The 54,181-nt window shown below is 42.2% G+C and carries 47 protein-coding genes and 1 tRNA gene; 26 read left to right on the plus strand and 22 right to left on the minus strand.

The window, feature by feature from the left end; all coding sequences use genetic code 11:
• Positions 1 to 130: 130 nt before the first annotated feature.
• The 5 genes from NT175_00765 to NT175_00785 all read right to left on the minus strand — a co-directional run bounded on the left by NT175_00765 (position 131) and on the right by NT175_00785 (position 6,094).
• The gene (locus NT175_00765; GenBank protein MCX6233244.1) at positions 131 to 700 is read right to left on the minus strand and encodes a hypothetical protein; all 570 of its coding nucleotides are present in this window, start codon (positions 698 to 700) and stop codon (positions 131 to 133) included.
• Positions 701 to 903: 203 nt separating this feature from the next.
• Positions 904 to 1,782: a hypothetical protein gene (locus tag NT175_00770; GenBank protein MCX6233245.1), complete on the minus strand. Its 879-nt coding sequence runs from the start codon at positions 1,780 to 1,782 to the stop codon at positions 904 to 906.
• A gap of 177 nt (positions 1,783 to 1,959) precedes the next feature.
• Positions 1,960 to 4,155, minus strand: a complete 2,196-nt coding sequence (locus NT175_00775) for a T9SS type A sorting domain-containing protein (GenBank protein MCX6233246.1) — start codon at positions 4,153 to 4,155, stop codon at positions 1,960 to 1,962.
• A 207-nt stretch (positions 4,156 to 4,362) separates the two neighbouring features.
• On the minus strand, positions 4,363 to 4,743 hold the full coding sequence (locus NT175_00780; protein ID MCX6233247.1) for a hypothetical protein: 381 nt from the start codon (positions 4,741 to 4,743) through the stop codon (positions 4,363 to 4,365).
• A 226-nt stretch (positions 4,744 to 4,969) separates the two neighbouring features.
• On the minus strand, positions 4,970 to 6,094 hold the full coding sequence (locus tag NT175_00785) for a tyrosine-type recombinase/integrase (protein ID MCX6233248.1): 1,125 nt from the start codon (positions 6,092 to 6,094) through the stop codon (positions 4,970 to 4,972).
• Positions 6,095 to 6,372: 278 nt separating this feature from the next.
• Between NT175_00785 and NT175_00790 the strand changes: the two genes are divergently transcribed.
• From NT175_00790 to NT175_00805, 4 genes are all read left to right on the plus strand, one after another.
• Complete coding sequence (locus NT175_00790; GenBank protein ID MCX6233249.1) at positions 6,373 to 8,412, plus strand: BatA domain-containing protein; 2,040 nt, start codon at positions 6,373 to 6,375, stop codon at positions 8,410 to 8,412.
• A 159-nt stretch (positions 8,413 to 8,571) separates the two neighbouring features.
• Positions 8,572 to 11,385 carry a DNA gyrase/topoisomerase IV subunit A gene (locus tag NT175_00795; GenBank protein ID MCX6233250.1) on the plus strand — a complete coding sequence of 938 codons (2,814 nt, stop codon included), beginning with the start codon at positions 8,572 to 8,574 and terminating at the stop codon, positions 11,383 to 11,385.
• A 30-nt stretch (positions 11,386 to 11,415) separates the two neighbouring features.
• On the plus strand, positions 11,416 to 12,165 hold the full coding sequence (gene pepE, locus NT175_00800) for a dipeptidase PepE (protein MCX6233251.1): 750 nt from the start codon (positions 11,416 to 11,418) through the stop codon (positions 12,163 to 12,165).
• A 47-nt stretch (positions 12,166 to 12,212) separates the two neighbouring features.
• Positions 12,213 to 13,085, plus strand: a complete 873-nt coding sequence (locus tag NT175_00805; protein MCX6233252.1) for an SPFH/Band 7/PHB domain protein — start codon at positions 12,213 to 12,215, stop codon at positions 13,083 to 13,085.
• Between the two features lie 10 nt (positions 13,086 to 13,095).
• Here NT175_00805 and NT175_00810 read toward each other — a convergent pair whose 3' ends face one another.
• Positions 13,096 to 13,332 (minus strand): hypothetical protein, encoded by a 237-nt coding sequence (locus NT175_00810; protein MCX6233253.1) that lies wholly within the window; start codon positions 13,330 to 13,332, stop codon positions 13,096 to 13,098.
• A gap of 8 nt (positions 13,333 to 13,340) precedes the next feature.
• Positions 13,341 to 13,487: a T9SS type A sorting domain-containing protein gene (locus NT175_00815; protein ID MCX6233254.1), complete on the minus strand. Its 147-nt coding sequence runs from the start codon at positions 13,485 to 13,487 to the stop codon at positions 13,341 to 13,343.
• A gap of 172 nt (positions 13,488 to 13,659) precedes the next feature.
• Here NT175_00815 and NT175_00820 point away from each other — a divergent pair, with 172 nt between their 5' ends.
• The 7 genes from NT175_00820 to NT175_00850 all read left to right on the plus strand — a co-directional run bounded on the left by NT175_00820 (position 13,660) and on the right by NT175_00850 (position 21,197).
• Entirely contained in the window at positions 13,660 to 14,274 is a 615-nt protein-coding gene (locus NT175_00820; GenBank protein MCX6233255.1) for a V-type ATP synthase subunit E, read from the plus strand.
• Complete coding sequence (locus NT175_00825; GenBank protein MCX6233256.1) at positions 14,261 to 15,109, plus strand: DUF2764 family protein; 849 nt, start codon at positions 14,261 to 14,263, stop codon at positions 15,107 to 15,109. Before NT175_00820 ends, NT175_00825 begins: the two co-directional genes overlap by 14 nt.
• Entirely contained in the window at positions 15,096 to 16,865 is a 1,770-nt protein-coding gene (locus tag NT175_00830) for a V-type ATP synthase subunit A (protein ID MCX6233257.1), read from the plus strand. The genes NT175_00825 and NT175_00830 overlap by 14 nt, the downstream gene beginning before the upstream one ends.
• Positions 16,865 to 18,184, plus strand: coding sequence for a V-type ATP synthase subunit B (locus NT175_00835; protein ID MCX6233258.1), 1,320 nt, complete (start codon positions 16,865 to 16,867; stop codon positions 18,182 to 18,184). The genes NT175_00830 and NT175_00835 overlap by 1 nt, the downstream gene beginning before the upstream one ends.
• Before the next feature lie 162 nt (positions 18,185 to 18,346).
• Positions 18,347 to 18,937, plus strand: coding sequence for a V-type ATP synthase subunit D (locus NT175_00840; protein MCX6233259.1), 591 nt, complete (start codon positions 18,347 to 18,349; stop codon positions 18,935 to 18,937).
• A gap of 8 nt (positions 18,938 to 18,945) precedes the next feature.
• Positions 18,946 to 20,718 carry a V-type ATP synthase subunit I gene (locus tag NT175_00845; GenBank protein MCX6233260.1) on the plus strand — a complete coding sequence of 591 codons (1,773 nt, stop codon included), beginning with the start codon at positions 18,946 to 18,948 and terminating at the stop codon, positions 20,716 to 20,718.
• Between the two features lie 20 nt (positions 20,719 to 20,738).
• Positions 20,739 to 21,197, plus strand: coding sequence for a V-type ATP synthase subunit K (locus NT175_00850; GenBank protein ID MCX6233261.1), 459 nt, complete (start codon positions 20,739 to 20,741; stop codon positions 21,195 to 21,197).
• A gap of 142 nt (positions 21,198 to 21,339) precedes the next feature.
• Here the strand turns inward: NT175_00850 and NT175_00855 are convergent, their stop codons facing one another.
• From NT175_00855 to NT175_00865, 3 genes are all read right to left on the minus strand, one after another.
• On the minus strand, positions 21,340 to 22,095 hold the full coding sequence (locus tag NT175_00855) for a shikimate dehydrogenase (GenBank protein ID MCX6233262.1): 756 nt from the start codon (positions 22,093 to 22,095) through the stop codon (positions 21,340 to 21,342).
• A gap of 64 nt (positions 22,096 to 22,159) precedes the next feature.
• The gene (locus NT175_00860; protein ID MCX6233263.1) at positions 22,160 to 22,678 is read right to left on the minus strand and encodes a flavodoxin domain-containing protein; all 519 of its coding nucleotides are present in this window, start codon (positions 22,676 to 22,678) and stop codon (positions 22,160 to 22,162) included.
• A gap of 3 nt (positions 22,679 to 22,681) precedes the next feature.
• Positions 22,682 to 23,950 (minus strand): tetratricopeptide repeat protein, encoded by a 1,269-nt coding sequence (locus NT175_00865; GenBank protein ID MCX6233264.1) that lies wholly within the window; start codon positions 23,948 to 23,950, stop codon positions 22,682 to 22,684.
• 263 nt (positions 23,951 to 24,213) lie between these two features.
• Here NT175_00865 and glmM point away from each other — a divergent pair, with 263 nt between their 5' ends.
• The 7 genes from glmM to NT175_00900 all read left to right on the plus strand — a co-directional run bounded on the left by glmM (position 24,214) and on the right by NT175_00900 (position 32,796).
• Positions 24,214 to 25,635 (plus strand): phosphoglucosamine mutase, encoded by a 1,422-nt coding sequence (gene glmM, locus NT175_00870; protein MCX6233265.1) that lies wholly within the window; start codon positions 24,214 to 24,216, stop codon positions 25,633 to 25,635.
• On the plus strand, positions 25,613 to 28,024 hold the full coding sequence (locus tag NT175_00875; protein MCX6233266.1) for a hypothetical protein: 2,412 nt from the start codon (positions 25,613 to 25,615) through the stop codon (positions 28,022 to 28,024). Before glmM ends, NT175_00875 begins: the two co-directional genes overlap by 23 nt.
• 94 nt (positions 28,025 to 28,118) lie before the next feature.
• Entirely contained in the window at positions 28,119 to 29,111 is a 993-nt protein-coding gene (locus NT175_00880; protein ID MCX6233267.1) for a dihydroorotate dehydrogenase-like protein, read from the plus strand.
• On the plus strand, positions 29,066 to 30,364 hold the full coding sequence (locus NT175_00885; GenBank protein MCX6233268.1) for a hypothetical protein: 1,299 nt from the start codon (positions 29,066 to 29,068) through the stop codon (positions 30,362 to 30,364). Before NT175_00880 ends, NT175_00885 begins: the two co-directional genes overlap by 46 nt.
• A 97-nt stretch (positions 30,365 to 30,461) precedes the next feature.
• A complete protein-coding gene (gene miaA / locus NT175_00890; GenBank protein ID MCX6233269.1) occupies positions 30,462 to 31,364 on the plus strand; it encodes a tRNA (adenosine(37)-N6)-dimethylallyltransferase MiaA in 903 nt (300 codons plus the stop codon).
• 11 nt (positions 31,365 to 31,375) lie between these two features.
• On the plus strand, positions 31,376 to 32,026 hold the full coding sequence (locus tag NT175_00895) for a carbonic anhydrase (protein MCX6233270.1): 651 nt from the start codon (positions 31,376 to 31,378) through the stop codon (positions 32,024 to 32,026).
• A gap of 131 nt (positions 32,027 to 32,157) precedes the next feature.
• Positions 32,158 to 32,796 (plus strand): ATP-binding protein, encoded by a 639-nt coding sequence (locus tag NT175_00900; protein MCX6233271.1) that lies wholly within the window; start codon positions 32,158 to 32,160, stop codon positions 32,794 to 32,796.
• A gap of 29 nt (positions 32,797 to 32,825) precedes the next feature.
• On the opposite strand, the gene NT175_00905 is transcribed toward NT175_00900, so the two are convergent.
• Together NT175_00905 and pnuC are read right to left on the minus strand one after the other, a co-directional pair.
• Complete coding sequence (locus NT175_00905) at positions 32,826 to 33,425, minus strand: ATP-binding protein (GenBank protein ID MCX6233272.1); 600 nt, start codon at positions 33,423 to 33,425, stop codon at positions 32,826 to 32,828.
• 75 nt (positions 33,426 to 33,500) lie between these two features.
• On the minus strand, positions 33,501 to 34,115 hold the full coding sequence (gene pnuC / locus NT175_00910) for a nicotinamide riboside transporter PnuC (protein ID MCX6233273.1): 615 nt from the start codon (positions 34,113 to 34,115) through the stop codon (positions 33,501 to 33,503).
• A gap of 59 nt (positions 34,116 to 34,174) precedes the next feature.
• Between pnuC and NT175_00915 the strand changes: the two genes are divergently transcribed.
• Positions 34,175 to 34,732, plus strand: coding sequence for a hypothetical protein (locus tag NT175_00915; protein MCX6233274.1), 558 nt, complete (start codon positions 34,175 to 34,177; stop codon positions 34,730 to 34,732).
• 2 nt (positions 34,733 to 34,734) lie between these two features.
• Here NT175_00915 and NT175_00920 read toward each other — a convergent pair whose 3' ends face one another.
• The 4 genes from NT175_00920 to NT175_00935 all read right to left on the minus strand — a co-directional run bounded on the left by NT175_00920 (position 34,735) and on the right by NT175_00935 (position 37,906).
• Positions 34,735 to 35,217, minus strand: a complete 483-nt coding sequence (locus NT175_00920) for a hypothetical protein (GenBank protein ID MCX6233275.1) — start codon at positions 35,215 to 35,217, stop codon at positions 34,735 to 34,737.
• A 44-nt stretch (positions 35,218 to 35,261) separates the two neighbouring features.
• On the minus strand, positions 35,262 to 35,765 hold the full coding sequence (locus NT175_00925) for a hypothetical protein (protein MCX6233276.1): 504 nt from the start codon (positions 35,763 to 35,765) through the stop codon (positions 35,262 to 35,264).
• Positions 35,766 to 35,796: 31 nt separating this feature from the next.
• The gene (locus NT175_00930; GenBank protein ID MCX6233277.1) at positions 35,797 to 36,336 is read right to left on the minus strand and encodes a sigma-70 family RNA polymerase sigma factor; all 540 of its coding nucleotides are present in this window, start codon (positions 36,334 to 36,336) and stop codon (positions 35,797 to 35,799) included.
• Between the two features lie 184 nt (positions 36,337 to 36,520).
• The gene (locus NT175_00935; protein MCX6233278.1) at positions 36,521 to 37,906 is read right to left on the minus strand and encodes a VWA domain-containing protein; all 1,386 of its coding nucleotides are present in this window, start codon (positions 37,904 to 37,906) and stop codon (positions 36,521 to 36,523) included.
• 168 nt (positions 37,907 to 38,074) lie between these two features.
• On the opposite strand from NT175_00935, the gene NT175_00940 reads away from it, so the two are divergent.
• Complete coding sequence (locus NT175_00940; GenBank protein MCX6233279.1) at positions 38,075 to 41,032, plus strand: serine hydrolase; 2,958 nt, start codon at positions 38,075 to 38,077, stop codon at positions 41,030 to 41,032.
• Between the two features lie 9 nt (positions 41,033 to 41,041).
• On the opposite strand, the gene NT175_00945 is transcribed toward NT175_00940, so the two are convergent.
• Complete coding sequence (locus NT175_00945; protein MCX6233280.1) at positions 41,042 to 41,725, minus strand: protein-L-isoaspartate(D-aspartate) O-methyltransferase; 684 nt, start codon at positions 41,723 to 41,725, stop codon at positions 41,042 to 41,044.
• A gap of 63 nt (positions 41,726 to 41,788) precedes the next feature.
• Here NT175_00945 and NT175_00950 point away from each other — a divergent pair, with 63 nt between their 5' ends.
• The 3 genes from NT175_00950 to NT175_00960 all read left to right on the plus strand — a co-directional run bounded on the left by NT175_00950 (position 41,789) and on the right by NT175_00960 (position 45,190).
• Complete coding sequence (locus NT175_00950) at positions 41,789 to 42,775, plus strand: Gfo/Idh/MocA family oxidoreductase (GenBank protein ID MCX6233281.1); 987 nt, start codon at positions 41,789 to 41,791, stop codon at positions 42,773 to 42,775.
• A gap of 83 nt (positions 42,776 to 42,858) precedes the next feature.
• Positions 42,859 to 43,764 (plus strand): hypothetical protein, encoded by a 906-nt coding sequence (locus NT175_00955; protein ID MCX6233282.1) that lies wholly within the window; start codon positions 42,859 to 42,861, stop codon positions 43,762 to 43,764.
• Positions 43,765 to 43,774: 10 nt separating this feature from the next.
• Positions 43,775 to 45,190 (plus strand): sugar transferase, encoded by a 1,416-nt coding sequence (locus NT175_00960; protein MCX6233283.1) that lies wholly within the window; start codon positions 43,775 to 43,777, stop codon positions 45,188 to 45,190.
• 75 nt (positions 45,191 to 45,265) lie between these two features.
• On the opposite strand, the gene NT175_00965 is transcribed toward NT175_00960, so the two are convergent.
• The 5 genes from NT175_00965 to NT175_00985 form a co-directional block, all read right to left on the minus strand.
• On the minus strand, positions 45,266 to 45,847 hold the full coding sequence (locus tag NT175_00965) for a DUF4294 domain-containing protein (protein MCX6233284.1): 582 nt from the start codon (positions 45,845 to 45,847) through the stop codon (positions 45,266 to 45,268).
• Between the two features lie 57 nt (positions 45,848 to 45,904).
• The gene (gene clpX / locus NT175_00970; GenBank protein MCX6233285.1) at positions 45,905 to 47,137 is read right to left on the minus strand and encodes an ATP-dependent Clp protease ATP-binding subunit ClpX; all 1,233 of its coding nucleotides are present in this window, start codon (positions 47,135 to 47,137) and stop codon (positions 45,905 to 45,907) included.
• Positions 47,138 to 47,190: 53 nt separating this feature from the next.
• Positions 47,191 to 47,865 carry an ATP-dependent Clp endopeptidase proteolytic subunit ClpP gene (gene clpP, locus NT175_00975; GenBank protein ID MCX6233286.1) on the minus strand — a complete coding sequence of 225 codons (675 nt, stop codon included), beginning with the start codon at positions 47,863 to 47,865 and terminating at the stop codon, positions 47,191 to 47,193.
• A gap of 12 nt (positions 47,866 to 47,877) precedes the next feature.
• Positions 47,878 to 49,251 (minus strand): trigger factor, encoded by a 1,374-nt coding sequence (gene tig, locus NT175_00980; GenBank protein MCX6233287.1) that lies wholly within the window; start codon positions 49,249 to 49,251, stop codon positions 47,878 to 47,880.
• Positions 49,252 to 49,293: 42 nt separating this feature from the next.
• Positions 49,294 to 49,375: transfer RNA gene (locus NT175_00985), tRNA-Leu, on the minus strand.
• A 483-nt stretch (positions 49,376 to 49,858) separates the two neighbouring features.
• On the opposite strand from NT175_00985, the gene NT175_00990 reads away from it, so the two are divergent.
• Genes NT175_00990 through NT175_01000 form a run of 3 tightly spaced genes read left to right on the plus strand, consistent with a single transcriptional unit; the run spans position 49,859 to position 53,476 of the window.
• Positions 49,859 to 50,881, plus strand: coding sequence for a pyridoxal-phosphate dependent enzyme (locus tag NT175_00990; GenBank protein ID MCX6233288.1), 1,023 nt, complete (start codon positions 49,859 to 49,861; stop codon positions 50,879 to 50,881).
• Between the two features lie 7 nt (positions 50,882 to 50,888).
• On the plus strand, positions 50,889 to 51,956 hold the full coding sequence (locus NT175_00995) for a DUF1611 domain-containing protein (protein ID MCX6233289.1): 1,068 nt from the start codon (positions 50,889 to 50,891) through the stop codon (positions 51,954 to 51,956).
• Positions 51,957 to 51,958: 2 nt separating this feature from the next.
• Positions 51,959 to 53,476 (plus strand): hypothetical protein, encoded by a 1,518-nt coding sequence (locus tag NT175_01000; GenBank protein MCX6233290.1) that lies wholly within the window; start codon positions 51,959 to 51,961, stop codon positions 53,474 to 53,476.
• Positions 53,477 to 54,181: the final 705 nt, after the last annotated feature.

Raw genomic sequence — 54,181 nt, forward strand, 5'->3', positions numbered from 1 at the left:
ATCAGAAACAAGATGGGTATTTGGGCTTTTTGTATCTTTACTCATGGAAAAGTTTGTTTAAAAGTTTATACACCTCAAAGATAATGATTATCAATGAGATAACAAACTTTTCCATTTTTTTATGAATAATTCAGGTTAGAACTAATCCGGGAATATACATTGATTTACCTGGTTTAGTATGTTCGCGATATACTAATACATCATTTGCCATGAACAGATTTTTATATGGATCTTTAGCGAAAGATGGACCAAATGAAACTCCGATCCAATCTTGAGCTTGTTCAACTTTCACTGCTTCAACATAAGCTTTACCCAAATATTTTCCTTTTATTTTATCCATATATGCATCTCCAACGGCAATTCCTCCCCTTAACGGGAAACCTTCCTCAATGACTTCACAGAAGAAAGTAAGGCACATATCACAGAAAGGAGGAAAACAGAAAGAATTGTAACTACACCAGAGAATAATGGTATCGCTGAAATAAACATGTTCAATATCGAATACCCCAAATCCTGCCGCAAAAGAACCATTTCCAATTGGAATACCACAATTTAACATTGTACAGTTTTTATATTTTTCTGCAAGACTTATGAGTTTATCATATGCCTGAGATAAAGATTCTGCTTTTTCATTTATTGTTCTGTCACTAAATCCAAGAACATCAAATTCAGCAACAACGATTGGTTTTTCCTCTTTCATATATTGTCTTTATATTGGAAAACGAAACATATGGCACAATTACAGCTAACGGTGCGGGTTTGCACAGTGGCGGAGTTTGAAACCACCTACCATTCTTTCCCTACCGAAGTTTATTTATTCTCAAACAGCCTCAAACTCACGGTTGACCGCCATTGTGTAAACCCGAAGTTATAGGCAGGCACTTGGTCGATTCGATAGTCATATTATTTCTTAAATGGGATAATCAACTCCTTAGAAACTCTATAAGTTGTAAACCCCATAGTTCTCTCTGCACCGTTTCCTTTAATATATTCTCCATTTCTTCCTAATATTTCAAGTGTTTCTTTTGATTGATCTCTCCTAGGGGAAAATAGTACACCTATTTCAATTTTATCAGAAATTTTTGATATTGGTGGAAAGTCATCAGGAAGAGCTTTACTAATTTCTTGACATTCATTGTACCATTTCGTGTCATTGATGTAAACTATTGTTTCAATTTCTCCATTTTTTACCATTAAATCTTTACTAAAAATTTCTCCTGAATAAGCTTCATTTTTCCCTTTCAAATAATGTGTTCGGCTAACATCTATCAATAGATTTGTTCCATCTGGAAAGTCTGTTTTAATATTTATTTTCACTTTTCTCTCTCCTTCATTAATCGCAGAAAGTTCAATTGTATATTCTTTTAATTCTGAAACTGGAATTTCCTTTACTGCTTCTTTCATTTCTTTAATTTCCCATTTAGTTCCGAATAAAGCATTTTCATTTTTTACAAATTTTATTAATCTATCTTCGTTAAATTCTCCTACACCATATGCGGTCAATCCTGTATTCATCTCAGGTAGATAAAGAAAGGCAGTAAATTCTTTCCAGTTTTTATTTCCATTCTCCCAGATATAAATTGCTGTATTTCTCATTTCTTTGTCAGTAGGTAATGAATCAACATCAAGAATAATTCTATATACCATTCTTTGATTGTTTAAATAACTAATGTCTTGTTTCTCAGTTATTCTATATTTTAAAATTTCTGATTTTTTTTCTGAATTTGATTGGCAACTAATAAGTAACAAACTGATTAAAATTGCATTAAGTAGATTTTTCATAATATTTTATTTTATAGTTTCTGTTTCCTGTGCTTGCCTATAACGCCCTGCCGGCAGCCGCAGTGCGGGTTTTACTTGTTGTCTGTTTTCTTAATCTTTATCAATTGTAGGTTTGGTGAATGCTAACCTCCGAAACCCGCCCGCATTGTCGGCTGACGGCTCGTTGGCAACAGTAACTTATTTTATCATAATTATTTTCCCTTGACAGGTTGAATTACTTGTCATCGCTTTAATTATTAATACAGAACTTGTCAACTCACTCCAAATATTCGATAAAGATATTTTATTGATAGTATTTGACATAATTTGATTAAATAACCTTCTACCCTGTATGTCAAATATTTCAATAGTAAAGTTTTTTTCATTTGGAATGTTGTTTTCAACGATTAAATAGTCAGTTGCAGGATTAGGATAGAATTGAATCAAATCTTCTCTATTTGAATATGGCTGATTGATTCCTAATGAATTTCTGTTGTACACAGAACCTCCTGAATAAACATTGTGTGTCATCCAAATTCTATCATAATTGTCAATTGCAATTGAAGATACTTGATTTAGGGCTATTCCTGAATTCGACTGCTTAAAAACCTCCCATTTTGATGACTTATCATATCCAACCAATCCTCCAAATAATGTTCCGGCCCATATTTCACCAATGGTATCTTCATCAATTGTCAATACCTGATTGTCCGAAATGCCGGAGTTTTCTTTCATAAACGATTGCCAGGTTGTACCATCAAACCGGGTGAGGCCTCCACCATCCCAGACACCATCGTTTACGGTACCCAGCCAAACCACGTCATTTTTATCTACCTTGAGTGCTCTTATCGTGTTGTATGGTAAAGGTGAATTAAAAACATTGTATTCCTGCCAGCTTTTATTACCATCGAATTTCATCAAACCTCCTCCGATAAGATGCCCAAAATCATCCCACATTCCGTTAAGTCCGATCCAAATGTTACCCTTACTGTCAAAATCAATTCTATTAACCACATTTGAAGACAATGGAGAATTATTAATGTTATAATTTTCCCAATTGGTTCCATCCCATCTATAAATTCCTGCGGATGTTCCAAACCAGAAAATTCCCTTAGCATCAACCTTTAGTACCCGGTATATACCTGTTGAAAATGGAGTTTCGGTATCCGTAAATTGAATTCCATCGAACTTGGTCAGTTTGTAATATGTTTCGTATCCAGCTGGTGTATAAGTTGATTTATTAGTTAATAACCATAGGTTCCCCTGATTGTCAGGAGTTATATGTAATATTGTTTGGTATAAAAGATTTGAGTTTATAGTATCCCAATTTTTATACTGCTGATTATCATAACAATACAATCCATAATTATCAATACCAAACCATAGCTTGCCATATGCAAACGCAATAGTATTTATCACGTTTGAAGGAAATACGGAGGGTTGCGAAAATTTTACTTCCTTGAATATCCCATTTTCAAACAGCATCAGCCCGTTTTTGCGAGTTCCTATCCATAGATGGTCATTAGTATCAATGAAAAGCGTGAAAATTTTGAAGTCGTTTCCATTCTGAGAAGTACAAGAATAGGTACTCCAAATTCCTGTTGAAGAAAAACAAGTCAACTTATCATAAGAGCCAATCCATAAGTTACCCTGTGAGTCAAAGAAGATTTTTCCAACATTGTTTGATGGCAAACCCGAATTAACCATATTGTAACAAAACCACGAAACCCCACTGTAATAATACAAACCATAGTTATCAGTGCCAACCCATATATTGTTGTTTTTATCTAATGCAATGCTGTTTGCATGCCCAATTACTTCTCCAATTCTTTCACTTATATTCCCATCGTATTTGAACAAACCCTGATAGCTAGCAATCCAAACATTTTGAAAGTTATCAATTTTCATATCAGAAATACAATCAAACGAAACAAGTGGATCCATTTGCTTAATGATTTCGAATACTCCGTTTTTAAATTTTGAAACAAACCCGAGCGAGCCAATATAATTATTATCAGCCAGGTCAAATGCAAAGCTCGAATTATATTGGTCATGAGGGATGTTGGAGTTTTCGGAATTGTATGTAACGCATTCATTATTATCGTAAATTCCTATTCCGCTACGACGAGAGCCAACCCAAACCGAATCATCAGGTCTCACATTAAGTGTCAAAACACTGTTATCGGGAATTCTTTTGTTAGCCCTGTCAAAAATTATTGTTTCCCTAGTCTGCTTATTAAGTTTTACTATACCTCCGCTCGTTCCTATCCATAAAAACCCTTGATCTTCATCGATGGAGTAAACCCAGTCTTTATTTGCAAGATTTAACCATGTCTGAGAAAATAAAATGGTATTCAATAATAATACTAAAAGAATTATCGTAATTGATTTCATATTATTGGCCTTTCTGTTATTGTTGCCAACGTTCGGCCGGCAGCCGCAGTGCGGGTATTAGCAGGTTTTATTTTTGAGTTTCGTAATCATGTTTAGTAGCTCCAACCACTTTCGTTACCAACTTGCCCCGCATTGTTGGCTGCCGGCTCGTTATGTGCTGCCCAAAATTTATTTTATAGTATAATACTCCTTCCAATATGGACTTCTTTATACAGTTCTACCTTTCGGAAGGAGTAGATAACCAAAGCCAAGTGTGAAGAATAGATATACAGCAACAATGCCCCATCCGAGTACATTCAGACCACCTGAAAGCTGGATTATTAGTGTAGCAACAAGCGCAATGGCATCATAGATAAACAAATTCCAAATGATTGCACGTCGAGCAATAGAGTCTTCTGCATTCCGGGCGAGCCATGCGAGTAAGAGATTTCCAATGAGTGCCGCGCCATATTCTCTTGCTGTCAGATCAGCACCTGGGCCAAATGAGGTTCCCAGAGTATTAAGCAACCAACCAGGCACAAACAAGAGTAAAGGACCAAAGCCTAAACAGACAATGGCTTTAATAATCATTACGGTTTTGAATTTCATAACAATCCTCCTTTTTTAATGTTAAATAATTCACCTACTAAGTTAGAAAAAACAAAATAAATATTAAATATTTTTTAATTTCTTTGTCTAAAGATAGTTTGAATAAGTGTCAATGGGTTGTACATAACTATCTTATGGAGGCTACTCAGTTAGTCCTGTCTGCATACAATAGGTGTGCGGACAGGCGACACTGTGTGGCGCGTTAGTTATATTACTGTTTTTCTGATTAAAGATCATCAAACGGACTCCGGATACTCTGTATGCTCCGCGCACTGACATGGGTGTAAATCTCCGTTGTGCGGCTGCTGCGATGCCCCAGAAGCTCCTGGATATACCGAATGTCAACACCCGATTCGTGTAAATGCGTCGCATAACTGTGTCGTAACCAATGTAAAGTTACTGGTTTTTTTATTCCGGATAATAAAAGTGATTTTTTTAATACCTGCTGCAAACTCCGCTCGTCATACTGCTGCCCTCTTACTACACCTTCAAATAGCCATACCTTTGGCCTGTAATTCTTGTAATATTCCCTCAGCATACTTATCAGCTTCTCCGAAACAGGCACTATCCGGTCTTTCTTTCCTTTCGCTTGCCTGATAATTAGCAAGCCCCTGCGACTGTCAACATCGACTAGTTTCAGATTCAGTAATTCACTTCGACGCAATCCACACCCATATATCAAACTCAACATCGCATGATGCTTAATGTTTTTCATCGCTAGCAGCAACGCTTTCACTTCATCCCTGCTTAACACATTCGGTAGCCTGTATTCACGTCGTGGTCGCTCAACCTGTTCCACCTCAACTTCCTGACCAGTTACCTCCCTGCAAAATAGTTTCAAAGCATTGATGAACTGATTCTGATATGATTGGCTCAGCCTTTTCTTCAGAATATATTCATTCGTAAACTTAACAACAAGCTCATTCAGGGTACTATCTTTACCAGCTGTCAGAGTAAACCGTAAGAAAATGGATAAAATTTCACTATAAGTTCGTATGGTCGAAGAGCTGTACCTCCTGTGTTCCATCCAGCGAACAAGACTTTCAATCTGGTCTGCTTCCCTTACAGGTAAGGGTAGAAACAATTTTTCATCGTCTTTACGGATGAGTAGATCATTTGTCAATTGATGCTTTAATCCATCAAGATTGAGCAATGCATTATTGCTGAAAATGTTCAGAATCTTGTTCAAATTAGCCTGCGTAAAACCTATATGCCAGCATTTCATTGCCGGCTCCCAACGTGCTCCCGGTATAGTCCGAATTATCGCAATAGTCTCCTTGTCATAAGCGAAGTACAGCAGTAGCCGCCTGCGGCTGTTCACAATGCCTTCCTCTACTTGAATGGTCTTCATTGTGGTTTTTATTATTAATCGGAAAAGATGCGAAAATATACCCCTATCAGGAGGGAAATAATTAACCCGACATATGAAAGAAAGCATTATTGTGATTATTTGTCAAAAGACACCTCAACCCTCACTCCCCTCTCCTTCAGGAGAGGGGTTGGGGGTGAGGTCATGTAGATCAGGAGAGGGATTGAGGGTGAGGTCATCCCTTGTTGAATAATTGTAGCTTTATCGCCTTAAATGGTAAGTCAATAATGCATAAATTTGACGCCGGTAAAAGATTTTAAATGCAATTTATCAATCCATATTTTCTTTTCGGCCTGCTGGCCATCTCTATCCCCATCATCATCCACCTGTTTAACTTCCGCCGCTTTAAAAAGGTCTATTTCACCAATGTCAGATATATAAAGGATATAAAAAGCGAAACACAGAAGAAGTCGAGGCTCCGGCACCTGCTGGTGCTTCTGCTCAGGATCATGACTGTCATCTGTCTAATGATGGCCTTCGCACAGCCATTCATACCGGCATCGAAAGAGAATAAGGGAGTGGGCAAACGTAAGGCCATAAGTGTATATATCGATAATTCCTTCAGCATGGAAGCACAGTCCAATGGCATGTCACTGCTGGATGGTGCCAGGAAAAAAGCTGCAGAAATAGCCCAGTACTACTCCACCACCGACCTGTTCCAACTGCTTACCAATGACTTTGAAGGCCGCTACCAGCGGTTTGTAGCGCGTGATGAATTTATCAGCATGGTCGATGAAGTCGGCCTGTCGCCTGTCGCCAGAAACCTTTCAGAGATCTACCGCCGGCTAAGCGACATGCAGTCACAGGCCTCCAACGACTACCGGATCATCTACCTTTTATCGGATTTTCAAAAGACAACCGCTGATATCGGAAAAATCGTTCCCGATACTACCATCAGCATATATTTGGTTCCACTCACAGCCGAAAAGACAAACAACCTGTATATCGACAGTTGCTGGTTCGAGACACCCGTACATCTCATCAACCAGAAGATGACGCTCAAAGTGCGGATAAAAAACTCGGGTGAAACAGGGTACGAGAAGATGCCGCTGAAACTGATGGTCAACAATTCACAGAAAGGCCTGGCAAGCTTTGATATTTCGGGTGATGCCAGTGTGGATATCGGCATACCGTTTACGAACTACACTGCCGGCATCCAGTATGGCATGCTTGAAATAAACGATTACCCCGTTACTTATGACGACAGGCTCTATTTAAGCTATACCGTTTCATCTTCCATTCCCGTGCTGGCTATAAATGAAAATGACAAAAACCGGTACCTTGATGCGGTGTTGGGCAGAGATTCTGCCTTTATCTTTACCAATAGCCCGGTGAGAAGCCTTGATTTTTCAGCTTTTGGCAATTATAACCTTATCATCCTGAATGGATTGACGTCCATTTCAAGCGGACTGGAACAGGAGGTGAAGCGCTTTGTTGAGAATGGCGGCAGCGTTGCTGTTTTCCCTTCACTGGAAATGGATGTTCAAGGGTACAGGGAATCCCTCAGCAGGATAGGGTCCGGGTATTTTGGCCCCGGCGACACAACAGGCACCAGAGTTACCGACATCAACACCGACAACCAGGTATATCATGATGTATTCGAGAGCATACCTGAAAATATCGACCTGCCGGCAGTAAAGCATCATTTTCCTGTGGAGATGTTGCCACGGTCGGGTCAGGAACCGCTGCTGACCTTACAAAATGGCCATATCTTCCTGAGTGTACAGCCTGTCGGCAAAGGATTTATTTACCTGTGCGCAGTGCCTCTGGAACCTGCCTGCAGCAACTTCCCGCTTCATGCCATCTTTGTGCCGACAATGTACAAAATGGCCCTGCTGAGTGAGCCACCGTCCGGATTATTCTATACCATCGGAAGCGACGAGCCTGTTGAAATACGGAAAACAGAACTGGAGGGCGATATGACATTTAAAATTCGAAGTACAACGGGTGATTTCGAAGTCATCCCGGAACAGCGCATCATAGGCTCCAGGGCGTCACTCTACATGCATGGACAGGTCACTGAAGCCGGAAACTATACTCTTTTGACAGGAGACCAGGTTATCAGTGGTCTGTCGTTCATTTACGACAGGAAAGAGTCAAATTTAGACAGCTATACACCTGAAGAACTTAATAAATCATGGGATCCGGTGAAGTATAATTTTAAAGTCATTCAGGAAACCGGTAAGCCATTTGGCGAAGTGCTGGATGAGCTGAATATCGGAATAAAGTTGTGGAGGTGGTTTGTGGTGCTGGCGCTGTTGTGTCTGGCCGGAGAGGTGGTGGTGTTGAGGTTTTTTTAAGACAGCCTCACCCCCTGTCCCCCTCTCCTCCAGGAGAGGGGGTGAAGGGGGAGAGGTGGTTTGGGTTTGCGGGTCACAGGTCTTCAGGTAGCCGGTAGTAGGGGTGTTATGGATTAATTTAGGTTTGAAAAATCGATTATTTTTGGAGAAATTTTGAAAATGGAAGAATTGGAAGATATAGCAGGTCGGACTGAGGGTAGTGAAGTGCAGCCGGAGGGGGAAGATCTTCCGAAGACGGTACATCTTGGGGGCTTATATGAGAACTGGTTCCTCGACTATGCCTCTTATGTGATACTGGAGAGGGCTGTGCCCGATGTCTATGACGGATTGAAGCCGGTCCAGCGCCGGATTTTGCATGCCATGAAAGAGCTTGACGACGGCAGGTACAACAAGGTTGCCAACATCATAGGCCATACGATGAAATATCACCCGCATGGCGATGCTTCAATCAATGATGCTCTGGTGCAACTCGGGCAAAAGGAACTGCTCATCGACGCACAGGGCAACTGGGGTAACGTGCTCACCGGCGACAGCGCTGCAGCCGCACGTTATATCGAAGCACGTCTGTCGAAATTCGCCGGTGAGGTGCTCTTCAACCCGAAAACGACGGTGTGGAAGTCATCATACGATGGCCGCAATAATGAACCTGTCCACTTGCCTGCCAAATTCCCGTTATTGCTGGCGCAGGGCGTAGAAGGCATCGCCGTGGGGCTTTCCTCGCGCATACTGCCGCACAACTTCAACGAAATCGTCGACGCATCCATTCATATCCTGCAGCAGGAGGATTTTGAAATATTACCGGATTTCCCGACAGGTGGACTGGCCGACTTCTCAAAGTACAACAACGGCGCCAGAGGCGGCAGGGTCAGAATTAGAGCCAGAATAAGCCAGAAAGATAAAAAGACACTCGTGATCACCGAGATACCATTTGGCACCAACACAACGTCTCTCATCGAAAGCATTATCGACGCCAATGACAAAGGCAAGATCAGGATCAGGAAAATTGACGATAATACAGCCGAACAGGTGGAGATACTCGTTCACCTGGCCCCCAATGTCAGTCCTGACCAGACTATCGATGCCCTTTATGCATTCACCATGTGCGAAGTGTCGATATCACCCAATGCCTGCGTGATATGGGACGGCAAGCCCAGATTTCTCGATGTAAAAGAGATACTCCGGATATCCAATAAAAACACGGTGGAAATCCTCCGCAGGGAGCTGGAGATCAGAAAAGAGGAACTACTGGAGCAGCTTTTCTTCGCCGGCCTCGAGAAAATATTCATTGAAAAACGCATATACCGCGACATAGAGAACTGTACCACATGGGAAGCCGTGCTGGAAACCATCGATAAAAAACTGCAACTACACTTCAAAAAGTTTTACAGACCGGTCACCACTGACGACATTGTGAAACTGACCGAAATCAAAATCAAAAGGATATCGAAGTTCAATTCGTTTAAGGCCGATGAGGTTATGGATGCCCTGCAGGTGGAACTGGATGAGGTGAAGACACACCTGGAGAACCTGATTGATTATGCCATCAACTATTTCAGGCATATTAAAAAGAAATACGGAACTGGACGGGAGAGGAAGACCGAGATCAGGAACTTTGATGTCATTGAGGCAGCCAAGGTGGCTGCTGCCACCTCCAAGCTTTATGTGAACCGCGAAGAAGGCTTTGCAGGCACATCACTGAAAAAGGAAGAGTATGTGTGTGAGTGCTCTGATATTGATGACATTATTGTTTTCCGTGAAAACGGGACCTTCATTGTAACCAGGGTGGCCGATAAGCTGTTTGTCGGAGAGCATATCGTGCATATTGATGTATTTAAGAAAAACGATGAACGAACCATATACAATATTGCATACCAGGACGGCAAGAAAGGATTTGTATATGTCAAGCGTTTTTCGGTGAAGAACATCATGCGCGACAAAGATTATGATGCCACACAGGGCAAGCCGGGCTCGCGGATTATGTACCTCACAGCCAACCCGAACGGAGAGGCCGAAATGGTCAAGGTATTCCTCCGGCCGCGGCCAAAGCTCAAAAAGCTGTCATTTGAGTTCGATTTCAGCCAGCTGTCTATCAAAGGCCGCAGCTCCATCGGTAATATTCTCAGCAGGAAGCCTGTGCGGAGGATAGAGAAACGGGAAGAGGGCGTGTCGACACTGGGCGCACTCGATATCTGGTACGATGACACCGTGAGGCGGCTCAACAGAGACCAGCGTGGCTTATACCTCGGAGCATTCCTTGGTGATGACAGAATCGTGACCGTCATGCAGTCGGGGGAGTATAAATTCACCACCTATGATCTGTCAACCCATTTTGATGAGGATATGTTACTGATCAGAAAGTATGATCCGAATGACATCATAACGGCGGTTTACATCGAAGGGGAGAGCCAGCAGCCTTATATCAAGCGTTTCCAGGTGGAGCCATCGAATAAAAAAGTGAATTTCATAGGTGAAGATAGCCAGGCGAAGCTGATGAAGGTCACCTTCGACCCGGCACCTCAGCTCACGATTGTTTTTGAGGAAAATCCACGGCGAAAGGTTAACACGGAGGTCGTCAGCCTGGCTGAATTCATTACAGTGAAAGGTTACAAAGCCAAAGGGAAAAGGCTGACCGTATATCCATATAAAGAATTGAATTTACTCGAACCAGTGACGGAACAGCAAATAATTGTTGTTGAAGAAGTGGACATAAAAGATGAAGAGGCGGAAGAGATACCTGAAATCATGGAGGTCGCTGAAGCGGTGCTGGATGTGATAGAGGAGAATGATACTCACAAGAGCGAGATTGACGTAGGGCGGGAAATGAAGGATGAAGAATTAAAGATGAAAGATGAAGAAGTAGAAGTAGCAGAGGCGGATATGCCGGAGAGACAAATTGAGGCTGGTGATAAAGGAAGCAGGAAAAATGAGTCAAAGCGGGATGATGTTAACCTGCAAATGGAACTGGATTTTTAAGATTCTTAAGGCTGTATCAAAATGAAAAAAATGAAAAAACATCTTCTTCTTATCAGCAACTCCACCAATTTTGGTGAGGAGTATCTTGGCTGGCCAAGGCAATATATTAAGGATTTCCTTAAGGATACAGGCGTGAAGCGCATCCTGTTCATCCCCTATGCGGGTGTCAGCCTTTCGGTTGAGAGCCTGGATGCCTCCTTCGATGTTTATGAAAAGAGGGTACAGCAGGTATTCACAGAACTGGGCTATGAAATCTATTCCATCCACCATGAAAAGGATCCCGTGGCAGCGGTGAAACATGCCGAAGCCATTGCTGTGGGCGGCGGAAATACATTTCATCTGGTTTACATGATGCATACGAAGCATCTTATGGAGGTGATCAGGCAGCGGGTGCTTGAAGGCATGCATTACCTTGGCTGGAGTGCCGGCGCCAATGTAGCCTGCCCGGGCCTATACACCACCAATGACATGCCCATCGTTGAACCGGCAAGCTTCACATGCCTGAACCTGGTGCCGTTCCAGATCAACCCGCATTACCTGGATGCCAATCCCGAAGGACATGGCGGCGAAACAAGGGAACAGCGGATATTTGAATTCTGCACTGTCAACCTGAATATGAACGTTGTCGGGTTGCGTGAAGCTACATTATTGCAGGTTGAAGGGGAAAAGATCCGGCTTGCCGGAAAAAGATCGATGAGGGTGTTCAGGTTTCAAAAAGAACCGGCAGAATATAATCCCGGCGATAATATAGATTTTTTATTATCCGAATATTTTACTTAACTTTACGCATTAGCAAATTTCTTAAAATCATTAATAAGGAGGTTAAAATGAGCCCATTAATTGTAATTCTCATCATTATCGTAGTTTTCCTGTTTTTTTCGGGTGTCAGGATCGTAAGACCTACTCACAGGGGTTTAACAGAACGGCTGGGAAAATATAGCCGGTTTGCCAATCCGGGATTTCACTGGATAATACCCATCATCGAAAGGATGTTTCAGATCAACATAACAGAACAGATGGTCGACGCAGACCCACAGGAAATCATCACCAACGACAACCTGAATGCCCGGGTTGACGCTCAGGTTTATTTTAAGGTGAAGGAAGATGCTGACAGCGTGAAAAACTCCCAGTATAATGTCAACAGATACCAGTGGCAGATCGTTAACCTTGCCCGTACGACATTGAGGAATATCATCGGTACATTAACGCTAAAGTCAGCCAACAGTGAAAGAGGGAAAATAAATGCCGAATTGCACAAAACCCTCAGGGAAGAAACTCAAAGTTGGGGCATTGAAATTGTCCGCACAGAATTGAAGGAAATAGATCCGCCTAAAGATGTTCAGGAGACCATGAATAAGGTTGTAAAAGCTGAAAATGAAAAAATTGCCGCCATCGATTATGCCACGGCAAGGGAGACCGTTGCCGATGGGGAAAAACGTGCAAAGATTAAAGAGGCAGAAGGATATAAGCAGGCAAAAATATTGACTGCAGAAGGTGAAGCGGAAGCTATCAAGCTGGTCAATGAGGCAGCCGACAGATATTTTACCGGCAATGCACAGCTTCTGAGAAAGTTGGAGACACTTGAAACCTCATTGAAAACCAATGCCAAAATCGTTATCCCGACAGGATCGGAACTGATTAATATCATTGGCGATATGGCAGGTGTGGTGCCCTTGACACGGAAACAAAAGGACGAATAATTGTCGTGGTTTATTGCCGGAAGTGTTTGATAAGCGCCATTACAGAAACAAAGGACCACACGACTTCCAGAACAATGAACGGAGCAAATTTCAGCAGAATAGCAGCGACACAGGCAGATCCGGCACCGGTTAAGTTGAGTAAAATATATGGGAGACTATCCCGTGATATTTTGTCGGTGATGTTGAGAAAAAATGCAACAAGTAGAATGGTCACGCCCAAGGTGCCTGTCCAGTCGGTTAATGTCATATTTTAAACTATTTCAGTAAAACCATTTTCCAGGTTATTGACTGGTCACCAGCCTTTAACCTGTAATAATATATGCCATCCGGAAAGGTATCATTGATAAAATCCACCTCATAATCACCTGTCGTCGTTTTTAGGATAGAGCCTGTTTCACCCATAATCCAGCCGGTTTGAGCATAAGACCCTGACGTTAAAAAAAGTAAAAGCAAAATGCTGATGGTGTAACAGGTGTTTTTTATAGCTTTTTAATTAAGGATTGACTGAGTAAATGTAAAAATTTTTTCTCTAAATTTGACCCTTCATTTCAGTTGAATTCCAATTTATTTCACTATGGAAAATAAACTCCAGGAGCTTACTCAGAAGATCTATTCTGAAGGTATACAGAAAGCGGAGCAGGAAGCACAGGTTATCAGGGAAAAAGCCAGGACGGAAGCTGACGCCATCATAGAACAAGCCAGAAAAGAAGCCGCTGACATCATCAGGCAGGTTGAGAATCATGCAGGGGAAATCAGAAAGAACGTGAACGCTGAATTGAAATTGTCAGCCAGCCAGATCATCAGTGCCATTAAACAGAAGATAACCTCATTAATCACTCTCCGGATTATCGGTGAACCGGTAAAAGAGGTTTATAAAGATAAGGAATTCATCAGGAAAATCATCATCATGCTTATCCAGAACTGGTCCGCTTCATCAGGGAGTGAGGGTGTTCAAGTTCATATTCCTGCAAAAGATGATGCGGAACTTGGTCTTTTCCTCAGATCACAGCTGCAACAGTTACTTTCGGGTGGCATCGACATTTCTTTTGATGAAAATATGTCATCCGGCTTTAAAATCGGACCCAAAGACGGCAGTTACATAATCAGTTTTACAGATGAAGATTTTGCTGGTTTTCTGAAGACATACTTGCGTCCGCGAACCAACCAGCTTCTATATGGAGGGGATTAAAATGCTGCGGTATTACTATTGCCTTGTCGCAGGCCTGCCTGAAATCTTCACCGACCAGCAGAAGTTGCCTTTTACTTTATATGAATTTAAAAAGGAACTCAGCGAAGTGTTGCATCCTTCGGACTATAAGCTGGCACAACTCATCTTCCTGGCTTATGATAATGTTAACATGTTGAATATCCTCCTTAAAAAGGAAAAACCTTATCAGGATCTCGGTAATTACAGTTATGAGGAACTGGAAGAAGGAATAAGTGAGCCGGAACTCCTCCGTAGTTACCTTCAGGTGTTCATCGAAGAATTTAAAACAACAGGTAATACGGGTGATCACACCCTGGAAAACAGGCTGACATATCTCTATTTGGAAGAAGTAAGGAAGACAAAAAATATTTTCCTGAAGGACTGGTTCAATTTCACCGTCATGTTGAATAACATTCTTGCAGCTTACAATGCCCGGAAGCACCATTTTGACATCGATGAGCAGATTATCGGCGATGACGAAATCATTGAAACCATGAAAAGAAGCCAGGCCAGGGATTTTGGCATTATGGCCGACGTGCCATTCGTCGACAAGGTCATCGGTATCCTTGAGAACAAAAGTCTCATGGAACGCGAAAAAAACCTGGATATGATGAAGTGGAGTCTTCTTGATGAGCTCACTACATTCAACTACTTCACCATTGAGATTGTTCTGAATTATATCCTTAAACTAACCATTATTGAACGATGGATGAAACTTGATGCGGAAACCGGGAATGAGTTATTCCGGAAATTGAACGAAAAGCTCACAAAAGGTTATGAATTTCAAAAAGAATTTCAGATAAATGAAAGAAAGTAGAACACTGACTACCGGAAAAGTGGTGGGCATCATTGCCAATCTGGTTATTGTGGAAATAGCCGGTACTGTTCATCAGAACGAGATATGTCATATTTTTCTGGGTGATACGAAACTGGTTGCCGAAGTGATCAAAGTGATCGGCAATAAGGCCTATGTGCAGGTCTTCGAAAGTACCAGGGGACTTAAAACAGGGACACACGTTGAATTTTCAGGGCATATGCTGGAAGTCACGCTCGGGCCTGGTATCCTTTCAAAGAATTACGACGGCCTGCAGAATGACCTGGATAAAATGCAAACTATTTTCCTTGTCCGTGGTGAATATACATTCCCGCTGGATCATGACACTTTGTGGGGATTCAAGCCCATTGTGAAACCCGGTGATTTAGTGAGAGCTGCCGACTGGCTTGGTGAAGTGATGGAGAACTGGATGCACCATAAAATCATGGTGCCCTTCAGCCTGGAAGGTAAATACACTGTTAAAAGCATCGCAAAGGAAGGAGACTATAAGATCACAGATACCATTGCCGTGCTCACCGGCAGCAATAGCATTGATGTACCTGTGAACATGATGCAGAAATGGCCTGTGAAGATACCTATCAAAGCTTTCAGGGAGAAAATAAGACCCTACAGGCTGCTGGAAACCGGAGTGAGAGTGATCGACACCCTGGATCCGATAACTGAAGGAGGCACAGGGTTCATACCCGGTCCTTTTGGCTGTGGTAAGACGGTAATGCAGCATGCCATTTCCAAACAGGCTGAAGCTGATATGGTCATTGTGGCTGCTTGCGGCGAGAGGGCCAATGAGGTGGTTGAGATATTTAAGGAGTTCCCCGAGCTCATTGATGCACGGACAGGTCGCAGGCTGAAGGAACGTACCACCATTATCGCCAACACGTCGAATATGCCTGTGGCGGCGCGTGAAGCATCGGTATATACCGCCATGACCATTGCCGAATACTACCGTTGTATGGGACTTAAAATATTGTTGCTGGCCGACTCCACATCACGCTGGGCACAGGCCCTGCGTGAAATGTCGAATCGTATGGAGGAACTTCCCGGCCCTGATGCATACCCCATGGATCTGCCTGCCATCGTGTCTAATTTTTACTCACGTGCCGGTTTTGTCATCCTCAATAATGGTTCAACAGGCTCCATTACCTTTATCGGAACCGTTTCACCGGCAGGTGGAAATCTGAAAGAGCCGGTTACCGAGTCAACAAAGAAAGCCGCACGGTGCTTCTATGCACTGTCACAACAACGTTCCGACAGCAAGCGCTACCCGGCCATCGATCCCATTGAGAGCTATTCAAAATACCTTGAATATCCAGAGGTACAGGAGTATTTTAAAGACAAGATATCTGAAAACTGGTTCGACAACGTCATTCATGCCAAAGATATCCTTCTGAGAGGAAAAGAGGCGTATGAACAGATCAATATCCTTGGTGATGACGGAGTACCTGTCGATTATCACATCCGCTACTGGAAATCGGAGGTCATTGATTTCATCATCCTGCAGCAGGATGCTTACGATAAGGTGGATGCTTCCACGCCTATGGAGCGTCAGCAATTCATGCTTGAAAAAGTGCTGGGCATATGCAATGCCGATTTTAATTTTGATTCCTTCGAGGAAGTGAACCTGTATTTTAAGAGGATCATTAACCTCCTGAAACAAATGAATTATTCTGAATTCACTTCCGGTGAATTCAAAGATTTTGAAAAAGAATTAGATGCTGTAATCCTTGAAAGAACGATATAATGGATACAAGGGCTTTTCAGAAAATATATACGAAAATAAGCAAGGTGACCAAGGCTACATGCTCCTTGTATGCAACAGATGTGGGGAATGAGGAGATGGCAACCGTGGATGGCCGTTTAGCCCAGGTTGTTAAAATACTTGGTGACGAAGTCACATTGCAGATCTTTGCCGGCACTGAGGGCATACCGACCAATGCACAGGTGATTTTTTTTGGCAAACCACCCACATTAAAAGTCAGCGAGGAGCTGGCAGGCAGGTTCTTTAATGCCTATGGACAACCGATCGACGGCGGACCTGAGGTAGAAGGTGAGGAACGTGAAATCGGTGGACCGTCGGTCAACCCCGTTAAAAGAGAACAACCTTCGAAACTTATCGCCACCGGTATTGCTGGTATCGACCTTAACAACACCATTGTCACAGGCCAGAAGATACCTTTCTTTGCCGATCCTGACCAGCCTTTCAATCAGGTTATTGCCATGGTGGCATTGCGGGCCCAGGCTGATAAGATTATCCTCGGCGGCATGGGACTCACCAATGATGACTATCTGTTCTTCAAAAATGTCTTTGATAATGCCGGCGCCCTTGACAGGATCATCAGCTTTGTAAATACCACTGAGAACCCCCCAGTCGAAAGGCTTCTGGTTCCCGACATGGCCCTTACAGCAGCAGAATATTTTGCCGCTGATAAAAATGAAAAGGTGCTTGTCCTTCTTACCGATATGACACTATATGCTGACGCCCTCAGCATCGTATCGAACAGGATGGACCAGATACCGTCAAAAGACAGCATGCCAGGCTCCTTATACAGCGACCTGGCGAAAATCTATGAAAAAGCCGTGCAATTTCCTTCGGGTGGCTCTATTACCATCATTGCTGTTACTACTCTGTCAGGTGGTGATATCACCCATGCCATACCTGATAACACGGGTTATATCACAGAAGGTCAGTTATATCTGAGAAGGGATACCGACATCGGCAAGGTTATCATAGACCCGTTCAGAAGCCTGTCGAGGCTGAAACAGCTGGTCATCGGCAAACAGACAAGGAGCGATCACCCACAGGTGATGAATGCTGCAGTCAGGCTTTATGCCGATGCAGCCAATGCCAAAACAAAACTGGAGAATGGATTCGACATTACGGAGTATGACGGACGTACACTGAAATTCGCTAAGGCATACGCGGAAAAACTTCTTGCAATAGACGTCAATATAGATATTAACACTATGCTCGATACAGCATGGGCACTGTTTAAGATTCATTTCAAACCTGAGGAAGTAGGGATCAAGAAGGAGTTTGTGGATTTGTACTGGAAGAATTGAGGAAAAAGCTGCAAGTTGCAGGTTACAGGTTGCAAGTTGCAGGTCGCAAGTTACAGAAAATGAAATTATTAATTGTAAAATTGATAATAATTAAACCAAGCTTGAGGCTTATAGCTACAAGCTCTGGGCTCAAACCTATGATTTATAAATTGTAAACCGCCGATGGCCATTAAATTTCAATATAATAAGACCTCATTGCAGGAACTGAACAAGCAGTTGGTCATTCGTGAAAAGGCATTACCCACTATAAAGAACAAAGAGTCGGCTCTGAGGATAGAGGTTAAGAAAGCTAAATATGAAGCCATTGCTCTCGGGAAAAGATTGCGGCAGAATATCCGCCAGTATGAGTCGATGGTCAGTCTGTGGGGCGAGTTTGACGCCAGCCTAATTACGGTGGAGGATGTGAAACTGTCGGTAAAAAAAATTGCCGGCGTTAAAACCCCTGTACTTGACGGAATAGACTTTTCGACCAAAAAATTTAGCCTGTTTAATAGCCCCTCCTGGTTCCCTGACGGAATTGACATATTGAAGGAACTGGCAACCATCGGCATTGAAAGGGAGGTGTTCCTGCTTAAAATGGCTCTTCTTGACCGGGCCAGGAGAAAGACCACACAAAAGGTCAACCTGTATGAAAAGGTGCAAATCCCCGGATATCAGGAGGCTGTCATGAAGATCAAACGGTTCATGGAAGATGAGGAAAACCTGTCAAAATCGGCACAGAAAATTTTAAAAAGCCGTCTGGCAAATATTTAATATGCACTATGGTCATACCTATGCTTAAATATTCCATTCTGGTGTACCACCGCGATTATGAGCAGTTCCTTATCGACCTGCAGGGTCTGGGAGTTGTGGACATCATTGGGAGGGATGTTCAACCGGATGAGGAAACCGTTCAGAAGATGCATCTTATCAGGCAGATACGGCAAAGGATAACTTTTCTTAAAAGAAGAAAAGTTGAGCCTGTAGCTGCTGCAGGTGAAAATCCGGAGGCATTGGACATTCTGAATACGATCAATCAGCTTGAAAGCGAAAAAGATCAGGTTCAGACGCAGCTCAATTCCCTCCAGAAGGAAATTAACAACCTGTTGCCATGGGATGATTTTTCACCGGGATCTGTTGCCAGGTTGAAGGATGCCGGCATCACAGTGAGGCTTTATTCATGTTCGGTAAAGAAATTCCGGCCAGAATGGAGTGTGGCCTATACGGTAGAAGTCATCAACACCTTGCAGTCAACAATTTATTTTGTTGTTTTCCAGGAAAGTGATCAGGTCATTACTATTGATGCTGAAGAGATCAAAATGCCCAGCCGGTCGCTTTCGGAGATGAACGCACTCAAGGACAATCTTGTGGGACGGCTGCAGGACATTAATAGGATATTTGATGGATTTGCAGCGAAGCACATAGGTGTTTTAGAAGCTGCACTGGCATCATTGGAGAGTCAGACCGACTTCAGTCATGCTGTCCTCTCTGCCAGGAAAGAGGCTGATGATAAGCTGATGATCCTGCAGGGCTGGGTGCCGGTTACCCGAAAGAAAGACCTGCTGCAATTTCTTGATAGCACTTTCACTTTCTATTTGTCTTCCAAACCTGGACCGGAGGATAAAGTTCCTGTACTTCTGAGAAATAGTAGCTTCGCAAAGCTTTTTGAACCTATTGGCAAACTTTTTTCATTGCCTGCATACAATGAAATAGATCTCACGCCTTTCTTCGCGCCTTTTTTTATGATGTTTTTCGGTTTCTGTATGGCTGATGCAGGCTATGGCCTGGTGATTTTTCTCGGATCTACTGTCCTGAAACTTACACAAGACAGAAAAAACCATGCTTTATTTTCGATTGTCCAGCTCTTCGGTCTATCAACCATGTTTTTCGGACTGCTCTTTGGCACTTTTTTCGGAGTATCACTCCTGGAGATTGAAAGCTTAGGCGAAGTGAGAAAATATATTCTGAACAACAAGCAGATATTCACTCTATCCATTATGGTGGGTTTATTCCAAATTCTTTTCGGGACAGGCATAAGAGCCGTAAATATGATGAAGCAATCAGGTTTTGTTTATGGACTCACCTCAATTGGATGGATATTGCTCATTCTGGGTTTGATGGATCTTCTTTTCCTGAAGGCAGGTGGCATCATCAGCCAGATAGTGATTTACTCTGGAATATTCCTGATCGTGTTTTTCAGCAATCCGAAAGCAGGCATCTTTGGCCGCATCGGCAGGGGATTATGGGATTTATATGGCGTCACCGGAATTTTTGGTGATGCATTATCCTATGTACGGTTATTCGCCTTAGGCGCTTCATCGTCCATACTGGGTTTTGTAATTAATGATATCGCCTTTAAAATCAAGGATGTACATCCTGTTTTCGGATGGATAATCTGTATAATTTTTCTGGTTCTCGGTCATACTCTTAATATGGCTATATCCGCATTGGGCTCTTTCGTTCACCCGATGCGTCTGACTTTTGTTGAGTTCTACCGGAATGCCGGTTTTGCCGGCGGAGGAAAGAGTTATAAACCATTTTCGACTAAACATTAAAATATATAGGAGAAAAAATTATGTCTACGGCAATTATTCTGGCTTATATCGGTCTGGCGCTGATGGTTGGTCTGTCCGGCGTTGGCAGTGCTATCGGTGTGGTGATCGGAGGCAATGCAACGATCGGTGCCTTGAAGAAAAATGATTCCGCTTTCGGCAGTTACATGTTGTTGTCAGCTTTACCGGGCACACAGGGATTGTATGGCTTTGCAGGATTTTTTATCATCAATAACTCGGGTGTGCTGACCATGGAGATAACCATCCTTCAGGGTGTGGCCATTCTTGCTGCCGGATTCCTGCAGGGTTTGGTATGCCTGATATCGGCGATCACCCAGGGACAGGTCTGCGCCAATGGCATTGCAGGAATTGGCGCCGGTTATGATGTCTTTGGCAAGACGATGGTGCTGGCCGTGTACCCCGAGTTATATGCTATCGTGTCATTTGCCACCACATTTCTAATTAGCACGAGCATTCAATAAATATATAGCCCACGACTTAAGTCGTGGGCTATATAAAAAATCTAAACCCCTCGTATTTCACCCATGACTTAAGTCATGGGCTAGATAAAAATTCGAAATTCTTCTTATTTCACCCACGACTTAAGTCGTGGGCTAGGTAGACTTAAGTCGTGGGCCAGATAAAGATTCGAAATGCTTCATCAGCTTGAAGTCTCAGCATTTCTAACCCATTAACCGTAACCGCACCCTGAAGTGCTGCTTTTCTCAGGAAAACAGTCCTTTGAGGATTGTACACCAGATCAAGCACCAGGTGTTCACGTGTCAGGTATTCGTATGGCAGATCAGGAAAGGATTCTACATCGGGAAACATCCCCAGGGGAGTGGCATTGACAATAATCTGATGATTCCGGATTACAGATCCCTCTGCCTGTGAATACGATATCTGGTTTTTACTGACAGGATTTCGTGAGATGAAAAGAAGTTTGATATCCAGCTTGGTAAAAACATAGGCAGCAGCCTTTGCAGCTCCACCGGTTCCAAGTATTAATGCATTCTTGTGATGGGGTGACAGGAATTTACTGATGGTTTTCTGAAATCCAATATAATCGGTATTATAACCAATAAGTTTAACATTACGTTTATCACGAATGATCCTGATGGTGTTGATAGCGCCGATGTCCGATGCCACAGGGTCCAGTTCATCAAGATAAGGTATCACTGCCTCTTTATACGGAATAGTCACATTCAGCCCGTGTAATTCGGGAAATAATTTGATCAGCTCCGGCAGTTCCCTGATGTTTTTCAGAGGAAATAAACAATAGTGATGATCTTTAAGACCTTCCGTAGCGAATTTTTTGTTGAAGATTCTTTCCGATAGGGAGTGGGAGAGAGGATAGCCGATGAGGCCGAAAAGATACACGTGCTATAAATATTATTTTGATTGCGCAAATATATCCTGTGCGAATCTCGATAAAAACCAAATTTCAGAATGTCAACTCCTTAAGCCATTGGCTGATTCTGAGCTGGCTCATGTCGCCCTGATTCTGTTCATCGAGGGCAAGGCCGATGAAAAAATCTCCATCCTGTGATTTCGAATCCGAATGTTCATAGCCTTTTACGGGCCATTTGCCAATGACTCTGGCACCTCTGTATTCCAGCTCTTTTTTAATGGTGTTCATTTCATCGACGAAGTGGTCCGGATAGAGTATCTGGTCGCCTAATCCAAAGATGGCCGCATCCTTTCCATGCAGGCTTGTATTTTTATCTTTCATCCGTACGAAGAACTTGAACCACTGGTTGCCGGTCCAGGCATTCTGCCATGAATCAGCACCGACAGTAGAACAGCCAAAGATCAGGTTGTCATAATTCAGTATAATTTCAGGATCAAGATCTTTCAGCGGCATCATATCAATGTTGGTGTCACCTAATAATTCAACAATGCGTTTTGCATTCTTTTCGACGCTACCTTTTCTGGGCCAATAAACCAATGCAATCTTTTTCATGGCTTAGGAGTTATTAAGTTTATAGACAGTTAACCGGTTAAGCATATCCGGCTGGCCGGGCTGCAGTTCAATGCCCTCCTCGAGAACCCTGATGGCATTTTTTACATCCCCAAGCTCATAATACACGTTGGCATAATCCATCCATATTTCCGGATCATCGGGATTCAGCTCACTTACCCGGAAATAGGAGTGGAGAGCCATTTTTGTGAGACCTGTTTTATACTGGACATCTCCTAGAAAATACCAGTACTCGGAATTTGTCGGATTCAGGTCAACAGCTTTCTGAATGCAGTCGATAGCTTTATTTGGAATGTTAAGCTCATCATAAGCCAGTCCCATACCCAGCCAGGCATCGGCAAGCTCACTATCCAATTCCACAGCCAAACCAAAATTCCGCAGCGCCTTGTCGTAATTTTCCATCTTTTCATAACATTCACCGATATAGTAGTAAGTCATTGCCTCCGGTTCTTCATATTCAAATGTCTCTTCATAAATGGCTATGGCTTTTTCGAATTCCTTCAGGTTGGCATAGGAATTGGCTTTGTTGAAATAGGCCGAGGAGAATGTGTCATCAATGGCGATGGCAAAATCATAGGCTTCAATAGCTTTGTGGAACATCTCAAGATTGTTGTAAGCTATCCCCAGATTAAACCAGGCTGTCTTCGAATAAGGGTGTTTATCCACAAAATCAGAGAAATACTCAACACTAGCTTCCGATTTGTTAGCTATTTCATGACAAAATGATATTTCAAAAAGGGCCGCTTCATTGTCAGGATTGATCTCCACGACTTTTTTAAGATAGTCGATGGCTTTCTGGTAATTGCCAAGGTTTTCATATTCGAAAGCGATGTTAGTATAAATATCCTCGAGATCATCGCTCTCTTCCATCGCCTTGTTGTATTCCTCGATGGCTTTTTCGTAATGTTTCAACTGGCTGTAAACCGATCCTTTGGTCATATGCACATCAGCATTGCTGGGTTCGATGATTTCAATCTCGGCGAGAAGCTGAAGTGCTTTGTCCATATTATTGGAGGAAACAAGGTACTGAACCTTCTTAAGCATGAATACCACTGATCCGGGATGCTGCGAAATGGCAATTTCAATGGCTAATCTGGATTTACTTAAGTTGTGGCTTTCGAGATAATAATCAATAATGGCCTCAAAATCCTCAACATCAAAAAAATAGTTCCTGTCTGAACCAACCATCTTTTCGAAACGATCTAAAACCGTCTTAAAATTTTCCTCACCAAAAAAATCAAAATCCTCTTCCATACAATCTGCGCCGGAAAAATGCGTTATTAGTATTTGAATGCAAAATTACGCAAAAGATTAACATTAATTTATAGTTCAGCTTTACCCTGTGACAAAATTTATTAAATATGGCATATCCTGAATCATGTTCAGGATGAAATTTTGACCACTTATTAACAAATGAAATGAATTAGCTCACCAAAATGTAATTTTATGCCCTTATCTACGATGTAATCCCATAAACACTTTAGTGGTATTCGTTAATTTATTTTGTATTCAGAATTATGGTATTAATCAGGTCTATTTCAGGGATAAGGGGAATCATAGGTGCCAGGCCTGGCGAAGGATTAACTCCGGTAGATATAGTAAAATATACATCAGCTTATGCCTGTTTTTTGAACAGGTGTAAAAAAGGTGATGAAAATCTCAAAGTGATCATAGGCAGGGATGCCCGTCATTCCGGACAGATGATCAGCGCCATGGTTTCCTCCACATTTGCAGCCTGTGGTATTGATGTCATCGATCTGGGACTGACCACAACCCCGACAGTCGAGATAGCTGTCACCGAGCTGAAAGCTGATGGAGGCATAGTCATCACTGCCAGTCATAATCCCAAACAATGGAATGCTCTCAAGCTGCTTAACAGGAGGGGTGAATTTCTTTCAGAAAAGGAAGCAGATGAGGTATTTTCACTGGCCGAAGGGCAGGACTTTATTTTTGTATCCAGCCAGAATCTTGGCAAATATGATCAGGATGACACATTTATCAGGAAACATATCGAAAAAATCAGCGAATTACCCCTTGTGGATGTCGAGGCCATCAGGAAGGCAAAATTCTGCGTAGCTGTCGACTGCGTAAATTCTTCAGGTGGTATTGCCGTGCCTATGCTGCTTGAAATGCTGGGAGTAAGCCGCATAGAGACATTGTTTTGTGAACCTAATGGGGAATTCCCTCATAATCCTGAACCCCTTTCCGAGAACCTGACTGAGCTGTCGGCCCTCGTCGTGAAAAGCAAAGCCAACGTTGGTTTTGCCGTCGATCCAGATGTCGATCGCCTCGCCATCGTCATGGAGGATGGTGAAATGTTCGGCGAAGAATATACTCTGGTAGCTGTTGCTGATTACGTCCTGCAGCATAAAACAGGACCTGCGGTTTCCAACCTTTCGTCAACCATCGCCCTGCACGACGTCACAGCTAAGCATGGTGGAAATTATTTTGCATCGGCAGTCGGGGAAGTCAATGTAATTAAAATGATGAAGGCAAAGAAAGCAGTGATCGGTGGTGAAGGCAACGGAGGCGTTATTTATCCCGACCTCCACTATGGCCGTGATGCCCTTGTGGCCATCGCTTTATTTCTTTCCTATCTCGCCCGCTCTGGAAAAAGATGTTCGGCACTGCGAAATCTTTATCCCAATTATTATATTTCGAAAAATAAAATAACCCTGGCTCCTGAAATGGATATGGAGCACGTTTTTCAACAGATCAAAGAAAAATATCAAAAGCAGCCCATCAACACATCCGATGGCATCCGGATTGAATTTGACAAAGAATGGGTCCACCTGCGAAAGTCCAACACCGAACCTGTCATCAGGGTATACTCCGAAAGTGATTCCATTGCCAAAGCCGAAACCCTTGCACATAAGCTTATCGGTGATATCAAGGAGATCATTAAAATAAAAACCAATGGATTTTCGGAAGAAGACTGATTATTTCATGAGAAGCCTTTTTCTAAAACTTGTTTTACCGTTTATCCTGTTAAATGGTGCGCCCTTTCTGATTTCAGGTCAGTTGTCAGTATCGACCAATGAATTAAAGATTAATGTAGATGGCAAAGGACGGCTGACCAGCCTCAAAGATCTTGTGCATGGCAGGGAATATATTCCTGCAGGCCTTGCAGCGCCACTGCTGACCATCAGATGCCACCAGATCACCGAAGAACCTGCATGTCTTGAATTGGATACAAAAAATATTGGAGTTGTCATTCTTAAATATCCTGAAAATGCTGTCAGTGTTTATTTACGACCAATAAACAGGGGAACCCACATGGTTTTTGAGATCATCAGGGTGGAACCGGAACGAAAAGTGGATATGGTAATATGGGGTCCATACCCGACATCCATAACCAAAACTATCGGAGAGATTGTTGGCGTGGTGAGGGATGATGATTTTGCCATCGGATTGCAGGTGCTGAATGTCAAAACCCTTGGTGGATATCCCCAGAACGATGAAGGCAGCGATATGTCGCGGGGCCATGTGGCAGAAAAGAAAGACTTTGGAAGCATTCTGCAGGCCTACTGCCTCGACAGAACCAAGGCGAGGAAAATCACGGTGTGGGCGGATAACTTCCCCAATATGCCTGTACCTCCTATTCCCGGTGAGACAGTCGTCGGATCTAAAATTGCCCTGTTCGGATGCCCTTCTGAAAAAACCCTTGACAGAATAGGAGAAATTGAAGTTGCGGAAGGTTTGCCGCATCCTCTGATAGATAGCATCTGGGCAAAAAAATCACCTGTGACAGGGCGTTCCTACCTTATTGCCGATTTCACGGAAACCACTATCGATGAGTTGCTGGAATATACCAAACGGGCAGGCCTCATGTCCCTTTATACCATGTCTCCCTTTATAAGCTGGGGACATTATGAAATCGACACCGTGTCATTTCCCCACGGAGTTGAAGGAATGAGGCAATGCGCTGAGAAGGCAAAAGCCATGGGCATTCGCCTGGGAGCGCATACACTCACCAATTTCATTAACACCAATGATCCTTATGTCACTCCTGTTCCTGATCCCAGGCTGGCAAAAACCGGTTATGGTTTGCTCATATCCGATATTGACGATATAGTTACTGACATACCTGTTGCATCACCTGAGTATTTCGACAACGAAAGAGCCAACTGGCTGCATACCGTACAGATCGGGAATGAACTCATCACGTGCTCCAGCGTAACCGATACTGTGCCATACCTGTTACAGAAATGCCAGCGAGGCGCTTTCGGAACAAAGCCGTCGCCGCATACAAAAGGCGTACTCGTTGCAAAGCTTCTTGATCATCCCTACAAGGTTTTTTTCCCAAACTTCAACCTTCAGAATGAAATAGCTGCGAACCTGGCTAAAAGGTTTAATGAGACAGGACTGAGCCAAATGGACTTCGATGGATTTGAAGGGTGTCTGGCATCAGGACAGGGAGATTTCGCCGCTGAGCTTTTCGTAAAGATCTTTTATGATAACCTTGACCATACAGTTATAAATGGTACCAGCATTTCAAAGCCCTTTTACTGGCATATCAACACTTATTGCAATTGGGGTGAGCCTTGGTATGAGGGATTCCGCGAAAGCATGCAGGAATACCGCATCAACAACCAGGAGCTTTTCGAAAGGAATTATCTTCCCAATATGCTTGGCTGGTACCTGCTGACTGAAACGACCAGCCTCTCCGACATCGAATGGATGCTGGCCCGCGCCGCAGGCTACAATGCCGGCTTTGCTCTGGCTACTGACATGGAATCACTCAGGAAAAATCCCGACACCGGCATTTTACTTGAAAACATCCGCGAATGGGAAAATGCACGGCTCGCCAAAGCATTTTCAGATGAACAGAAAAAACAACTGAAAAATCCCGGGCTCGAATTTCACCTCACCAGAATCAGCGACAACAGGTGGAATTTGTTTCCATATCACCAGTCACAGGATTATGTTTATACCAGGTCAATACGCCACTCCGGAAAACCCATAAAAACCGAGTGGATATGGCAAAATACCGATGACGCTCAGCCACTGCAATTTAAACTGGAAGTCGAGGGTGATACGGGAATAGTGCGGAATCCGTCATTGGAGATCGACCATGATCATCTCATCGTTTTTCCTGCAGAACTAAAGCCAGGCGAATCACTCCTGTGTGAAGGCACAACGACGGCCCGGATATATGACAGCAAAGGCAGGCAAGTGGCAACAGTTACATCGCCGAATGAAATACCTTTGATACACACCGGCAATCACACTGTTCGCTTTGCATGTGATATTGATGGAAACCCTCCCCCCAAAGTCACACTGAATTTTAAAACCATTGGCGAACCTGAACGTGCCGGTGGAAATTAATCCTTTGTTTTTTCCCGCATTTTCAATTGAATTTTTATATTTGCTTTAAGATTAAGGATTATCCGGCATTTATCAATCTTTAACACCAATAGAAATGGCAGATCTTTCTACACGTTTTCTGGGACTTAAGCTAAAAAATCCCATCATAGCAGGGAGTTCAGGACTGACAGGGTCAGTCGAGAATATTGTCCAGATCGAAAAGAACGGCGGCGCTGCTGTTGTGTTAAAATCATTGTTCGAAGAGCAAATCCGTTATGAAATAAGTAAAGCTTTCAATGGAAGTGGTCATGATACCCCTTATGCCTATGCTGAAGCTGATGATTATATATCAAATTATGCCAGGGAGCATTCATTGCATGAATATCTTTCATTTGTCAAGGAGTGTAAAAGGTCGGTAAGCATTCCCGTCATCGCCAGCGTAAATTGCATCACCTCACAGGAATGGACATCATTTACCAGGCGTATACAGGATGCTGGTGTCGACGCTATTGAACTTAATTTATTTATCCTGCCATCCGATCCGCACCGCAGCGGGGAAGATAACCAGAACCTCTATTTTGAGATTGTCCAGAGTGTCATGCGGCAAATATCCATTCCCCTCTCCGTAAAGATCAGTTATTATTTCGCCGGCCTGGCAAAGTTTGCCCTTAAACTGTCCTGGACCGGCATCTCCGGCATTGTTCTCTTTAACCGCTTTTATTCACCCGATATCGATATTGATAATCTGAAGGTCATACCTGCCAACCTCTTTAGCACACCGGAAGAATTATCGCTCTCTCTGCGCTGGGTGGCCATCCTTTCTGATAAAGTTCATTGCGACATTGCAGCATCTACCGGCGTCCATGACGGAAATGCAGTGATCAAACAGTTGCTCGCCGGAGCAAAAGCTGTTCAGTGCACTTCCACCTTTTATAAGAATGGCTTCGGAAAAATCGGGGAGATGCTCACCGACATTGAAACATGGATGGAAAAACATCACTTTACAAAGCTTGATGACTTTGTCGGTAAATTGAGCTATAAAAAAGCCGACAATCCAGCACCATGGGAAAGGGTGCAATTTATGAAGCATTTCGCCGGCATAGAATAGAACTGTATCCCTCCGTGGTAAGAACACCTTCAACACCAATTATTTATCTTGCCTTACCTGTTCAGGATGAATTAGAGTACATCCCCGTTTTCATTGAATGCCTCCGAAAACAAACGGTTGCTGACTATGAGCTATTCGTGTGTGTGAATCAACCTGATGACTGGTGGGACAAACCTTCAAAAGTCGCTGTTTGTCAGAACAACCAACTTACATTGGAGTTGCTTTCCCGGCAGCATGACCTTCCGATAACCATTATCGACCGGTGCTCCAAGGGAAAAGGTTGGCAGGGCAGACATTTTGGCGTTGGATGGGCACGAAAAACAGCCATGGATGTCCTCAACAACAAAGCTGAAAAAAATGATATCATTGTCAGCATCGATGCTGACACAACTTTCAGCCAAAACTATCTCGAAACCATCCGTGAAAACTTCATCCAGAATCCCTGGGCAGTTGCACTATCAGTGCCCTATTATCATAATCTGACCGGCGACGAAATTACTGACAGATGCATCCTCCGTTATGAGATTTACATGCGTTACTATGCTCTTAACATGTGGAGAATTATGAATCCGTACCGGTTCACAGCCATTGGTTCGGCCATGGCAGTTCCTGTTTGGGCATACCGGGCTATTGGCGGCATTACACCCCACAAAAGCGGTGAGGATTTTTATTTCTTACAAAAATTGCGAAAACACGGTGAAATTCTTCACTGGAATAACGAGAGGATCTATCCTGATGCACGATTTTCCGACCGTGTCTTCTTCGGCACCGGACCGGCCATGATACGGGGCAGGGAGGGCGACTGGAGCAGCTATCCGGTTTATGATTACCGTTTATTTGATGAAGTCGAAGCTACATTTGATATGTTCCCTTCACTCTTTGAAAAAGATATAGACACCCCTATGACTGATTTTCTCCAGGTGGTTTTTAAAACTAATGCCCTCTGGAAACCCTTGCGTGAGAATTATAAAACCTGCGGGCAGTTTGTAAAGGCATGTAACAATAAGGTAGATGCCCTGCGAATATTACAGTACCTGAAAGCTAAACAAAAGGATATGCAGCAGTGTGATGAGGAAAATCTGAAGGCATTTATCAGGAAATTTTATTCCCATGAACACCTGATGTCATGGAAGATTAATCCCGATTCCATTGATTTTGATCAGATGGGTCTGACTGCATTGAATACCTTACGCGATTTCCTTGCATCTCACGAGGACCATTGCAGGCAATCGGGTTATTATTCTATTGCCTAATCGACAATCGTCTAATCGACAATCGTCCAATCGACAATCGCCTAATCGACAATCGTCCAATCGACAATCGTCCAATCATTCTTCCTACCTTTACACCATGATCACAATCCTTGGACCCACCGCCACCGGAAAAACAGCCTTCGCTGCCTTTGTTGCTTCACAGCTTAATGGGGAAGTCATTTCTGCTGACTCACGCCAGGTTTACCGCAGGATGGACCTGGGTACTGGTAAGGATTATAATGATTATATTGTTGACGGACAAGTTATCCCGTATCATCTGGTCGATATTGCCGAGCCCGGCGAAGTATATGATGTTTACCGTTATCAGCATGATTTCCTGAACGCATACCAGGATATCATTTCGAGAGGAAAATTGCCTGTCTTATGCGGAGGTACCGGAATGTATATTGAGGCGGTACTCAAAGGATATAAACTCATAAAAGTACCTATCAATCCCGAACGCCGGAGATTCTTTGACACCCTTACAAATAAGGAGCTTGAAAATCTCCTGGCATCATATAAAAGCCTGCATAACATCAGCGATGTCTCCGATCGCAACAGGCTGATCCGCGCTCTGGAAATCCAGGAATATTATCATCAGAATCCTGATCCTTCAAAGGATTTTCCTCATATCAAGTCAACACTGTTCGGAATATACCATGACCGGGAAACAGTACGTGACCGGATAACACACCGCCTGAAAGCCAGGCTGGACAAAGGTTTGGTTGATGAAGTGAAAAGCCTGCTCGACAAGGGTATATCGCCGGAGAAGTTGAAATTTTATGGACTGGAATATAGATTCCTTACCCAATATATCCTTGAAGAAATAACCTTCGATGACATGTTCCGGCTTCTTAACACCGCTATCCATCAGTTTGCCAAACGCCAGATGACCTGGTTCCGGAAAATGGCAAAGGCCGGTTTTCTGATACACTGGATCGATGGAAATCTTCCGAATGAAGAAAAATTAAATTTTATAATTTCGCATGTTGTAGCATAATTCCATGTTTTATGAATGAGCCTTTATTATCTCTGAAACACAGGGAACATATCATGAAAATTGTGGAAGGGAATGAAGCATTTTATACAAAGCACGGGGAAGAATTTTTTCTGGCTCACTGCGATTCCCAGCATCCTTTTATCACTCTCGTCACATGTTCTGATTCCAGGGTGCATTCTCATGCTATCCTGCCTGATCCGGTAAATGCCATTTTCGTCGTCAGGAATATCGGTAACCAGCTTCATACTGCTGCCGGATCAGTGGATTATGGTATTTATCACCTTAAAACACCTCTCCTGGTCATATTAGGTCATTCAGATTGCGGAGCCATAAAAGATGTTATGAAAGGATACTATAATGAGCCGCATGATATTTATCGTGAACTGGAAACCCTCCCACATACCATTCAGGGAAGTTATATTGACGATACAAATGCTTTTACTGAGAAACTCTATTCCAATATAATAAAAAATATCCATTTTCAGGTCGACTCAGCAGTCAAAAAGTACTCCAATCTGTTAAAAAGCGATGATCTGGCAATTCTTGGCGGATTTTATGATTTCCGCAATGAATGCTATGACAATTATGGGAAATTGATATGGGTCAATATAAACGGAAATGCCGATGAAAAACGTATATCTACAGATCTTGGTTTTACATAGTGCCTCCTTGGTTTCATCAGATTGTAACACAAATGAACATAAAGAATTTTACAAAGCACCGCAAAGACCTGATATTTCTAACAACCTAATTATTGATCATTGATCGTTGATCATTGATAATTGTTTTCAAAATGTCTCATTATATCAAACGCCTTATTGAACAGGGAGAGCATCAGAAACTCGACTTCAAGTTCGAGATTGCCGACTCGCGCAAGATCGCCAAAAGCCTGGTAGCCTTCTCAAATAGTGACGGAGGAACATTGCTGATAGGAGTGAAAGATAATGGCGCCATTGCTGGTGTGAGATCAGATGAGGAATTTTTTATGGTTGAAGCCGCTGCAAAAATGTATAGCCGGCCTGAAGTGCGTTTTACGACAAGAGAATGGGAGATAGAAGGCAAGACGGTGGTCGAGGTGATCATACCGAAAAGTGACTCCATCCCGCATTATGCCCAGGATAAGGATGGCCGCTGGCTCGTGTATATACGTGTAAAAGATCAAAACCTGCTTGCCAACAATGTACTGCTTAAAGTGTGGGAGAAACACAAGCAAAAACAAGGCGTGTTGCTGCGTTATACTGAAAAAGAAAAGTGGTTGCTGGATTATCTGGAAGAAAACGGACAGATCACTCTTTCAAAGTTTTACCGCCTGGCGAAGATTTCACGTAAGAAAGCAGAGACTATTCTTGTCAACCTCGTTGTCCTGAAAGTCATAGAGATGATTTTTACAGATCAGGGTGTCTTATACAGGATGACTGCCGACGAAAAATAGGGAAACCTCAGTAGGACTGCATGAATTTCTTATTTCCTGCTGCTGATCACATCATTAACAGCTTTTATGGCATTTTTGAATCGGTTATTGCCAAATCCGGAAATTATTCTGAATGGTAATTTTCTGCCTGCCAGTTCATCTTTGTATAGATTAAACAACAACTCCCTCTGATGGGGATGCTCACGCAGCGGATCATATTCCCATGGCAGATCTATATCCATCAGAAGGTAAAGATCATAGATGTGATTATTCACCTTGTCCAGTATCCATGCGGGGCAAGTATTGTATTTAAATTCGCACCAGATCTTCAATACGATAAAATCACTATCGCAAAACAGGAACCGTTTGGCTTTTTTAGCGAATATGTTTTCATTCTCAAATTGTCCTTTGGCGATGGCAACAATATCTTCGAGTAAATAAGGCCGGTTAAGGTTGTCAATATATTCACGGGCATATTCAGGCACCCAAATGGTATCGTAATATTCAGCAAGTTGCCCGGCAAGCATTGATTTTCCCGTCGATTCAGGACCGGTAATAGCAATACGCCTTATTGGATGATGCATGATTATATTATTTCCTGTAACCTGCAATCCCGACTTCGGGATTTCGCTCAGCTCCGCTTCGCTCAACCTGCAACCTGTAACCTGCAACTCGCAGCTACAATCTTGTAGCTTGCAGCTTGAAGCTTTGACCTGCAGCCCTTATCAACCTGTTGTTAATTTAATATTATGAATTTTCTTCCGCCATTCCATATACCCCATGATAGCAAGAACCAGAAAAATGATATACTGAACACTGGTAAATACCAAACCTTTTGAAGCATATAAAGGAATACAGATGACATCACCGATGATCCAGCCGATCCAGTTCTCGATTTTCTTGCGTGCCATGAGCCACATGGATACGATAAAAATGGCTGTTGTCAGTGAATCAAGCGTTGGAACAGTGCTGTCGGTAAACTTGATCAGAACAAAGCGCAGTATCAGGAATGATCCTGTGAGGGATATCATATTGATAAGATGATACGTGAGATTGCAGGAAGATATAGACAATACTTTTTTATTCTCATCTTTCCTCGTCCAGATATACCATCCATAAACGCTCATGATGAAATAGAAACCGTTGATCCCCATCAGGGCATAGAGCCCTGCCTTAAAGCTTAAATAAACATAAATCAGCACGTTCACAATGCCAGTCGGGTAAACCAGTATGTTCTCCTTTCGCGCATACCATACACTTAGCACCCCGAACAAAACAGCAAATATCTCCAAAAATGATGTGTTCAGAATGTTTTGAAGGATTTGTTCGAATATTTTCAAAATATTACTTATATTTGAAAACAAAAGTACGATTTTGAACTAACCTAAATCCTTTGAATATGAAAAAAGCTAGTTTGTTTATCCTGGTCCTCGGTATTGTTTCTTTTATTCTTGGCGGCTGCCTCACCTGCGAAAAAAAGGAATATACTTTTGAGCTTACTGGTAAAAATTCCGGAAAACTTACCATACGGTATATAAATATTATGTCGGTCATGGATGATAGTACTGATGTATCGGCCGACGATTTTGAGGAACTGGTCAATACCTATCTCTATGGCGACCAGCTTGAGTCAGACTATCCGGATGCTATTAATATCCAGAAGAATTTATATGAAGAAGATAGCATGTTGTGTGCTGAAGTGACTATGGAATTTAATGATCTGGCTTCTGTGAAATTATTTCAGTATGATAAGAAAAGCCCGTATATGCTGGCTTTAGCTAATGCCCTCGATACTGAAAGCTATTATGAATCAAACGGTACATTTGGTGGCGAGAATATGCCTCTCGTTTTCTGGCCTACGGACCTTAAAACGTTAACCCTTCAAACCCAGGTTACCGTACCCGATGAAACAAGTGTCAGCTTGCTGGATCAATACCGGCAGTGGAAAGAAAAGTAAAATCAAAATCTCCTGTCTCTGTCCTGTTCCCTGATCCTCTGTAATAAAACATGACGGAATTCTTTCTCAGCCTGATAGAGTTTGACAATTTTCTTAATAGGAAGGATGCTTTTATACTTTATGTGATATTCCTTCTGGAGGTCTAACAGCCGTTGGGCCATAATGATTTGATCATCAGCTATTCTTGTAGCTTCTTCATCGGTAAGTTTCTCGATATCAATGTCTTGAATTTCGTCACTCTTCATGAATTCTTTCTTTGTCTCTTCTTTTTTTACTTCATATTCATTATAAACAGGCCAGAACTTTTCTGCTTCCTGAGGTGTAAGGTTCAACTGGCTGGTTATAAACGCTATTTTTTGAGCTTTGATCTGTTCTTTTTTCTTTTGGAAATTCCTGTCAGGCTGGCTGTATGAGTAATTTTGACTCACGACATACATGGCTATCACCAGGAAGATTTTCAGGATTCGAATCATTTTATTTTTCATGACCATAGGATTTTAAGTTGAAGTTTAAAATATTACTTATTTCACTATAACCCGGTAAGGAGTTCTTCAGTATTTTCTTCATTCAGTAAGTATTGAATGATATCTTCGGAAGTTATTGAGTCACTGGTTTGAGTCGTCTCGGAAAGAGCGAGGTTCTTTGCCAGGGTGTTGGTCAGCATTTCATCATCCAGATAAAGTATAGCAACATTCTGGCTTACTGTATCCGTAAGAACGACAGACTGGTCGTTTGGTAATGACCTGTTATTCAGCGAACGGATGATCCAGTATGTTCCCAGTGATAGAAGCAGTATAATCATAGCAGCTGCAACAAGCCTGATGGGTAGTGGAATATGACGGGATGAATACAGATTATCTTTTGTGGATGCCGCATTCTTCTGTAATCTTTCTTTTATTATCTCAGGCAGAGTATCAAAATAGCCTTCAGGAACGCTGAATGGATTCTCCTTTTTCATATTGAAAAAGATCGTATCCATCTTTTCAGGATTCTCAGATTTATATTGACCTTCTATTTTTTTTGTCTTTTTCATTGGTGTTTTGATTATATGTATGCGATAAGGTTTAATGATTAAGTAAAAAATCCTCAATTTTTCTTACAGCATGATGATAGGAAGCTTTTAAAGCACCTACTGATGTTTTTAATATTTCCGACATGTCATCATAGGTGAGGTTATCGAAATATTTCATGTTAAAGACAATCCTCTGTTTTGGAGGCAGTCTGAGTATAGCTTTCTGTAATTTGATTTGTATCTCATCCCCATTAAAATAATTATCGGCGTGAAGTGATTGAGTAAGTTCATTTTCCACATCATGGAGGGGAAGGAACACACGCATTCGTCTATATTTAAGAAGACTCAAGGCTTCATTGGTAGCAATGCTATACATCCATGTAAACAGCCTGGAGTCTTCCCTGAATTCTTCAAGATGTTTCCAGACTTTTATAAAAACATTCTGTACCAGGTCATTAGTATCATCATGGTCAATGACCAGCCTTCGGATATGCCAATAGATCGGACGCTGATATGTTCTTACCAACTGATCAAAGCCATCATTTCTGGTACTGACATCGCGACAAAGCTGCAGTATCTCTTTTTCAGACAGACCGGGCATATTTATAGTCAGGTGATTTAAATGGTAAAGAATTCAGATTAGATAAAATATTAGCACTTTGGTTTAATTGACCTCACCCCCCGTTGGGGTGAGGTGATTTGGTCAAATTTACCGGCCCCTGGGATTCATACCTATCATTCAGTCTTACACAGCTGACTGCCTCTGCAGGGCATTTTCACTTTGAATATAGATTGATATTTGTACTCCCCCCTGAATCAATCTTAAATGATTTTTCAATAGTATTTATCGATTGGTTGAGGTACTTGGATCTAAATACAATTCTGTACTTGCCGGGCTGCAGCATCAGCGATTCCTGAAGGTAGTTTTCACGCAGGTCATAAATCCATTTCAACTGGTTGTTTTCTTCGACATACAGGCTGCCGTAGCCATACACTGACTTTTGAATGACTGCAATGCCAGGCGAGGGTATTTCAACGGTTGTCGTATGGCTTTGGTTGATTTCAACATTTTCAACTATCATTCGAGGAAGGCATAAAATTTCCAGGTCATATAATCCCGTCAGGTATTTTCTGGTTGTACCGAATGATTGCACATAAAGAGTTTCTATTTTGCCATCCTGTCGTACTATGCTGTTCAGATCCATGATAGTCATATCATTATTGCCGACTTTAAGTTTCAGTGATCCCTGTGGAGCGTCGATCGCAATAATGGTATGCAATCCTGGTGTCAGCCTCACGCTGTCAGCTTTCACCGGAGGAAGTGTATGCACCACAATATTATATGTGACCAGTGGATCAATGACTAAAGTATCCGGTAATCCCTTGTTATTCAGGGTATGGATAAAATTATATTTAACAAAACCGGATAAGTTATCATAAAAGGTCATATTTACATTTGTTTCGGTAGGGGAGCCGCGTGTATCAAGCAGGTTAACTTGGGCTGTCGTGGAATTGAGGGCCTGCGAAATGACGACTTTAAGAGCAGTTTGGAAATTCCTTTCCGTGGAAGCATCAAAATAAGTTCCGACACATCCGAAGTCAGCGCTGAAATCCCTGCCAATACCAATTATAAATGGCTTCAGCAAAACACCCTTTTTCTGTAAGGCCCTTGAAACAGCGCAAGGATCACCATCACACTCCTCTTCACCGTCTGTAATAAGAACAACAATGTTCCTGCAATTATCGCAGGGATTAAAATCTCTCTCACACTGCTCAAGTGAATAGGCAATGGGTGTTGTTCCCCTGGGTATCAGTGTCTTAAGGATATTTTCAATTTTATCACTGGTATTTTCGCTAATGGGTACTTCCAGTCGTGTGTCACTGCAATCCTGTGGTGGAACTGGTTTCTGATGTCCATATACACGAAGCCCCATTTCCAGATTCTCCACGCTTTTAAGGCTGTCGATGATACGCGATAGTAAATCGCGGGCAATATTTAGTTTTATACCGCTTTGCCAGGTGCCTGACATACTCTGTGAAGCATCGAAAACAAACAGAATGCGCGTCAGAGGTGGTGGAACAGATTCCTTAGTCTGGGATACAGAAATCAGTGAACCCAAACAGAGTACGAGCATTATTCCGGTAAATAATCTGGCTTTCAATTTTTAATTATGAACTAATAATTAATTATTTCAGTCTAATTTCAGATACGATTAAAACGTAAATCTCTATGTCATAGTGTTCAAATTTATGTAAAATTGATGACTAACGCAGAGAGGATGATTAGAATTTTAATCATTACTTTTGAAATCCCGTTATAATTAACGCTTATGAGATGCAATTTTTATCCGGGTCTGACCATTATACTGTTTTTATCTTGTTTTGTTCCTGCTGTTTTGGCGCAGAATACGATCCAAATAAGTGGATATAAAACGAAGGTTGCCGATCATTGGGTCGACTCCGTTCTGAATTCATTATCTCTTGATGAGAAAATCGCTCAGTTACTTTCCGTAAGAGCTTACTCAAATAAGGGCCCGGAGCATCAGAAAGCAATTATGGATCTCATCCGCAAATATGGAATAGGAGGATTGACTTTTTTCCAGGGAGGACCGGTAAGACAGGCAATTCTTACCAATATTTATCAGTCGCAAGCTCAGGTGCCATTGTTAATATCACTTGATGCCGAATGGGGGCTGGGTATGCGTCTCGATAGCACGATATCTTTTCCGTACCAGATGACACTTGGGGCTATGAACAGTGATACCCTGGTTTATGCTATGGCTTCGGAAATCGCCAGGCAATGCAGGCGTCTTGGTGTTCATATGAACCTGGCGCCGGTTGTGGATATAAATAATAATCCGCATAATCCTGTCATCAATTACAGGTCCTTCGGGGAGGACAAAACGAATGTTGCCGGTAAAGGTCTCGCTTATATGCATGGCTTGCAGGACAATGGCGTGCTGGCTACTGCCAAACACTTTCCGGGACATGGCGATACCGGTAGCGACTCACATTATACCTTGCCTGTAATCAAACACTCCAAAAGCAGGTTGGATTCCCTGGAACTGGTACCGTTTAAGCAGCTTATTGATGAAGGTACTGCGGGAGTCATGATGGCTCATCTGTTCCTGCCGGCTTACGACACAACAAGGAATCTGGCATCCAGCTTATCGCAGCCCATTGTTAACGGCCTGCTTCGTGAATACATGGGATTCAAAGGCCTCATTATCACTGATGCACTCGATATGCAGGGCGTCACCAATTATTTTAAACCGGGAGATATCGAACTTCAGGCTTTCAGGGCTGGTAACGATATCCTGCTTCTTCCTCAGGATGTTCCCACCGCCATTAAAAGCATCAAACAGGCAGTTAGAAACGGACTTATTAAGGAATCCGATATCATATCAAGATGCAGAAATGTTTTGACATTTAAATACCTGGCAGGTCTGGCTGATTACAAACCTGTTATTATACGGGGGCTGACAGAAGATCTGAACAATGCCCGCAGCAAAACCATCATCCGGGAGATATACAAATCCTCCGTCACTCTTGTCAGAAATACGAATAATCTTATTCCATTAGATGATACGGATAGCCTCAATCTGGCTTCATTGTCACTCGGGAGTCAAAGTATCACTCCCTTTCAGACTATGCTGAGCAACTTTGTACATGTCCAACATTTCTGCCATTCATTTCACGGCCTTGATGAATACGCGGATTCGGTAACTGAACTCTTAAGGCCATATAACCTGGTCATCATTTCATTGCATAATCTCACCAATTCCCCTGATAAAGGTTTTGGCATAAACACCCAGCTGGTTTCCTTTATTAACCAGATACTGGAAAAGAAAAATGTCATTCTGGATATCTTTGGCAGTCCTTATGTGCTGTCGCAGTTCACAGATATTAAGAATATTGATGTATTGCTGGTTTCATACCAGAATTCTGTTGATGCCCAGGAAGTTTCTGCTCAGATCATCTTTGGCAGTCTTGCCGCCAGAGGAAAGCTCCCTGTTACGGGTTCCCATGAATTTCCAGTTAATACCGGCATTGTTACTGTAGGCAATTCCGGGCTGACTTATGTTGTACCCGGGGAAATTGGCATAAAACCGGAGGAATTGCTATACATAGATACATTGGTCTTGCAATCCATAGCTGACAGTGTCTTTCCGGGATGCCAGATCATGGCCGCAGTGGATGGAAAGGTATTTTACCAGAAGTCATTCGGCTATCACACATATAACAAGTTTGACCCGGTTAAAAACACTGACCTGTATGATCTGGCATCTGTAACTAAAATTGTGGCTACCACACTTGCCGTGATGAAGCTGGAGGAGGAGGGTAAGATCGATCTTGACATGAAAGTCGGGGATTATTTGCCTTTTGCACGGGGAACAGACAAAGCGGATCTGACAATCAGGGAGATAATGGCCCACCAGGCTCAATTGAAACCGTGGATACCCTTTTATAAAAATATCCTTCATGACGGCTTTCCTGATACTTCCATTTTTAGTAAAACATACTCAACGTTATTTCCTTACCGTGTTGCTGAGAACTTATTTATACACCGTGATTATCCATGGATGATGTACGATACGATCATAGCTTCCCCTTTATTGACGAAAAAAGAATATGTTTACAGTGATCTGGGTTTCTATCTGTTAAAAAGAATTATCGAGAATGTGGCCAACAGGCCTTTCGACAGTTATGTGCAAGAACATTTCTATAAACCTCTGGGACTGCATACCATGTGCTTTTGTCCACGAGACCATTTTGACCTGATGGAAATTGTGCCTACCGAGATTGATACAGTTTTCCGCCACCAACTCATCCATGGTGATGTTCATGATCCCGGCGCTGCCATGTTTGGAGGAGTTTCGGGCCATGCAGGACTGTTCTCTGATGCCAACGATCTGTTGATTATCATGCAAATGTTACTGCAATACGGCCAATATAATGGTCAAAGATATCTTGATAGCGCTACGGTAGTGGAATTTACCAAACAACAGTTTCCATACAACAGGAATCGCAGGGGACTGGGATTCGACAAACCGGATACATTGGCAGACAATAATGGACCGGCATGTGGCAGTGCTTCATCACAAAGCTTTGGACACTCCGGTTTCACGGGAACCTATACCTGGGCTGACCCGGAAAACAAACTCGTTTATGTATTCCTTTCAAACCGCGTTTATCCGACAGCCTTAAATAATAAACTAATCGAGAAGAATATCCGCACAAAAATTCAACAGGTTTTCTATGATTCATTGAAAAAAGCCCGCAAGTGAAATAAAAGGCTATTCCCCTTCCTCTTTGTCCGAAAGCAGCGGAACAAACCGGAATAATCCATGATCTTCGGTTATATAATCCTGCCCGGTTGTTTTAATTACACGCGTCATAACCTGTACATCGCCTCCTCCAAGAGGGAGTACAATCATACCTCCAGGTTTGATTTGATCGATAAGTACTTCAGGAATGAAAGGTGCTGCAGCTGTGATGATAATCCTGTCGAAAGGCTGAAAGGCGGGGAGCCCTTTGTAGCCGTCACCATAGAAGATTTTAATGTTTGAATAGCCCATTTCTCCCAGAAGGAATTTGGCCCTCGAATAAAGGCTTTTCACACGTTCAACCGAAAAAACCTTTGCTCCCAGGCGGGCCAGTATACAAGCCTGATAACCTGAACCGGTGCCGATTTCAAGGATTTTATCGCCCTTTCTTACATCCAACAGCTCAGTCTGGAAAGCGACAGTATAAGGTTGTGAAATGGTTTGCCCTGAACCTATTGGGAATGGCTTGTCGTCATAGGCATATTTGAGAAATGAGGAATCGAAAAAAAAATGCCGCGGGACTTCTTCCATCGCCTTCAGCACCTTCTCATCGGCAATACCTTTAAAACGCAGGCTGTCAATAAGCTGTTTCCTGAGACCTCTATGTTTATATGAATCGATCAAGATAGTATGACCATGAATGATTAGGGGCATTAAATTCTCACGAAATTAATAATTTCATTGACCAAAAACTGTACTTTTGCAAAAAATCGTATTATGTTAAAAATTGGTGTTTTAGGCGCAGGCCACTTGGGGAAAATACACATCAAATGTATCAGGGAGGTTGATGATTTTTATCTGGCAGGTTTTTATGACCCGGATCAGTTAGTTACTGAACAGGTTAAAAGTGAGTTTGGCCTGATGAATTTCAGTTCGGTGACCGACCTGATTGAAGCTGTGGATGTTGTGGATATTGTGACACCAACGCTTTCGCATTTCGACTGTGCTTCAAAGGCTCTGAAACGATCAAAGCATGTTTTTATTGAAAAGCCGATTGTGGCTACACCTGCAGAAGCCAGGGAACTTATGAAAATCGCCGATGAGGCCAGCGTTAAAGTGCAGGTGGGGCATGTCGAACGTTTTAACCCTGCCTTCCTCGCCGTTAAACCCTTCCTTAATCATCCTATGTTCATTGAAACACATCGGCTGGCACAGTTTAATCCCAGAGGAACCGACGTGCCTGTCGTCCTCGATCTCATGATACATGATATTGATATTGTGCTAAGCGTGGTTAAGTCCAATGTGAAAAAGATAAATGCCAGCGGCGTGGCAATCGTCAGCGATACTCCCGATATAGCCAATGCCAGATTGGAATTCGATAATGGTTGTGTGGCCAATCTCACAGCAAGCAGAATATCATTGAAAAATATGAGGAAAACACGTTTCTTTCAGAGAGATGCATATATTTCAGTCGATTTTTTTGAAAAATCTGTTGAGATTATCAGATTACAGGATGTCCTTCAGGGTAAACCCAATCCGCTGTCTATGATCATCGATTTGGGCAATGGTAAAGGGAAAAAGGAGATCTATTTTGAAAAACCTGAGATAAAGCCTGTTAATGCGATAAAGCATGAACTGGAGTGTTTTGCTGAAGCCATCATCAAAAATAGCGATCCTCCTGTTACTATTAGCGATGGTTATCAGGCACTGGAAATTGCATACCAGATCATGGACAAGATCAGGTTCTTACCTAATAATCTTTGATTCGTTTTAAGAAAGATAATTTGTTTAATTTGAGCCGGATCAGCAATATAAAAACGGACTGTCCGTTTTTCTGGAAGTTGAATTTGAATCGACATTTGTCCCTTGAGACCGGCAAGTTGAGGCCATTGGTATGTACTATAGCGGTTGTGTTTCTGTTCCTGTTATTTTTATCTTCCTGTAAACCGGAGGATCCGGAAGCATTGATCCCTTCTTATATCCGGATTGATACCATAAAACTGATATCCAATCCTGATCTGGCCAGTGCGGAAGGGTCATTGTCGCATAATATCACTGATGCCTGGGTTTATGTGGATGAAGATTTGTTAGGTGCTTTTGAATTACCTGTGCAGTTTCCTGTTCTGAAAGACGGATTGCATACTTTAAAGATAAGGGCCGGAATAAAAATTAACGGCATCGCCGGTACCCGCGGGGAATACCCGTTCTATGAATCTTACAGCAAAGAGATAAACATGGTGAAGGACAGTGTCATTATTATCTACCCTGTTGTAAAATATAAAGATTTTACCGTTTTTGACTGGGTAGAGGATTTCGAAGATGGTCAGTCCTCACTGGTCAGGTCGAGCCGGAGTGATACCACCGTAAGGGTTACTTCGCAATTTGGTGATGTTTTTGAAGGTGAGTATTCCGGTATCGTATATATGGATGATATCCGGATTTTTTTCGAAGCCCTTACACAGGAAGCTTATGTCCTGCCCAGAACTGGTGAGGATGTCTATCTGGAAATGAATTTCAGAACAAATAATAATTTAACAGTTGGTATATTTGCTAATGAATATTCACAGGCTGTTCAGTCACCGGTTGTCGTATTGAATGCAACGGATAATTGGAAAAAAATTTATATCAACCTGACAAATGCTGTCAATAACCACACTTCAGCTATTGATTATAATGTCTTTATCGGGGCTTTAAAGCAGGATGACGTGACTGAACCTGTGATAATGGTCGATAACCTGAAATTATTACACTAACCAATTGATGATGAATAAAAAATTACAGGTAACCAAATACATTATTGCCGACTTATTATCGGCTGCAATCGCCTGGAGTTTATTCTTTTTTTACAGAAAGTATAAAATTGATGATCAGATAGTTGCCAACCTAATTCAAATATTTTCCGATCACAATTTTTATTATGGGATACTGATCGTTCCGGTTTTCTGGCTTATACTTTACATCCTGGTTGGAGCCTATAATGATATTTACCGTAAGGCCCGTCTGCGTGAACTGGGTCAAACATTGTTAATCTCTCTGATAGGCGTGATCTTTATATTCTTCGCTCTCATTTTGGATGATATTGTCATTTCTTATAAAACTTACTATCAGTCATTCCTTGTGCTTTATGGCCTGCATTTTTCCATCACCTATTTTTTCAGGCTTGTTCTAACAACCATTACTGTACGTAATATACATAACAGAGCCCTGGGCTTCAATACCATCATTATCGGCAGCAACGGTAATGCAATAAATATTTATAAGGAAATCGAGAACCAGGTTAAATCAAGTGGTAATAAGTTTATAGGTTTTGTTAGAGTGCTTGATGCTGATAATTTTAAATTGGCCGGACATTTGCCTCATCTGGGTTATTATAAGGATCTGAGAAATATCATTGAATCCTGTAGGATAGAAGAGGTGATCATTGCAGTAGAGGAGCCGGAACATAAAATAGTGGAGGAGATCATCACTGAACTTGAGGATCTGGATGTTATCGTTAAGGTTATACCGGATATGCAGGATATTATGATGGGCATGGTGAAGACATCCTCGATCTTTGGAGCACCGCTTATTCAGATCTCTTCAGAACTCATGCCGGCATGGCAACAGTCACTCAAAAGACTCATCGATATTGTTGTATCTTTAATTGCCATGCTGGTTCTGTCGCCTGCATATATTTTTACTACCCTGGGTGTAAAACTCTCCTCAAGTGGGTCGGTTATCTATTCGCAGGAAAGGGTTGGCATTCATGGTAAACCATTTAAGATGCATAAATTCCGGTCGATGTACCGCAATGCGGAGAAGGGTACGCCTTTGTTATCATCCAAAATCGATCCAAGGATAACTCCTTTTGGCAGATTTATTCGTAAAGTGCGGTTAGACGAAATTCCACAGTTTTATTCGGTTCTGATCGGTGATATGAGCCTTGTCGGTCCTCGCCCTGAACGACAGTTTTTTATCGACCAGATCGTCAAACGAGCCCCTCATTACCGTATGCTTCAAAAAGTCAAGCCGGGAATTACATCATGGGGGCAGGTTAAATACGGTTACGCTGAAAATGTCGACCAGATGATCGAACGGCTTAAATTTGACCTGCTTTATATTGAGAACATGTCTCTGGCCATGGACTTTAAGATTCTCATCTATACTATATTGATTGTTATTCAGGGCAGGGGGAGGTAGTGTGCAGTTGACTATTGGCGGTTGACAGTCGGCAGTCAGTAATTTTATCAATTTTCCAAAGCTTATGTGTTAGTATTAAATCGTTCCGTTTTGAATCATCAGAACAATAGTTTCAATGTCCTTATCCTCACCGGAGGGATCATATTTGGTCTTTAAATTATATCCGAAAATGCGGGCTAGAGATTGCCAGAAAAAAGCGACAAATTTGCCTCGCAGTTCTTCAACGAGCTCATAAGATGTATCGCCTGTTTCCCTGTCCACCAATTTAATCAGGATCATACCCTGAGTAAAAGTCAGTTCTTTCAGTTCCTCACCATATTGGTCCTGTAACTCCTTTTCCGCCTGTCGCATGAGTGCACGTCTTTCCTTATCACTTGTCACATCTGCCAGGAGTGAACTGTATTCTGCAAGCTTCTCTCTTGCCAGAACAGCATAAGGATATACTTTCTTGACATTTCGGGCCAGTTTATCAAATCGTCTCGATTCTCCTTTCGTCTTAAAAATAATTTTACCATAAATATTGACTGTCGGTAAAGACATAACGTAAAGAGTATCCCCCTGTGTGGTCCGGATGAGGGCATAATGAGTGTAATATTCCTGTGAGAATGAAGCGACAGAAAACATTAAAAGAAATATAAAGAATGTGATGGTTTTCATAATGCAAATGGAATTCTTTGGCAAGAATTGTACCATGATTAAATTCTGAAGAGGTTATTAAGCGACTCGCAGCCGGGCAGTATTGGTTTTTCTTAACTTATCCTCAGCATAATCGGAGGTGATGTGAATTTCCTTTGTTGAATTGTCAGAGGGCAACTCAAACATCGCGTCAGTCATGATGGCCTCAAGAATGGATCGTAATCCACGGGCGCCGAGGCGGAATTCGATAGACTTATCAACGATATAATCTAGTACGGCATCATTAAAGCTTAGTTTTATATGATCCATTGCGAAGAGCTTGATGAATTGCTTAATAATTGAATTTTTCGGTTCAATAAGAATTCTGCGCAATGTAACGCGATCAAGGGGATTCATATAAGTTATGACGGGCAGACGGCCAACAATTTCCGGTATCAGGCCATAGCTCCTCAGATCCATGGGAGCAATGTACTGTAAGAGATTATCCTTGTCAACCGAATCCTTTATCCTGGCTGCATTATAACCGATTATTTGAGTCTGAAGCCTTGAAGCGATTTTTTTTTCGATGCCATCAAATGCTCCTCCTGCAATGAAAAGTATATCCTGTGTATTGATCTGAATGAATTTCTGTTCAGGATGTTTTCTTCCACCCTGGGGTGGTACATTAACGATGGATCCTTCCAATAGTTTGAGCAGAGCCTGCTGGACACCTTCGCCTGAAACATCACGGGTTATCGATGGATTGTCACTTTTACGCGATATTTTATCAATTTCATCGATAAAAATAATTCCCTTCTCTGCTGATGTAACATTATAATCGGCAACCTGCAAAAGACGGGATAATATGCTTTCTACGTCTTCGCCCACATAACCTGCTTCGGTGAGCACAGTGGCATCGGCAATACAGAAAGGTACATGCAGCATCTTGGCAATGGTCCGGGCCAGCAATGTCTTACCAGTACCTGTTTCACCGGTGATTATGATATTGGATTTTTCAATTTCAACATCATCACCCGGATCCATGGGTTGTGAAATTCGTTTATAATGGTTATAGACAGCTACTGAGATGATCTTTTTTGCCTCTTCCTGACCGATGACATATTGGTCAAGGTAGGCTTTGATCTCAGCAGGTTTATGCAATTTAATCCGGCTGAATTTTTCACTCTTCTTTGGAGTGACCTCTTCATCAATGATGGCCTGGGCTTGAGCAACACAATAGTCACAAATATGAGCATCCAGACCGGCAATGAGGACATTGGTATCCTTTTTCGGCCTGCCACAAAACGAACATCTTTCAAAACTTCTGGCCATACAGCTACTTCATACGTAAATGCAGGAGTTTGGTTCCTGACTTTTCCAATATTTTATTGTTTTGTGCGAATCAAAACCTCGTCAATCATGCCATATTCCTTGGCTTCGTAAGCAGTCATCCAGAAATCCCGGTCAGCATCCTTCCATATCTTTTTATATGGCTGTGCCGAATGAAAGGCTATGATTTCGTATAGTTCTTTTTTAATTTTTTGTATCTCACGGGCTGTGATCTCAATGTCGGATGCCTGGCCTTCAGCACCGCCCATGGGCTGATGGATAAGTATCCGGGCATGTTTCAGGGCTGTCCGCTTTCCCTTTGTTCCGGCACATAACAATATGGCCCCCATGGATGCTGCCATGCCAGTACAAATCGTCGCCACATCAGGTGCTATGTATTGCATCGTGTCATAAATACCTAAGCCTGCATATACTGATCCTCCGGGCGTATTGAGATAGATCTGGATATCTTTCCGTGAATCGGAGGATTCCAGGAATAGAAGCTGGGCCTGAATGATATTGGCAACATAATCATCAATCGGTACACCGAGAAAAATAATCCTGTCCATCATCAACCGGGAGAAAACATCCATCGTTGCTATATTGAGCTGACGTTCCTCAATGATGGTTGGTGATATGTAATTGCCAATAAGTTTGGTATAACTGTCAAGATTTAAGCTACTGATGCCTCTGTGGTTAACGGCATATTTTCTGAATTCATCGGGCTTCATAAGATTATTTTATTATGGTTTGGATTCTGATGCTAATTTAATGAAATCTTCATATGACACCTCACTCTCAATGACTCCAAGTTTGTCTTTGAACAGGTTTTTTAGCTTTGTGTCATAAAGGTAGTCGTTAATTTTGCGTACCTCTTCTTCATTTTGCATGATCAGATTGACCAGTTCTTCCATTTTTTCATTCTTACCGTGATATTCCTCATGCTCATGTTCGTGGTCATGACCAAGCCCTTTAAAATAATTCCGGATATAATTCCTTTTCTCTTCATCAGTTATTCCCAGGTTGTAATCTTTTATAAGCCTATTTTCGATAAGTTGCCATTTCATCGAACGGGCATATTTGTCATAGTCTTTTTCCACCTGTTCAGCTGTGAGTCCTTCTTTCCCTGTTTCGACCAGATAGCGTTTGATGAAGTCATCCGGTAACTCAATATTTGCCTGCTTCATTAAAATGTCGACCACGGTTGACATAAAGTTTCCTTCGCTGTTCGAACGGAGTCTGGCTTCTACATCCTGTCTGACTTTTGTCCTGAAATCTTCTTCAGTTGTGATGTAATGATTTTGATAAACTTTGTCGAACAGTGCCCGGTCCACAGGTGCTGGTTCAAACCTGCTGATTTCATGTATCGTAAACTCAAGATCGGAAGTGAGATTTTCAGCTTCTTCTTTTGTGATGCCGAGAAGAGATGCAGTATCAGCGGTGCTTTCAGAGGCTTTCAGTGGATTATATCTAACCCTATCGCCGGCCTTTGAACCCAGAAACATGGATTTAATCGTTTCATCCTTTATGTAACGAACCATCAATGATGTAGACTTGTTTATGCCATTTTCCTTGATAGTTCCCGATTCATCAAGTTCGGCGATATCTCCCCTTAAGATATCATCCTCCCCAATGGCATCGGGAATAACTGATTTACCAAACCGGTACTGATATTCGGTGATTTGGTTATCAACCATTTTGTCATCAAAGGTGATAATATATTGGTTGACTTTTACATCTTCAGTCAGAGTCAGGGCAAATTTTGGAGTCAATCCGATATCGAAGTAAAACTCAAAATCAGACTGTTTATCGAAATCCTGTTCTTTACTTTTGTCTTTGCTGACAATAGGGATACCTATAATATCAAATTCATTTTTTTTGATATAATCGTCAAGTGAAGCGGTGATCAGTTTATTGATTTCTTCAGCCAGTACGCTGTTGCCATAAATGCGGCGGATCATGCCATAGGGCACATGGCCTGGCCTGAATCCCGGCATACTGGCTTTGCGGCGATGCTCTCGCAGTACCTTTTCGACCTCCTCCTGATAATCTCCAGCCGGGATTTCAATTTTTATTGTGGCAGTCAGGTCGCCCGTGGTTTCATGTGAGATGTTCATTCATGTATTAAATTAGAGTGAAAAATTTATTTATATTGAAAGTGCGGATGAAGGGACTCGAACCCCCACGCCTTGCGGCACCAGATCCTAAGTCTAGCGCGTCTGCCAATTCCGCCACATCCGCAGTTTTCGTTTTATCAAATTAAAATCTTCGATTCTCATGGTGCATTGCACAAACCGAAAATTTCACCTTGAACATTTTGTTTTAAATGGCTGGCAAAATTACTTAAAATTTTGATACTGTATTTGAGTAAAATGATAATAACTCTCGCTTAAATTAGATGATATGTTTTCTATCCTTATCAGAACGCTTACCTGAGTGCTTACAGTAATTTGTTCAACAACAATAGACATGTACTCTCTCGAATTTTAACATTACATAATAGATTTCAACAATTTGTCATTTTTTTTACCATACAATCGAATTGAATTTTAAAAAATGTAATTTTGCCCGTTTTCGTTTTATGCCTGACCAACTAAATGAGGCCAGCAATAAATATTTATCAACCGTTTAATACAGGGTGTGTTGGAAATAAAGCAAGTAAACGGGCAGTCGGTTCATACGCCTTATAATCTGATCGATGGTGCTTCGGGATTTGGAACAGTTATATCCAAAGAGACACAGGAACTCAGCGAAATCGTCAGAGACTTATCAAATCCGTTAATTGACAGGCTTGAGATGTATGAGGATATCATCAATATCGAAGTTGGTGATACTTCTCTTACAAGAGCGCGCAATGTGGAACGCGAAGCAAACCTCAGGCAGATATACCTGAAGTTCGAAGGAGGTAATCCAACAGGTACACAGAAGGACAGGATTGCCTTTTTACAAAGCCTGGATGCCTTGCGACGCGGTTTTGACACCATTACCATTGCCACATGTGGAAATTACGGTGCCTCAGCCGCTCTATCGGCAAAACTGGCAGGCCTTCGATGTGTTATTTGTATTCCTGAGAATTATCATCCAAAACGTCTTCGGGAAATGGAAGATATGGATGCTGAAATAATCCGTACCCATGGAAGTTATGAAGAATCGGTCGCTTTCTCCAGGCAACTGGCACTTGAAAAGGAATATTATGATGCCAATCCCGGTGGGGTAAATACCCACATCCAACTTACTGGTTATGCTGAAATAGCATACGAAATATATGATACCCTCAGAGATGCACCTAAAGCAATAGCCGTTCCGGTATCGAATGGCACCATGCTGGCAGGAATACACCGTGGATTTTCGACTCTGTATAAAAGAGGAAAAACATCACGGATACCTCTTATTGTTGCAGGTTCATCATACAGGAAAAACCCTATTATTTATTCCTTTCAAAAAGGATTGGAAACCTGTGCAGAATTGGAACCTCAGAAAATCAAAGAGACATCCGTTAATGAACCATTGATCAACTGGCATTCATATGATGGAGATGAAGCCCTGTGGGCAATTCGTTCAACCGGCGGTTGGGCATCAGATATCACCGACACGAAGCTGTCATATTATTCAAAGTTACTGAGGGAAAAAGAAGGCTTGAGTGTTTTACCTGCCTCCACTGCCGGCCTCATCGCACTGCTTGAACAACATAAAAAGAAACCTATGGAAGGCGACCGGTATGTTGCAGTGCTGACTGGCAGAAAATAATGCCATCATGAAGATAAATGCCATCGTTTATTGCCAGGGTGCTTTTAATACCCCAAATGGAAAGACAACACATGGGTTGGTGCGTTTTACCGAAAGATACCGGGTACTGTCAGTAGTCGATTCCAGATATGCCGGCCAGGATACCGGTCAGGTGCTTGACGGACAAAACAACAATATTCCGGTGGTGGGATCAATTGAAGAGGCTATCAACATAGCATTAAAAGAAGAAATCGTTCCCATATGTCTTGTCATCGGACTGGCACCCGACGGTGGAAGGTTGAACCAACAGGCTAAGGAGGATGTTAAGGTTGCATTAAAAAATGGTCTTCATGTCGACAGCGGATTACACGATTTTCTTTCGCAGGACTCTGAAATGATCTCCATAGCTGAAAGCAAAGGGTTGGAAATCAGAGATATCCGTAAAAGTCCTCCGATAGAAGAATTGCACTTTTATACCGCAAAAATTCTGGATGTCAAATGTCTTAAACTTGCCGTACTGGGTACCGATTCAGCCATTGGTAAAAGGACAACGGCATGGCTTATTGTTCAGGGTTTAAGGAAGGCGGGTTTTAAGGCTGAATTGATCGGGACAGGACAAACCGCCTGGCTCCAGGGCGCGAAGTACAGCATCATGCTTGATACCCTTATCAATGATTTTCTCACCGGGGAAATTGAACATGCCGTTTATTCTGCCTGGGAGAATGAACATCCTGATGCGATTATCATTGAAGGACAGGGTGGCCTTCTGAATCCGGCCTATCCGGGAGGATATGAGATACTCGCTGCTGTCAGACCCGATTTTGTCATCCTGCAACATGCCCCACGAAGACAGTTGTATGACGGATTCCCGCAGTATAAGATTGAACCGCTGGAATACCAGATCAAAGCTGTAGAGATTATATCCGGTACCAAAGTCATCGCTGTTACAATAAACCATGAAGACATGACCAGGGAAGAGATCCCCTACGAATGCCTGCGGATTTCAGCTGAGACCGGCAAACCGGCTTTCGATGTTCTCGCTGATGGCCCTGACAGATTGCTGGAGGTCATTATCCCGCATATTAAAAGATTGTAAGATTGGAAGAGAAATCCATTAAAACTCTGGTCGTTTTTGAAAGTCTGCAAGTCGGTCCTGTTCATATCAAATATAATAGTATCAGGGCGCCTTACACCATTACTCAAAAGGATAAACGCCAATCATCCAGCACCCTGATCTATACTTTTAAAGAAAATGTCTTTTCTCCCGGGGATGCCTTCAGCCAAAACCTGGCATCGGTCATTCTTGCCCAGCTCGCTTTGAATTATGGCCTCTTCTGTGAGAAGATCATTTTTGATGGTCTTTTCGATGCCGCTGATCAACGTTTTATCATCGACATGATGGAAAATACATCCAGGGAAATTTATATAAAAAAAATTCTTGGAGATAACCCGTTTCTGACTGATATTGCCAAAGGCATCATGCCGGAAAAAAGAAAAGATTACACAGCAGCTTCTGTAATATTTATTAATACCCTTTATTCTTCATCAGTAATCCGCAGGAAAACTCTGGAAGGTGATCCGAACAGGCATGTCATATTAAGCAGTGGTGGTAAAGACAGCCTTCTTACATACGGTATCATCAAAGAGATTGAAAAGGACCCGTATCCGGTTTTTATTAATGAATCGGGCAGGCATTGGTTTACTGCATTAAATACGTATCGCTATTTTCAGAAGATCGAAAAGAATACCTGTCGTGTATGGTGCAACAGCGACCGCATCTTTTCCTGGATGAATACGCAGATGCCATTTATCCGGCAAGATTTCAGGAATATCAGAGCTGATGATTATCCCATCCGGCTTTGGACTGTGGCCATATTTCTGTTTGGCGCCATACCCCTGGCTATTAAGCGGCATGCAGGTCGGCTGATCATTGGCGATGAATATGATTCCACACAGAAATGTTCCTTCATGGGCATACAACATTATAATGGATACTTTGACCAGAGCCCGTATTTTGACAAGACCATGAGCCGGTACTTCTACAAAAAAGGATGGAATATCAGCCAGTTTTCACTGATCAGGCCATTGTCGGAGTTGCTGATTATGAAAGTCCTTGTTAAGCGTTACCCTGAATTGCAGCAACATCAGATATCCTGTCATGCCGCTCACCAAAAGGATGGCCGGTTTTATCCCTGCGGGTATTGCGAGAAATGCCGCAGAATTGTTGGCATGATGAAAGCTCTTGATGAAAACCCTGAACGGTGCGGATATACTGAAGAGCAAATTGCCTTTTGCCTGAAGAGCCTGGCAAATGCCAGTGTCAAACAAATCGGGCCTGACGCAGCTCATCTGTATTATCTTCTTATGGAGAGAGGTCTTTTACAAAAGAATAAGATGACTTCCCAAATGGCTAAACATCATTATAATACCGTAAAACTTCGTTTTGATAATTTCCGCTCATCTTTTGACGATATACCTGAAGATTTGCGCAAACCTGTCTATTCAATATTTTTAAACTATGCCGAAGGCGCAGTAGTTAAAAGGGGCAATGATTGGGATCCTGTCGATATTTTAAATTCCGAATTAATAAAAATGCCATTTCCTTTTAAGGATTAAACTGCTGTTTCAAATTAAATAACAAGATACATTTACCGGAATCTGGTATAGCTTTTCCCGGTTATCCAAGATATTGTTATTTATCCCCATATTTGAATAATCCCTACCAATCCTGATTATAATGTAGAATTCTATATTTAGGAAGAAATTTACTGATTTCAAGAATTTTAAACAGAATTCTTCATTCTCTGTGCACTATTGTCCGGTTAAAATTCTATTTCGTCCCGACGGGACTTAATTCAATTTTGTAATTTACTTTCTACCAACATCTTGTCCCTACGTGACAGTCCCGTTAGGGACCAAATATCGGTAGAACAATAAACAACCCCTAATTTTTTTAAGTCCCATCGGGACGCAATATTGATAAGGCTTTTGGCTTGTTCCTGCCTTTTTACCGTACAGCAATGTTCTCTGTGGCATACATATTTCTTTCAATTGCATCTTGAATTTTGTACTTTTATTCCAAAGAAACTCAGATTCATTTTTATTCAAACTTCAATACAAATAGAAGTTGACGATCAGAAAAAAATTACATAGCCGAAATCAATAAATACTTTACATAACTAACCTGAATAATTCATAAATCCAAAATTCGGATAAAAAGCTATACTATTTCCAGGACGAATACAAAAAATTAGGCAAGCTGGGATAATTTGTAAGATATTGATGCAGTTTTTGTTTTGACAAAATTCATTGTTCAGGTGA

It is taken from the genome of Bacteroidota bacterium (assembly GCA_026391695.1).
Classification (GTDB): domain Bacteria; phylum Bacteroidota; class Bacteroidia; order Bacteroidales; family JAGONC01; genus JAPLDP01.

Coding starts and splice junctions, on each gene's coding strand:
- NT175_00785 (MCX6233248.1), bottom strand. CDS start 6,094: ATGAAGACCATTCAAGTAGAGGAAGGCATTGTGAACAGCCGCAGGCGG.
- tig (MCX6233287.1), bottom strand. CDS start 49,251: ATGAACATCTCACATGAAACCACGGGCGACCTGACTGCCACAATAAAA.
- NT175_00875 (MCX6233266.1), top strand. CDS start 25,613: ATGGATTTTCGGAAGAAGACTGATTATTTCATGAGAAGCCTTTTTCTA.
- NT175_00815 (MCX6233254.1), bottom strand. CDS start 13,487: ATGGGTGAAACAGGCTCTATCCTAAAAACGACGACAGGTGATTATGAG.
- NT175_00925 (MCX6233276.1), bottom strand. CDS start 35,765: ATGAAAAAGACAAAAAAAATAGAAGGTCAATATAAATCTGAGAATCCT.
- NT175_00835 (MCX6233258.1), top strand. CDS start 16,865: ATGGATACAAGGGCTTTTCAGAAAATATATACGAAAATAAGCAAGGTG.
- NT175_00840 (MCX6233259.1), top strand. CDS start 18,347: ATGGCCATTAAATTTCAATATAATAAGACCTCATTGCAGGAACTGAAC.
- NT175_00775 (MCX6233246.1), bottom strand. CDS start 4,155: ATGAAATCAATTACGATAATTCTTTTAGTATTATTATTGAATACCATT.
- NT175_00805 (MCX6233252.1), top strand. CDS start 12,213: ATGAGCCCATTAATTGTAATTCTCATCATTATCGTAGTTTTCCTGTTT.
- NT175_00825 (MCX6233256.1), top strand. CDS start 14,261: ATGGAGGGGATTAAAATGCTGCGGTATTACTATTGCCTTGTCGCAGGC.
- NT175_00965 (MCX6233284.1), bottom strand. CDS start 45,847: ATGAAAACCATCACATTCTTTATATTTCTTTTAATGTTTTCTGTCGCT.
- clpX (MCX6233285.1), bottom strand. CDS start 47,137: ATGGCCAGAAGTTTTGAAAGATGTTCGTTTTGTGGCAGGCCGAAAAAG.
- NT175_00940 (MCX6233279.1), top strand. CDS start 38,075: ATGAGATGCAATTTTTATCCGGGTCTGACCATTATACTGTTTTTATCT.
- pepE (MCX6233251.1), top strand. CDS start 11,416: ATGAAAAAACATCTTCTTCTTATCAGCAACTCCACCAATTTTGGTGAG.
- NT175_00885 (MCX6233268.1), top strand. CDS start 29,066: ATGGGAAAGGGTGCAATTTATGAAGCATTTCGCCGGCATAGAATAGAA.
- NT175_00945 (MCX6233280.1), bottom strand. CDS start 41,725: ATGCCCCTAATCATTCATGGTCATACTATCTTGATCGATTCATATAAA.
- NT175_00995 (MCX6233289.1), top strand. CDS start 50,889: ATGAAGATAAATGCCATCGTTTATTGCCAGGGTGCTTTTAATACCCCA.
- glmM (MCX6233265.1), top strand. CDS start 24,214: ATGGTATTAATCAGGTCTATTTCAGGGATAAGGGGAATCATAGGTGCC.
- NT175_00950 (MCX6233281.1), top strand. CDS start 41,789: ATGTTAAAAATTGGTGTTTTAGGCGCAGGCCACTTGGGGAAAATACAC.
- NT175_00895 (MCX6233270.1), top strand. CDS start 31,376: ATGAATGAGCCTTTATTATCTCTGAAACACAGGGAACATATCATGAAA.
- NT175_00900 (MCX6233271.1), top strand. CDS start 32,158: ATGTCTCATTATATCAAACGCCTTATTGAACAGGGAGAGCATCAGAAA.
- NT175_00880 (MCX6233267.1), top strand. CDS start 28,119: ATGGCAGATCTTTCTACACGTTTTCTGGGACTTAAGCTAAAAAATCCC.
- NT175_00920 (MCX6233275.1), bottom strand. CDS start 35,217: ATGAAAAATAAAATGATTCGAATCCTGAAAATCTTCCTGGTGATAGCC.
- NT175_00765 (MCX6233244.1), bottom strand. CDS start 700: ATGAAAGAGGAAAAACCAATCGTTGTTGCTGAATTTGATGTTCTTGGA.
- miaA (MCX6233269.1), top strand. CDS start 30,462: ATGATCACAATCCTTGGACCCACCGCCACCGGAAAAACAGCCTTCGCT.
- NT175_00820 (MCX6233255.1), top strand. CDS start 13,660: ATGGAAAATAAACTCCAGGAGCTTACTCAGAAGATCTATTCTGAAGGT.
- NT175_00770 (MCX6233245.1), bottom strand. CDS start 1,782: ATGAAAAATCTACTTAATGCAATTTTAATCAGTTTGTTACTTATTAGT.
- NT175_00960 (MCX6233283.1), top strand. CDS start 43,775: ATGAATAAAAAATTACAGGTAACCAAATACATTATTGCCGACTTATTA.
- NT175_00790 (MCX6233249.1), top strand. CDS start 6,373: ATGCAATTTATCAATCCATATTTTCTTTTCGGCCTGCTGGCCATCTCT.
- clpP (MCX6233286.1), bottom strand. CDS start 47,865: ATGAAGCCCGATGAATTCAGAAAATATGCCGTTAACCACAGAGGCATC.
- NT175_00915 (MCX6233274.1), top strand. CDS start 34,175: ATGAAAAAAGCTAGTTTGTTTATCCTGGTCCTCGGTATTGTTTCTTTT.
- NT175_00845 (MCX6233260.1), top strand. CDS start 18,946: ATGGTCATACCTATGCTTAAATATTCCATTCTGGTGTACCACCGCGAT.
- NT175_00850 (MCX6233261.1), top strand. CDS start 20,739: ATGTCTACGGCAATTATTCTGGCTTATATCGGTCTGGCGCTGATGGTT.
- NT175_00780 (MCX6233247.1), bottom strand. CDS start 4,743: ATGAAATTCAAAACCGTAATGATTATTAAAGCCATTGTCTGTTTAGGC.
- NT175_00830 (MCX6233257.1), top strand. CDS start 15,096: ATGAAAGAAAGTAGAACACTGACTACCGGAAAAGTGGTGGGCATCATT.
- NT175_00860 (MCX6233263.1), bottom strand. CDS start 22,678: ATGAAAAAGATTGCATTGGTTTATTGGCCCAGAAAAGGTAGCGTCGAA.
- NT175_00795 (MCX6233250.1), top strand. CDS start 8,572: ATGGAAGAATTGGAAGATATAGCAGGTCGGACTGAGGGTAGTGAAGTG.
- NT175_00865 (MCX6233264.1), bottom strand. CDS start 23,950: ATGGAAGAGGATTTTGATTTTTTTGGTGAGGAAAATTTTAAGACGGTT.
- NT175_00810 (MCX6233253.1), bottom strand. CDS start 13,332: ATGACATTAACCGACTGGACAGGCACCTTGGGCGTGACCATTCTACTT.